Here is a 56104-nt window from a genome sequence, read left to right as displayed (position 1 = left end):
TCCTGACCGCCGGCCCGCCACGTCCGGCCCTCGGACACCGGCGCCCCGTCGATCCCGAGCGCCTTCGCCAGCCGCGCCACCTGCTCCCGGCCGACCTCCGCCCGCGGCTCGTACACCGGTGCGGAGCCGGGACCGTCGGGAAGCTCGCCCCGCGCGACGTACCGGGTGCCGTTCGGGTCCGGCTCGCCGGGCGCGATACCGCCGGTGCCGCTGCTCGTCCAGCCGTCCAGGGCGAGCGGCGGGGGAGTGCGGCCGTCCGAGCCGGGCGCGGCCGTGGTGCCGGTACGGCCGTCCGGGCCGCCGCTCGCGGCCAGGTAGGCGCCACCGCCGCCGGCCAGGAGGACGGCCGCGGTGGCGACGGTGACGATGACGGCGGTGGGGCGCCGGCCGCTCGTCCGCCCCGGGTTCGCCGTCGACTGCGGGTCCGCCCCTCCGGGGCGCTCAGGCCGCTCGGTGTCCACCGCATCGCTCCTCGCTGCTCGTGTCCCGCGTCCCCTGCGCGGGGGACGCCGATGGGACGCGGGAGGGGAGCGTACGGTTCCCGGGCGCGCGCTCCCGGTCAGTCGCCGTAGTCGGACATCGCGTCCAGCAGCCGGGCGGACCGCACGGGCACGCTCACCCCGTGGATGAGGGACGGCGGCACCGGCCGGGGCGCGGCGTGCTCCGGGACCGTCCAGTGCGGGGCCATCCGGGCGCAGTCCCCGCGCAGCGCGGCGAGATCGCCGTCGAGGTCGGCCGGGGCGTGGGAGGTGACCTTGAGGTTCGTCATGACCGCACCGTAGGCACGGTCCAGGGGGCGAAGAAAGAGCTACTATCGGGTAGTTTTGCCTGCTTCAGTGGCGGCGCCCGACCGGGTAGCGTGAACTGTCAATCCAGCCTCCCGCAGGAGAACCCCGTCGTGCGCATCGCAGTCACCGGCTCCATCGCCACCGACCACCTCATGACCTTCCCCGGCCGCTTCGCCGACCAGTTCGTCGCGGACCAGCTGCACACGGTTTCGCTCTCCTTCCTGGTCGACAACCTCGACGTGCGCCGCGGCGGCGTCGGAGCCAACATCGCCTTCGGCATGGGCCAGCTCGGCACCGCGCCGGTCCTGGTCGGTGCCGCCGGCTTCGACTTCGACGAGTACCGGGCCTGGCTCGACCGGCACGGCGTGGACACCGCCTCGGTCCGCATCTCCGAGACCCTGCACACCGCCCGTTTCGTGTGCACCACCGACTCCGACCACAACCAGATCGGCTCCTTCTACACGGGCGCGATGAGCGAGGCCCGGCTGATCGAGCTGAAGACCGTGGCGGACCGCGTGGGCGGCCTCGACCTCGTCCTCATCGGCGCCGACGACCCCGAGGCGATGCTCCGCCACACCGAGGAGTGCCGCTCCCGGAACATCCCGTTCGCCGCCGACTTCTCCCAGCAGATCGCCCGGATGGAGGGCGAGGAGATCCGGATACTGCTGGACGGCTCGACGTACCTGTTCTCCAACGAGTACGAGAAGGGGCTCATCGAGTCCAAGACCGGCTGGACCGACGCCGAGATCCTCTCCAAGGTCGGCCACCGGGTCACCACGCTCGGCTCGCGCGGCGTGCGCATCGAGCGGGCCGGCGAGGACCCGATCGAGGTCGGCTGCCCGGAGGAGGAGCGCAAGGCCGACCCCACGGGCGTCGGCGACGCCTTCCGCGCGGGCTTCCTGTCCGGGCTGGCCTGGGGTGTCTCCCTGGAGCGCGCCGCCCAGGTCGGGTGCATGCTCGCCACGCTGGTCATCGAGACGGTCGGCACGCAGGAGTACCAGCTGCGGCGCGGGCACTTCATGGAGCGGTTCGTGAAGGCGTACGGCGAGGACGCGGGCCGGGAGGTGCGGGCCCACCTGAACTGAGGCCCGCCCGGTTCTCAGGCCACCCTGCGCACCAGGTACGCCGTCCCCTTCTCCGCCGGCTCCTCTCCGACGTACTCCTGCCCCCGCATCTCGCACCACGCCGGGATGTCCAGCCGGGCCGCCTCGTCGTCGGAGAGGACCCGGACGGTCCCGCCCACCGGGACGTCCCCGAACACCTTCGCCAGCTCGATGACCGGGATCGGGCAGCGCTTGCCCAGGGAGTCGACGACCAGTTCCCGCGCCCGGACGGCCGTCGCCGGGGCCGGCGCCCCGAGCTTCTCCCGGACGCCCGCCACCGCCTCCGGCAGCGCCTGGAGGAACCGCTCCACGTCCGCCCCGGCCGTGCCGGGCGGCAGGGACACCCGCACGTTGCCCTCGCTGAGCACTCCCATGGCCTTCAGCACGTGGCTGGGCGTCAGCGTGCTGCTCGTGCAGGAGGACCCGGAGGAGACGGAGAAGCCGGCCCGGTCCAGCTCGTGCAGCAGGGCCTCGCCGTCGACGTAGAGGCAGGAGAAGGTGACGATCCCGGGCAGCCGGCGCTCGGCGTCGCCGACCACCTCCACGTCCGGCACCAGCTCCGGCACCCGCGCCCGGATCCGGGCCGTCAGCTCCCGCAGCCGTACCGCCTCCCGCGCCGCCTCGGCCCGCACCGCGCGCAGCGAGGCCACGGCCGCCACGATGGCCGGGAGGTTCTCGAACCCGGGCGCCCGGCCGGACTCCCGCTCGTCCACCGGCCCTTGGGCGGCGAACCGCACCCCCTTGCGGACGACGAGCAGCCCGACCCCCGACGGCCCGCCCCACTTGTGCGCGCTGGCCGCGAGCAGCGACCAGTCGCCCTCGACCGGCCCCCAGCCCAGCGACTGCGCCGCGTCCACCAGCAGCGGCACCCCGGCCGCCCGGCACACCTCGGCCACCTCGGCCACCGGCTGCACGGTCCCCACCTCGTGATTGGCCGACTGCAGGCACGCCAGGGCGGTGTCCGCCCGGAGCGCGGCCGCGTACCCCGCCGGGTCGACGGCTCCCGTCCGGCCGACGGCCACCCGGGTGACGTCCGCGCCCTCCGCCTCGCACACCTCCGCCGAATGGAGTACGCAGGAGTGTTCGACGGACGACACGATCAGGTGGCGTCCCACCCGCCGCCGCCCGGCCACCGCTCCCGCGATGCCGCTGTGCACGGCCCGGGTGCCGGACGACGTGAACACCACCTCGTCGGCCCGGCAGCCGACGGCCTCCGCGGCCGCCTCCCGCGAGGCGTCCAGCAGCATCCGCGCCTTGCGCCCCTCCCGGTGGAGCCGGGCGGGGTCGGCCCATCCGTCATCCAAAGAGGCCAACAGCGCCTGACGGGCGACGGGATGGAGAGGGACGGCTGAGGCAGCGTCGAAGTAGGCCATACGGCAACGCTAGACCGCCGGTCAGGCCAGTGCTCCAAAGGGGCGCGGGGCGGTGGCGCCAGCGGCTCCGCCGTGGGGTGCGACCAGCCACAACACCCCCGCAGCCGCCAATCAAGCGAACCACCCGAGCCAGTAGGCACCCCTCCCCGCGAACCCTCGGAGAGGGTGGGCTAGGGTTTGGTCCGCATAAACATCCAAACCCCTGCCCGACGCAGGGCGGCGACCGACCAGCGAGAAGGCCGCAGCCGACCGCGCGGGCGAGACTCTCGGGAAGGCGCTACGTGAGTCCCAACGGCTCCGACCGCTCGCCGCGGCGCCCGATGCGGCGGAAGCTGCTGCAGGCACTGACCGCGGGCCTGGTCCTGGCGACCGCAACCGGTTGCACATACAAGGACTTCCCCCGCCTTGGCATGCCCACCCCGACCACGGAAGAGGCTCCGCGGATCCTCTCCCTGTGGCAGGGCTCCTGGGCTGCCGCGCTCGCCGTCGGCGTGCTGGTGTGGGGCCTGATCCTGTGGAGTGCTTTCTTCCACCGGCGCAGCCGCACCAAGGTCGAGGTTCCTCCGCAGACCCGGTACAACATGCCGATCGAGGCCCTGTACACAGTGGTCCCGATCATCATCATCTCGGTGCTCTTCTACTTCACGGCCCGGGACGAGTCGAAGCTCCTGGACACCTCGAAGAAGCCCGACGTCACGGTCAACGTGGTCGGCTTCCAGTGGAGCTGGGGCTTCAACTACGTCGAGAACGTCCCCGGTTCCTCCGGCGACGCCAGGACCGACAAGAACCTGGACGCCATTCCGGACCAGCTGCGGAACCAGTTCCCGGCCCACGCCGGCGGTGTCTACGACGTCGGCACGCCCGGCACGCGGAACCCGCAGACGAACAACCCCGGCCCGACGCTCTGGCTGCCCAAGGGCAAGACGGTCCGTTTCGTCCTGACCTCGCGTGACGTCATCCACTCCTTCTGGGTGGTGCCGTTCCTGATGAAGCAGGACGTCATCCCCGGTCACACCAACGCCTTCCAGGTGACCCCCAACAAGGAGGGCACCTTCCTCGGCAAGTGCGCCGAGCTCTGCGGCGTCGACCACTCCCGGATGCTGTTCAACGTGAAGGTCGTCTCTCCGGAGCGCTACGCGCAGCACCTCAAGGAGCTCGCGAAGAAGGGGCAGACCGGTTACATTCCGGCCGGCATCGCGCAGACGAGCCACGAGAAGAACCAGAGGACGAACAACCTGTGAGCATCCTCAACGAACCCCAGGGTGCCGCGGCAGCTGAAGGCACATACGCTGACGAGCTGCCGGTCAGGCGCAAGCAGCCCGGCAATGTCGTGGTGAAGTGGCTGACGACCACCGACCACAAGACGATCGGCACGATGTATCTGGCGACGTCGTTCGCGTTCTTCCTGATCGGTGGCGTGATGGCGCTGCTGATGCGCGCCGAGCTGGCCCGGCCGGGCCTGCAGTTCATGTCGAACGAGCAGTTCAACCAGGCGTTCACGATGCACGGCACCGTGATGCTCCTGATGTTCGCGACCCCGCTGTTCGCCGGTTTCGCGAACTGGATCATGCCGCTGCAGATCGGTGCGCCCGATGTGGCGTTCCCGCGGCTGAACATGTTCGCCTACTGGCTGTACCTCTTCGGCTCGCTCATCGCGGTGGGCGGCTTCCTCACCCCGGAGGGTGCGGCCGACTTCGGCTGGTTCGCCTACTCCCCGCTGTCGGACGCGGTCCGCTCGCCGGGCATCGGCGCCGACATGTGGATCATGGGTCTGGCCTTCTCCGGCTTCGGCACCATCCTCGGCTCGGTCAACTTCATCACCACGATCATCTGCATGCGCGCCCCGGGCATGACGATGTTCCGCATGCCGATCTTCGTGTGGAACGTGCTGCTGACCGGTGTGTTGGTCCTGCTGGCCTTCCCGGTGCTGGCCGCCGCGCTGTTCGCCCTGGAGGCGGACCGCAAGTTCGGCGCCCACGTCTTCGACCCGGCCAACGGCGGCGCACTGCTGTGGCAACACCTCTTCTGGTTCTTCGGCCATCCAGAGGTGTACATCATCGCCCTGCCGTTCTTCGGCATCATCAGCGAAGTCATCCCGGTGTTCTCCCGTAAGCCGATGTTCGGCTACATGGGTCTGATCGCCGCGACCGTCGCGATCGCCGGTCTGTCCGTGACCGTGTGGGCCCACCACATGTACGTCACCGGCGGTGTGCTCCTGCCGTTCTTCTCCTTCATGACCTTCCTGATCGCGGTCCCGACCGGTGTGAAGTTCTTCAACTGGATCGGCACCATGTGGAAGGGCTCGCTGTCCTTCGAGACACCGATGCTCTGGGCGACCGGCTTCCTGATCACCTTCACGTTCGGTGGTCTGACCGGTGTCATCCTGGCCTCGCCGCCCATGGACTTCCACGTCTCCGACTCGTACTTCGTGGTGGCCCACTTCCACTACGTGGTCTTCGGTACGGTCGTCTTCGCGATGTTCTCCGGCTTCCACTTCTGGTGGCCGAAGTGGACCGGCAAGATGCTGGACGAGCGCCTCGGCAAGATCACCTTCTGGACGCTGTTCATCGGCTTCCACGGCACCTTCCTGGTCCAGCACTGGCTGGGCGCCGAGGGCATGCCGCGCCGGTACGCCGACTACCTGGCGGCCGACGGCTTCACCGCGCTGAACACGGTCTCGACCATCAGCTCCTTCCTGCTCGGCCTGTCGATCCTGCCGTTCCTCTACAACGTCTGGAAGACCGCCAAGTACGGCAAGAAGGTCGAGGTCGACGACCCGTGGGGTTACGGCCGCTCGCTGGAGTGGGCGACCTCCTGCCCGCCGCCGCGGCACAACTTCCTCACTCTGCCGCGGATCCGCAGTGAATCCCCGGCGTTCGACCTGCACCACCCTGAGATCGCCGCGCTCGAACAGCTCGAGCACGCCGGTCACGGCACCGCCGTCGCGGGCAGCAAGGAGGCCGGCAAGTGAAGATCCAGGGTCGGATGTTCATCTGGCTGAGCGTCTTCATCCTGATCATGGCCATCGTGTATGGCGTGTGGTCGAAGGAGCCGGCCGGAACCACCGCGCTCTTCCTGGCCTTCGGCCTGAGCGTCATGATCGGCTTCTACCTGGGCTTCACCGCCCGGCGGGTCGACGCGGGCGCCCAGGACGACAAGGAGGCCGACGTCGCGGACGACGCGGGCGAGCTGGGCTTCTTCAGCCCGCACAGCTGGCAGCCGCTCATGCTGGGCTTCGGCGGTGCGATCGCCTTCCTCAGCATCGCGGTCGGCTGGTGGCTGATCTACTTCGCCGCCCCGTTCATCGTGGTCGGCCTGTTCGGCTGGGTGTTCGAGTACTACCACGGTGAGAACCGCACCCAGTAGGACACGCGAACGCGCCGGGAGCCCGGACCTTCCCCTGGGGGAGGGTCCGGGCTCCCGGCTTTCGCGCCGCTTCCGGCGCGTCCTTCCTTTGCCGCAGTGTCGTTCGCTCGTACGAGTTACCTGCCGCGCCGGTACGGTCTCCAGCTCATAACGTGATCATATGAACCACATTCCGCGGACCCGCACCGTCGTCAGCTGCACGCTGCTGGTGACCGCCCTCGGCGCGGGCGTCACCGCTTGCGGTTCGGACGGCAACCCCCTGTCGGCCAGGCCGTACGACGCAGCGGGCCTGATCTCCTTCAACGGCCCCACCGAAGCGGGGAAGCGGGCCGACCCGGACAAGCCCCTGGAGGTCACCGCCAGCAGCGGTGAGGGCCGGATCACGGACGTCACCGCCCGGGACTCCACAGGGCGCTACGTGGCGGGCGAACTCGCCGCCGACGGCAGCCGGTGGCACAGCACCTCACCGCTGGCCGCCAACGCCCACTACACGGTCACGGTGAGCACCGAGGACGAGGACGGCGCACCCGGCCGCAAGGTCCTCACCTTCGACACCAGCAAGCCCACCAGCAAGAAGCGCCTGAACGTCACGTTCGGGCCGGAGAAGGGCACCTACGGCGTCGGACAGCCGATCACGGCCCAACTCGACCAGGAAATCAAGGACAAGGCGCAACGCGCCGTCGTGGAGCGCGCGCTGCGGGTGGACTCCACGCCGGCCGTGCCGGGCGCCTGGCACTGGGTGGACAACAAGGAACTGCACTACCGCCCCAAGGACTACTGGCCCGTCCACGCCACGATCCAGGTGCACAGCAACCTGGACGGCGTCAAGATCGGCGACCGGCTGTGGGGCGGCCCCTCCAAGCCCCTGACGATCACCACGGGCGACCGGATCGAGGCCGTCACCGACGCCGCCTCGCACCAGATGACCGTCTTCAAGAACGGCCAGGAGATCAACCAGATCCCCGTCACGACGGGCAAGCCCGGCTTCGAGACCCGCAACGGGGTCAAGGTGGTCCTGGCCAAGCAGTACTTCGTACGCATGCGCGGCACCACCGTCGGCATCGCCGAGGGCAGCGCCGACTCCTACGACCTGCCGGTCTACTACGCCACCCGGGTCACCTGGTCCGGCGAGTACGTCCACGCGGCGCCCTGGTCCGTGGGCTCACAGGGCTACGCCAACGTCAGCCACGGCTGCACCGGCATGAGCACCTCCAACGCCGAGTGGTTCTTCGACACGGTGCGCGAGGGGGACATCGTCAAGGTCGTCAACTCGAACGGCGACGACATGGAGCCCTTCGGCAACGGCTTCGGCGACTGGAACGTCGACTGGCAGAAGTGGCGCCAGGGCAGCGCCCTCTTCAACGGCAGGCCGGACGGTCCGGCCCCGTCGGACGCGCTGCGCATCCAGCCGGCAGCGGTGTGATGAAGGGGCGCGGGGGACCGCGCGGCGAGGGCCCTCCGGCCCGCACCCGCGCACGGACCCGGCGCCCCGCCCCGCTAGGCGCCCACCAGGCGCTTCCGCCGCAGCAGGGAGGCCAGCGCCGAGGCGAACTCCACCGGGTCCACCGGCAGGGTCACCGCCGCGTCCGCCCGGCTCCACGTGGCCAGCCAGGCGTCCTGGGGCCGCCCCATGAGCAGCAGCACCGGCGGACAGCCGAACACCTCGTCCTTGATCTGCCGGCACATCCCCATGCCGCCCATCGGCACGGCCTCGCCGTCGAGCACGCACGCGTCGATGCCGCCCCTGTCCAGCTCCCGCAGCACCGCGTCCGGCGTCGCGCACTCCACGAACTCCACCAGGGGGACGTCCGGGGCCGGCCGACGCCCGGCGGCGAGCCGGACTTGCTCGCGGGTGGTGGAGTCGTCGCTGTAGACCAGCACCGTGGCGGTCGGCTGCATTGTTCCTCCGAGACGTCAGCGTCGTACGGACAGGACGGGCAGGCCCGTTCCGGCGGATGTTACTCCCGTCGCCGGGCCCGTGAACACCATGCCGAACACCACGTCAACACCGGTGTGGCGGGTGGCAACACTCCGAACGGCACCCCCCGGAGTGAGCGCGAGATAAGCGACCGACATAATGTCGGTCGTGGCGACAGCAACGACAGTAGAAACCGGGCACGCGCACCCGTCGGTCAACCGGCCGAACCTCACCAGCGTCGGAACCATCATCTGGCTGAGTTCCGAGCTGATGTTCTTCGCGGCCCTCTTCGCGATGTACTTCACCCTCCGGTCGGTGACCGGACCGGTCCACTGGAAGGAACAGGCGGAGGCACTCAACGTGCCCTTCTCCGCCACGAACACCACGATCCTGGTGCTCTCCTCCCTCACCTGCCAGCTCGGCGTGTTCGCTGCCGAGCGCGGCGACGTGAAGAAGCTCCGTGGCTGGTTCATCCTCACCTTCATCATGGGTGCGATCTTCATCGGCGGTCAGATCTACGAGTACACGGAGCTGGTGAAGAAGGACGGCATCTCGCTGTCCTCCGACCCGTACGGCTCGGTGTTCTACCTGACCACCGGCTTCCACGGCCTGCACGTGACGGGCGGTCTCATCGCCTTCCTGCTGGTCCTCGGCCGCACCTACATGGCCAAGAGGTTCACTCACGAGCAGGCGACCGCCGCCATCGTCGTGTCCTACTACTGGCACTTCGTCGATGTCGTCTGGATCGGCCTCTTCGCCACGATCTACCTGATCAAGTAGCCGGGACCGCTCCCGCACATCCAGAAGCACCGACGCAGAAGATCCTGACACCGGGGTAATCCGTGAAAAAGCTCTCCGCACGACGACGCCATCCGCTGGCGGCGGTCGTCGTCCTACTCCTCGCGCTGGCGGCCACTGGGGGGCTGTACGCCGCGTTCGCGCCCGCGGGCAAGGCGCAGGCCGATGAATCCTCCCAGTCCCTGACCATCAAGGAGGGCAAGAAGCTCTACGAGGTCGGCTGCGCCAGCTGCCACGGCACCGGTGGCCAGGGCTCCTCCGACGGCCCGAGCCTGGTCGGCGTGGGTGCCGCCGCGGTCGACTTCCAGGTCGGCACCGGCCGTATGCCCGCCGCCACCTCGCAGGGCGCCCAGGTCCCGCGCAAGAAGCCTGTCTACACGCAGGCCCAGATCGACCAGCTCGCCGCGTACGTCGCCTCGCTGGGTGCCGGCCCGAGCGTGCCCACCGAGCAGCAGTACGGCCCCGGCGGGGCGGACATCGCCAAGGGTGGCGAACTGTTCCGCACCAACTGCGCGCAGTGCCACAACTTCACCGGCAAGGGCGGTGCCCTGACCAAGGGCAAGTACGCGCCCAGCCTGGAGGGTGTCGCTCCGAAGCACATCTACGAGGCCATGCAGACGGGCCCGCAGAACATGCCGTCCTTCCCCGACACCACGATGTCGGAGAAGAACAAGAAGGACATCATCGCGTACCTGAACGCGGTCAACGGCGATGAGACCGACAACCCCGGCGGTATGGAGCTGGGTGGCCTCGGGCCGGTCAGCGAGGGTCTGTTCGCCTGGATCTTCGGCCTCGGCGCGCTGATCGCGGTCGCCGTCTGGGTCGCCGCTCGGACCGCAAAGGCCAAGAAGTCATGAGTAGCCAAGACATTCCAGAAGAGAACCTGCCCGCTGAGCAGGACCACGCACACGGCGCGGTAGGGATCGCGGACGAGGAGAACCCGTTCGCCGACCCGGGGCTGCCCCCGCACGAGCACCGGATCCAGGACATCGACGAGCGGGCCGCCAGGCGGTCCGAGCGCATGGTCGCCCTGCTGTTCACGGTGTCGATGCTGGCCACCATCGGCTTCATCGTCGCGTACCTGGCCATCCCGAACGACAAGTCGATCTTCGTCTTCCCGATCGGGCACATCAGCGCGATGAACTTCGCGCTGGGCCTGACCCTGGGCGTGGCGCTGTTCTGCATCGGCGCGGGCGCGGTCCACTGGGCCCGCACCCTGATGTCCGACGTGGAGGTCGCCGACGACCGGCACCCCATCGAGGCTCCCGCCGAGGTCCGGGCGAAGGTCCACGCGGACTTCCGCCAGGGCGCCAAGGAGTCGGCGCTGGGCCGCCGCAAGCTGATCCGCAACACCATGTTCGGCGCGCTGGCCTTCGTGCCGCTGTCCGGCGTCATGCTGCTCGGCGGTCTCGGCCCGGCACCGGGGACCAAGCTCCGCCACACCATGTGGGCCAAGGGCAAGCGCCTGGTCAACATGAACACGAACCAGCCGCTGCGTCCCGAGGACGTCGCCGTGGGCTCGCTCACCTTCGCCAAGCCGGACGGCCTGGAGGAGCACGACGAGGACTTCCAGAACGAGATCGCCAAGGCGGCCCTGATGATCGTCCGGATCCAGCCGGGCAACATCAAGGACAAGCGCGAGCTGGCGTGGTCGCACGAGGGCATCGTCGCGTACTCGAAGATCTGCACCCACGTGGGCTGCCCGATCTCGCTGTACGAGCAGCAGACCCACCACGTGCTGTGCCCGTGCCACCAGTCCACCTTCGACCTCTCCGACGGTGCCCGAGTGATCTTCGGCCCCGCCGGCCACGCCCTGCCGCAGCTGCGCATCGGCGTGGACAGTGAGGGTTACCTCCAGGCGCTCGGCGACTTCGAGGAGCCCGTCGGTCCTGCATTCTGGGAGCGCGGATGAGCACTACACCGAACGAAACGCCTTCATCCGCCGCTGCCGCGGCGGGCCGCTCCCGCGGGAAGGCACCGGCCGGCGAGCGCATCGCCGACTGGGCCGACGGCCGGCTCGGGATCTACTCCCTCGCCAAGGCCAACATGCGCAAGATCTTCCCCGACCACTGGTCGTTCATGTTGGGCGAAGTGTGCATGTACAGCTTCATCATCATCATCCTGACGGGTGTCTATCTGACGCTGTTCTTCCACCCGTCGATGAACGAGGTGGAGTACCACGGCAGCTACGTCCCGCTCCAGGGACAGCTGATGTCCGAGGCGTTCAGCTCGACCCTGCACATCTCCTTCGACGTGCGCGGCGGTCTGCTCATCCGGCAGATCCACCACTGGGCCGCCCTGATCTTCCTCGCCGGCATGTTCGTGCACATGATGCGCGTGTTCTTCACTGGCGCGTTCCGCAAGCCGCGTGAGATCAACTGGCTGTTCGGCTTCCTGCTGTTCGTCCTCGGCATGTTCACCGGCTTCACCGGTTACTCGCTCCCCGACGACCTGCTCTCCGGCACCGGTGTCCGCTTCACCGAGGGCGCGATCCTGTCCATGCCGATCGTCGGCACGTACATCTCGATGTTCCTCTTCGGCGGCGAGTTCCCCGGCCACGACTTCGTCGCCCGGTTCTACTCGATCCACATCCTGCTGCTGCCGGGCATCATGCTCGGCCTGATGGTGGCGCACCTGATCCTGGTCTTCTACCACAAGCACACGCAGTTCGCGGGTCCCGGGAAGTCCGAGAAGAACGTCGTCGGCATGCCGCTGCTGCCGGTGTACATGGCCAAGGCCGGAGGCTTCTTCTTCCTGGTCTTCGGTGTCATCGCGGCCATCGCGGCGGTCGCGCAGATCAACCCGATCTGGGCCATGGGCCCCTACCGTCCGGACCAGGTGTCCACCGGCGCCCAGCCCGACTGGTACATGGGCTTCGCCGAGGGTCTGGTCCGCTACATGCCGGGCTGGGAGATCAACTTCTGGGGTCACACGCTCGTCCTGGGCGTGTTCATCCCGCTGGTGCTCTTCGGTCTCGTCCTGGCGGCGATCGCGGTCTACCCGTTCATCGAGTCCTGGGTCACCGGCGACAAGCGCGAGCACCACATCCTGGACCGCCCGCGCAACGCCCCGACCCGTACCGCGTTCGGTGTCGCCTGGGTGACGGTCTACATGGTGGGCCTGGTCGGCGGTGGCAACGACCTCTTCGCCACCCACTTCCACCTGTCGATCAACGCCGTCACCTGGTTCGTCCGGATCGCCTTCTTCGCCGGACCGGTCATCGCGTTCATCGTCACCAAGCGGATCTGCCTCGGCCTGCAGCGCCGCGACCGCGACAAGGTGCTGCACGGTCGCGAGACCGGCATCATCAAGCGGCTGCCGCACGGTGAGTTCATCGAGGTGCACGAGCCGCTCAGCCAGGAGCAGCTGCACACGCTCACCGCGCACGAGCAGTACCGGCCGGCCGAGATCGGTCCGACGGTCGACGAGAACGGTGTCGAGCGCAAGGTGGGTGCCTCGGAGAAGCTGCGCGTCAAGCTCTCCAACGCCTACTACGGCGAGGACAACCAGATCCCGAAGCCGACCGTCGAGGAGTACAAGGAGATCACGAGCGGCCACGGCCACCACTGATCCCCGCGTCGCCACGCCACGCCGAAGGGCCCCGTCCGTAACCCGGACGGGGCCCTTCCCCGTGCCCGGGGCTGGATAGGGTGGTCCACGACGGAGCAGGAATCTGTACGAGGAGCGGCTGATGAGCGCTGTGACCCCCGCTGGAGGCGACACCGCGGCGGGCCGCTCCTGGCCCGCCCTGCTGAACGGTCTGCTGGACGGCCGGGACCTGTCCGCCGACGACACGGCCTGGGCGATGGACGTGATCATGCGCGGGGAGGCGACCGACGCGCAGATCGCCGCGTTCATGGTGGCGCTGCGGGCCAAGGGCGAGACGGTCCAGGAGATCACCGGACTCGTGCGGACCATGTACGCGCACGCGAACGTCATCGAGGTGCCCGGGCCGGCCGTGGACATCGTCGGCACCGGCGGTGACGGCGCCAAGACGGTGAACATCTCCACCATGTCCTCGATCGTCGTCGCCGGCACGGGTACGAAGGTCGTCAAGCACGGCAACCGCGCCGCGTCCTCCGCCTCCGGCTCCTCCGACGTCCTGGAGAAGCTCGGGATCAACCTCAACCTGACTCCGCAGCGGGTCGCCGAGGTCGCCGAGGAAGCCGGCATCACCATCTGCTTCGCCGTCCGGTTCCACCCGTCGCTGCGCCATGTGGCCCCGGCCCGGGCCCAGTTGGGCATCCGGACCACCTTCAACGTGCTGGGCCCGCTCACCAACCCGGCCCAGGTGCGGGCGCAGGCCGTCGGGGTGGCCGACCCCCGGATGGCGCCGATCGTCGCCGGTGTCCTCGCCGAGCGGGGCAACTCCGCGCTGGTGTTCCGGGGCGACGACGGCCTGGACGAGCTGACCGTCACGGCCCCCTCCCGGGTCTGGGTGGTCCGGGACGGCAAGGTGACGGAGGAGACCTTCGACCCGCGGGACGTCGGCCTCGACCTCGTCCCGGTGGACGCCCTGCGCGGCGCCGACGCCTCCTACAACGCGGAGGTGGCCCGCCGGCTGCTGGACGGCGAGACGGGCGCCGTACGGGACGCCGTCCTGCTGAACTCGGCGGCGGCCCTGGTGGCCCTCCGGCCGACGGACGCGCCCCTCGCCGAGCAGCTGCGGGCCGGCATGGCGCAGGCCGCGGAGTCGATCGACTCGGGCGCCGCGAAGCGGACCCTGGACCGCTGGGTGGCCGTCAGCAACGCCTAGGCCCCGGGCGTCGTCCCGCGATCCGGACACGGGTTGCGGGACGACGATCACATCGCGTACGTTCCTGTACCAGGTCATGAGTGACAGTCATGAGGCCCCGGCCGACTGTCCGGCAACCCTCCGTCCGTGGCGGGGTGCCCCGGGTGAAGACCAGGTCGTGCACAGCAAGGTGCACGGCAAGCGCGGATCCCTCACGAACCCAGGGATCCTGGTCGTCGAGGAGTCTTCCGTGAGCAAGCGAATGCGTTAGGGCCGCAGAGCCCCGCCTCCGCACACCCTTTCTCTCTTCTTCGTCTTCCCCTCGTCTCACGGGAGTTCCGCCATGTCCGTCTCCAGCGCTGCCTCCGACCAGACCGTTTGCACCCCTCTGCCCGTTCTGGGGCGAGATGTCACCGTCCCGCTCGTCACCGGCGGCGAGGTCACCTACGCCGCCCTGGACTACGCGGCCAGCGCCCCCGCGCTCCAGCGCGTCTGGGACGACGTCGCCGCGTACGCCCCGTACTACGGCAGCGTCCACCGCGGCGCGGGCTACCTCTCCCAGCTCTCCACGGACCTGTTCGAGAACGCGCGGACCACGGTCGCCGACTTCCTCGGCTGCCGGCCCACCGACCAGGTCGTCTTCACCCGCTCCACGACGGACTCCCTCAACCTCCTCGCCCGGGCGGTCCCGGCCGACTGCGAGGTCTTCGTCTTCGAGACCGAGCACCACGCGTCCCTGCTGCCCTGGCGGGACGCGCGGGTGACCTGCCTCGACGCCCCGCGCACTCCGCGGCAGGCCGTTCAGACCCTGGAGCGGGCCCTCGCCGACCGCGACCCCCACGGCCCGGCCCTGGTCTGCGTCACCGGCGCCTCCAACGTCACCGGCGAGCTGTGGCCGGTGCGCGAACTGGCTGCCGCCGCGCACGCCCACGGCGCCCGCATCGTCCTGGACGCCGCGCAGCTCGCCCCGCACCACCCGGTCTCCGTCACCGACCTCGACGTCGACTGGATCGCCTTCTCCGGCCACAAGCTGTACGCCCCCTTCGGCTCCGGTGTCCTGGCCGGCCGCGCCGACTGGCTCCAGGCGGCCGAGCCGTACCTCGCGGGCGGCGGCGCCAGCCGCAAGGTCACCCGGCGCGAGGACGGGGGAGTGGCCGTCGAGTGGCACGACACCGCGGCCCGCCACGAGGCCGGCTCCCCGAACGTCATCGGCGCCTACGCCATCGCCTCGGCCTGCAAGGCCCTGACCGAGGCCGGCTGGGACACCCTGGTCGCCCGCGAGCAGCACCTCGTCCGCGTGGTCCGCGAGGGCCTCGCCGAGGTCCCCGGGGTGCGGATCCTCTCCCTCTTCGGCGACGACGCCCCGCGGGTCGGCGTCCTCTCCTTCGTCGTCGAGGGCTGGAACAGCTCCCACTTCGCCGCCGCCCTCTCCGCCGAGTACGGCATCGGCGTCCGTGACGGCCTCTTCTGCGCCCACCCCCTGGTCCGCACCCTCCTCGGCAGCGACCCCCAGAGCCAGGGCGAGTGCGGCGCCCCCGAGGCGGCCCCCGGCGAGAAGTCCCTCAACGCCATCCGGGTCAGCTTCGGCGCCGGCACCCCCGACGAACACGTCGAGCGCTTCGTCGACGCGGTGCGGGAACTGGTGCGGGACGGCGCCAAGTGGCGGTACCGCACGGAGGACGGCCGCTGCGTCCCGGCGGTCTGAGACCGGCGTGAGCGGCGGCGCCCCGCGGGGCGCCACCGGACGCGCGGGACACCACGCCGGCCCCGCCCGCGCGGTACCCGCGGACCCGGCGGACGGCCGGGCGGCGCCCCCCGGTCCGAGGGCGCCGCATACACTCCCCCTGGCAGCAGCTAGACCGGGGGGAGCACGGAGTGCACGCGCTGCGCGCAGCTGACCCGCGCCAGATCGGCCCGTACACCGTCACGCACCGGCTCGGCGCCGGCGGCATGGGCGAGGTCTACCTCGCCGAGTCACGCACGGGCCTCAGACTCGCGGTGAAGGTGGTGCGGGCCGAGCACGCCGAGGACCGCACCTTCCGCGCCCGGTTCCGCCACGAGGTCCGCGCCGCCCAGACCGTCGGCGGCGCGGGCACGTACACCGCACGGGTCGTGGACGCCGACACCGAGGCCGAACGCCCCTGGATGGCCACGGAGTTCGTGCCCGGCCCGAATCTGCGGGACGCGGTCCTGGACCACGGCGCGCTGCCCGGCCCCGCGGTCCGGATCCTCGCCGCCGCGCTCGGCGAGGCGCTGGCCGCCATCCACGCCAGGGGGCTGGTCCACCGGGACCTGAAACCGTCGAACATCCTGCTCGGCCCGGACGGCCCCCGGGTCATCGACTTCGGGATCGTACGGGCCCTGGAGGCCACCGCGCTGACCCGCACCGGCGCGGTCGTCGGCTCGGTCGGCTACGTCTCCCCGGAGCAGATCCGCAACGGGGGCCAGGTCGGCCCGCCGAGCGACGTCTTCTCCCTCGGCGCGGTCCTCGCCTACGCGGCGGGCGGCCGGGAGCCCTTCGGCGAGGGGCAGGACTCGGTGGTCCTGCTGCGCATCCTCACCCGTGACGTCGATCTCTCCCATGTCCCGGAGGACATCCGTCCGCTGGTGGCGGCCTGTCTGCGCGAGGACCCGCTGGAGCGCCCGGAGCCGGCCGAGGTGGTGGCGGGCGCCGGCTTCACCCCGCAGACGCTGCGCACGGCCGTCCGCCCCGACTGGTACGGCCCCGCCGCGCGGCCCCGCCCGGCCACCGACGACCGCCCCAGCGGAGTGGAGTACCTGGCCCCCGTCCCCGCCGACCCCACCAGCCCCGGCTCACCCGCCCCGGCCCCTGCCGTCGCCGCCGCCCCCGGGGACCCCGCACCGGCCCCCGCTCCCGCCGACGCCACCGCCCCCGACTCACCCGCCCCCTTCCCCCGTCCGGGCCCCGTCGCCCCCGGCCGCCGCCGGGTGCTGAGGGCCCTCGCCGGCGGGGCCGTCGTGGCCGGGGCGGGTGCCGGCGGCTGGCTGCTGCAGCGGGGCACCGGCACCGAGAGCCTGCACGCCAGCTACCGCTCGTCGCAGGCCTCGGTCCCCGCCGTGGCGGCGAGCGGGAGCGCCGACCGGCCCGCGGTGCTGCGCTGGACCTACGACCTCGGCGGCATCGGCGGCCTGGACGGAGCGTGCTGCGCGCTGTCCCCGGACGGCTCCGTCGTCTACGCCGGCACCTCCGGCGGCGTCCTGCACGCCGTCTCCCGGGACGGCTCCAAGCGCTGGAAGGTCCGGCTCGGCGACGACGTCTCCACCCCCGTGGCCACCCGGGACGCCGTGTACTGCGTGGTGGGGTTCGAGGCGGAGGACGAGCGCAGGCTGACCGCGGTCAGCCCGTCCGGCAGCCCGCTGTGGACCCGCACCCTGGGCGACCGGAGGTACGCCGTCCCGGTCCTGCTCGGCTCGGACGTGCTGGTCTCCGTCGGCGGCACGGACGCGGGCGGGCTGCGCCGCTACGCCTCCGACGGCAGCGAGAGGTGGACCGCCAGGACCCCGGCCGGCCCCACCGGCACGCCCCTCGTCGCGGGCGGGCTGATCTGCACCGGCAGCTACGGCGACGTCCTGCTGGCGCTGGACGCGCGGGACGGCTCCCGCACGTGGCAGGTGTCCGCGGGCACGGACGTCACGGCCGTCGCCGTCGCGGGCACCACCCTGTTCGCGGACACCGCCGCCGAGCGCCAGGGGTTCCGTGTCCCGGACGGCCGCCGGCTGTGGCGCAGGGAGACCGACACCGGGCCGCTCGGCGCGGGCGGCCGCGCACTGGCCGTCGGCACGGAACAGGGCGTCGTGTACGCCGTCCGGGCGGCGGACGGCTCGCGCGCCTGGACGTACGACCTGAAGGGGAGCGCGGCCCAGCCGCGGGCGGTCGTGGCCGGCGAGACCGTGTACGTCCGCGCCGGCGACCGGGTCCGGGCACTGGACCTGGGCGGGAAGCAGCGCTGGAGCGCGGCCCTCGGCCGTGACGCGGGCGACGACCAGCACACGCCGGTCGCCCACGCCGGCCGCCTCTACGTCCCCTCGGGCACGGGCATCGCCGCGGTGCAGCTCGGCGGCCAGGGGGCGGCCGGACGGACCCCCTAGTTGTCGAGCCCGATCGCGAAGGCGGCTTCCAGGTCGTGCTGGGAGTAGGTGCGGAAGGCGACGTGGGTGTCCGTGGCCTCCACGCCGGGGATCTTGCTGATCCGGCCCGGGATGACCTCGGCGAGGTCGTCGTGACGGCGGACCCGGACCATGGCGATCAGGTCGTAGGTGCCGGTGACCGAGAAGACCTCGCTGACGCTGTCGAGCGCGGCGATCCGCTCCGCGATCTCGGGGATCCGGTCCACGCTGGTCTTGATCAGGACGATCGCGGTGATCACGGCTGTTTCTCTCCCTCGGGGACCGGAGCTGGGGCGGCTTTCACTCTAGTCCCACGTCCGTAGCGCACCCACGCGTAGCCGAAGCCCAGCCCGAACCCCACCAGGTGCGCCAGGTAGGCCACCCCGGGGCCGTCCGAGGCCCGCCCCGCCGCGAGCCACTGGAGGGCCGCCCACAGCGGCAGCACCACCCACGCGGGGAAGCGCAGCGGCAGGAAGAACAGGAACGGGAGGAGACTGGTCACACGCGCGCGGGGGAACAGGTAGAGGAACGCCCCGAGGACCGCCGAGACCGCCCCGGAGGCGCCGACCAGCGACTGTCCGGACGTGGCGTTGGCCGCCGCGTACCCCAGCAGCGCGAGGTAGCCGCAGCCGACGTAGAAGAGGGTGAACTCCACCCGGCCCATCCGCTCCTCGGTCATCGCCCCGAAGACGAAGAGGAAGAGCATGTTGCCGAGCAGGTGCACCCAGCTGCCGTGCACGAAGAGCGCGGTGGCCGGGGTGAGCGCCGCCCGGGCGGGTTCCTCGAACAGCTCGGCCGGGACCACGCCCCAGTGCCGGAAGTACGCCCGCTGCGCGGCGAACAGCGCGTCCCCGGAGCCGTACCCGGGGACCAGCCCGGAGGCGGGGCCCAGCGCGAAGACCAGGGCGCACAGGGCGATGAGGCCGTACGTCATCGGGGCCGAGGTGCCCCGGACCGCTCCGAGTGTCCTGCCGGCCGCCCTGCTCCAGGTGCTGATCATGACTACAGAGCATGACGTAACGGGACGCAAGCTGACAGACCGCCTCGCCGCCGTGAACGGACGGGCGGCGAGTCCCCGGCAGGCCGTAGGGTTACGAGCCACACGCGTCGGGGGACGGCGCGGACCGACACGAGAAGGAAGAGAACAGTCACCATGACGGTTCCCCTGCCGACGGCCACGACACGATGGCGCTGCACCCTCTGCGGCAACCTCACCCGGTTCGACGTCACCCGCTCGTCGAAGGTCGTCGAGTACGTCCACCTCGACCTCGCCGGCGAGTCGACCGTGGAGGAGCGCGAGGTGGTCAGTGAGACCATCGAATCGGTGCGCTGCCGCTGGTGCAACGCGGTGGACCAGGTGGAACTCGTGGACAGGCCGGGCGCCGGCTCCTGAGCGGAGCGGGCCCCGGAGAGGCTTTTTTCCGGTATTGGGGTGTGACGGATGGTGGAGACCGCAGGCGGGGGGCCGGGCGACGGCACCGCTGAGGTGCTTGACCGTCCGCTGCCCGACGGTGTGCGCCGGCGTGTCGTGCAGATCGTCTCGGACGGCTTCGGCGGGCTGACCGTGGTGGAACTGCCCGCCCAGCTGAGACAGTACGCCCGGTTCGCCCCCAATCGCCGGGCCAAGTTCGCCGGGAACGCCATGGCGGCGGCGCTGGAGACCGATCCGTTGTTCCGGCAGCGGATCGGGGAGAAGTTCAGGGAGGCCCAGCCGGAACTGTCCGGCGCCCTCGACTCCGGTTCCCCGCCCCCGGCCGCGGACCCCCTCGACGTGGCGGCCGCCGCCTACGTGCTGCGCCCGGCGGGCTGGGTCAAGCTGGTCACCGCGGCCGGCGAGGAGGCCCAGCGCGCGGACGCCGAGCGCGCCGACGAGGAGAGCCGGGCCGAACTGGAGCGGCTGCGCACGGAGCTGGCGCAGGCCCGGGAGCACACCCGCGCCGAGACCGAACGGCTGCGCGCGGAGCTGGAGGCGGCCCGGAAGGAAGCGGAATCGCTTCACCGCAAGCTGCGCGCCGCGCTCAGCGACGTCAAGCGGGGCGAGGCCGCACTGCGCAAGGTGCAGGGCGAGATGGACGCCGTGCGCACCGAGGCGCAGACGCAGGTGTCGGCCGCGGAGAGCGAGACGCGCCGGCTCAAGGCCCGCCTGGGCGAGGCCGAGGCCGCGCTGGAGGCCACCCGCCGGGCCGCGCGCGAGGGCCGCAGCGTGGAGGACATGCGGGTGCGGCTGCTGCTCGACACCCTGCTGGACGCGACCCAGGGGCTCCGGCGCGAACTCGCCCTGCCCCCGGTGTCGGTGCGCCCCGCCGAGACGGTGGACGCGGTCGAACCGGGCCGGATGACCCCGAAGGACATCGCCGCCCGCGCGCTGTCCGAGAACGACCCGGCCATCCTCGACCAGCTGCTGGCGCTGCCGCAGGCGCACCTGGTCGTCGACGGCTACAACGTGACCAAGACCGGCTATCCGCAGATGCCGCTGGAGAAGCAGCGGTTGCGGCTGCTGGGCCAGTTGTCGGCACTCGCCGCGCAGACCGGGGCCGAGGTGACGTGCGTCTTCGACGGCGCCGAACTCGCCGCGCCGGTGCTGCTCGCGCCGCCGCGCGGGGTGCGGGTGCTGTTCTCCAAGCCCGGTGTCACGGCCGACGAGCTGATCCGCCAGCTGGTGCGCGCCGAGCCGCCGGGGCGTCCGGTCATCGTCGTCTCCACCGACCGGGAGGTCGCCGACGGGGTCGCGCGGGCGGGTGCCCGACCGGTGGCCTCTGCGGTACTTCTCAAGCGACTGTCCTGAAGGTCCAACGGACAGGGTCGATGCCCGAATTGGCCGTATCGTCACGCAACGTAGTGTCAAGCGGGTTTCACTGCACGTGAGTTACGTGCAAAGAATGCATTGCGTGACGAGATTTTTTGCTGTGGGATTTGAACTGATCACAACCGGGTCACTAGGGTCTGGCTTCGAACCTCCGAACGGGTGATCACTCACAAGAAGGAGTTCGTCCTCCGTGGCGTCCCACCGTCGACCCAAGCAGCCGAGCCGCACCCGTGTGACCGTGCTCACCACCGCTGCCGCAGCTGCCGTCGCGCTCAGCGCCAACGCCGCCAACGCCGCGCCGAGCGAGAAGCTCGGCAAGGACGAGGTCAAGGCGAAGGTCGACAAGCTCTACGAGCAGGCCGAGCAGGCGACCGAGAAGTACAACGGCGCCAAGGAGAAGCAGCAGAAGCTGCAGAAGGAAATCGCCACCATCCAGGACGACGTCGCCCGCGGCCAGGAGGAGCTCAACAAGCTGCGCGACGGCCTGGGTTCGCTGGCCACCGCCCAGTACCGCTCCGGCGGCATCGACGCCTCCGTCCAGCTCTTCCTCTCCTCCGACCCGGACGACTACCTCGACAAGGCGTCCACGCTCGACCAGTTGAGCAGCCAGCAGGTCGACGCGCTGAAGAAGATCCAGGACAAACAGCGCGAACTCGCCCAGGAGCGGGCCGAGGCCACCGAGAAGCTGAAGGACCTCGCCGCCACCCGCACCGAACTGGGCAACAAGAAGAAGGAAGTCCAGGGCAAGCTCGCCGAGGCGCAGAGGCTCCTGAACACCCTGACCGCCAAGGAGAAGGCGCAGCTCGCCGAGAAGGAGCAGCGCGCCAACCGCTCCTCCACCGAGCGCGTGGACCTCGGCGACGCCCCGCCCGCCTCCGGGCGCGCCCAGGCGGCCTTCGCCGCCGCCCAGACCCGGATCGGCTCGCCCTACGTCTACGGCGCCACCGGCCCGTCCTCCTTCGACTGCTCGGGCCTGACCTCCTGGGCCTACGCCCAGGCCGGCGTCTCCATCCCGCGCACCTCCGAGGCGCAGGCCCAGATCGGCACGAAGATCTACAACCAGAGCGACCTCAAGGTCGGCGACCTGGTCTTCTTCTTCAACGACATCCACCACGTCGGTCTCTACGCGGGCAACGGCCAGATCCTGCACGCCCCGCGCACCGGCACGGTCGTCCGCTACGAGTCGATGACGACCATCGGCGGCCCCTTCATGTTCGGCGTCCGGGTCTGACCCCCGGCACCCCGCGAACACGGCACACGGACCCGTCCACGGACCGACACACGGACACGGGGGCGCCCGAACGGGCGAATCCCCGAGACCGGAACTGACTCCACGCCCCGCCGGTGACCTGCGTCAGCGGCGGGGCGTCACCCTGTGTTGACTCCGAGGTCTTTGGTCCGGACCCCTGTGCACGGCTACTGTCTGCCGCGTTTCCCCGGCGCCGGGGCCTCCCCGTCCCCACGCGCCGGGGAAACGGTCTTACGTCCGCCAGCAGAAGGACTGCCGTGGGGTCCCATCGCCGCCTTGCACCGTCCGGATTCGACCGTGGCGCCCTCGCCCTGTGCGTGTTGTCGGCCGCGGCCGCGCTCGGCGCCGTACCGGCGCAGGCCGTGCCGGGCGCCGACACCCGGGCCGAGGTGGACCGCCTGTACGAGGAGGCCGAGAAGGCGACCCAGGCCTACGACGAGGCCGACGAGCGCGCCGGCCGGCTGCGCCGCGAGGTCCGGGACACCCAGGACCACATCGCCCGGCAGCAGCAGCGCGTCAACGAGCTGCGCGAGCAGCTCGGTTCCCTCGCGGGCGCCCAGTACCGCTCCGGCGGCATCGACCCGGCGGTCGCCCTGCTCTTCTCCGCGGACCCGGACGACTACCTGGAGAAGGCGTCCACGCTCGACCGCATCGGTGCCCGGCAGGCGGGCCGGCTCAGGGAGTTGCAGTCCGTGCTGCGCCAACTCGCCCAGGAGCGCGCGGAGGCGGCCGGGACCCTCGCCGAGCTGGAGCGCAGCCGCAAGGCCGTGGCCGCGCACAAGCGGACCGTGGAGCGCAAGCTCGCCCGGGCCCGGCAGCTGATCAACGCCCTGCCCTCCGGTGAACGCGCCGCCTACGACCGGGCCTCCCGCGGCAGCCGCGCGGAGCTGCCCGAGCCGACCGCCGCCGCCGGGGGCCGCGCCGCCGCCGCCCTGGCCGCCGCCCGCTCGGCCCTCGGCCGCCCCTACGTGTGGGGGGCCAACGGCCCCTCCGGCTTCGACTGTTCGGGCCTGATGCAGTGGGCGTACGCGCACGCCGGCGTCCATCTTCCGCGCACCTCGCAGGAGCAGCGGTTCGCCGGCCGGCAGGTCCCGCTCTCCCAGGCCCGCCCCGGCGACCTGGTCGTCTACCGCTCCGACGCCAGCCATGTGGCGATGTACGCGGGCAACGGCCAGGTCATCCACGCCCCCTACCCCGGCGCCCCGGTGCGCTACGACCCGGTCGGGATGATGCCGGTCTCCTCGGTCACCCGGCCCTGACCGCGCCCGGCGCCGTACGATCGGCGCGTGGCTGGTCGCAGACGGGCGTGGAGCATCGGAGCCGTGGGGCTGGGTCTGCTGCTGCCGCTGACCGGGTGCGAGCGGCCGGCCGGGACCGACTCCGCGCGCGCCGAGGTGCAGCAGGTCCTCGACCGGCGCGCGGCGGCCCTCCTCGGCCACGACGAGAGGGCGTACGGCACGACCGGCGCCCGCGCCGAGTACACCCGGCTGCGCGCGCTCCCGCTGGCCTCCTGGAGCTACCGGGTCGGCAGCCTGCGCCGCACCGCCTCCGGCGCCACCGCCGACGCCGAGCTGCGCTACCGGGTCGCCGGCTACGACCGGGCCCCCGTCGACACCCGCCGCGTCCTCACCCTGGGCCGCACCGCCGGCGGCCGCTGGTACGTCACCGCCGACAGGCCCGCCGAGAAGACCGGGCAGCAGCTGTGGGACCAGGGCACGGTGACCGCCGTCAAGGGCGCGCACAGCCTGGTCCTCGGCACCGGGGGCGCCGCCGCCGACCTGAGGACGTACGCCCGGCTGGCCGAGCGGGCCGTCCCGGCCGTCTCCGGGGCCTGGGGCACCGACTGGAGCCGCCGGGTCGTCGTGCTGGTCCCGCGGTCCCTGGCGGGCATGGCGTCCCTGCTGGGCTCGCCCGCCGCCGACTACCGGGGCATCGCCGCCGTCACCACGGGCGAGGCGGGAGGGACGGGCCGGACGCCGGCGGACCGGGTGGTGGTCAACCCGGAGGCGTACGCCCTGCTCGGCGACGCCGGCAAGCAGGTCGTCCTCACCCATGAGACGACCCATGTCGCCACCCGGGCACGCACCACCGCTGCCACCCCGCTGTGGCTCTCCGAGGGCTACGCCGACTGGATCGGCTACCTCGGCACCGGCCGCACCCCGGTCGAGACCGCCCCGGAACTCGCCCGTGCCGTCCGGGACGGCGAGGTGCCCCAGGCGCTCCCCGCCGACGGGGACTTCGGGTTCACCCGCGAGCCGGCGAAGCTGGCGCGGGCCTACGAGGGCGGCTGGCTGGCCTGCCGGATGATCGCCGACGGGTGGGGCGCCGGCCGGCTCGGCGCCTTCTACCGGTCCGTCGGCGCCCACCCGGGACGGGCGGGCGCGGTCGAGGAGGCCCTGAAGAAGGTGCTCGGGCTGACACCGCGCGAGTTCACCGCCCGCTGGCGCGCGTACGTCACGAACCAGCTCGGCTGAGGACCCCGACGGCCTCGCGGAGCCATGCCCGGCTCGGCCCGCCCCGGTGGCCCGGGCGAGCCGCAGCATGCCCCCGGGTCTTCGAAGGCGTCGGGGGAGCGCCCGCGCCGCCGCGGATCACCCCGCTTAACACCGCCGTCCGGCTGCCCTGCCCCACGCGCTGCCCGGCCCCGGCCTGCCCCGCGTCAGGAGGAGACGGGGGTCTCCTCCGCGCGGGCTGCCTGCGGTGGGAAGGGGGAGGGCGCGGCCGGCGGTACGGTCGCCCGCCACAGCCGGCGGGCCGCCGTGACCGTGGCCGCGACCAGCAGGCCGTCGCGCACCGCCAGCAGCGTCACGCCGTACCAGTCGCTCGTCACCACGTGCGAGAAGCCGAGCGGGAACTCCAGGACCGTCACGAACGACGCGAGGAGGACCAGCAGCGCGGGCGCCCCCATCCGGCCCGCCCGGTGCGTCAGGCACACGGCGGCCAGGCCGACCAGCCACACCAGGTACTGCGGGCTGATCACCCGGCTGGTCACCGTGAACAGCAGCACCGCCGTCAGGGCCGCGTCGGCGAGGGTGTGCGGCTCGAAGCGGGCCGCGCGCAGCCGCCACAGCAGCAGCCAGCCGAACGCGGCCCCGGTCAGCGCCAGCGCGGCCGTGCTGACCTGGTCCACGTGCGGGCCCAGGAACTCGATCGACCCGTAGTTCAGCAGCACCTCGCCCCGCCAGCCGTAGTGCCGGGCCACATGGAAGACCAGCGCGCCCAGCGACTCCACCTCGGTGCCCCGCTCCCGCTGGAAGGTCAGGAACGCGAACGCCCCCGGCATGGACACCGCGAACAGCAGCGCCAGGCCCGCCGCGGTCACCACCGCCGACGCCCAGGCCCGCCGGCGCACGGCACCGACCAGCAGCAGCGCCGGCCACACCTTCAGCAGCGCCCCCACCGCCGCCAGCGCGCCCATCACCCGTGGGCGCCGGGATCCGGCGAGCAGCGCCGCCACGGCCACCGCGGTCACCATCACGTCGTAGCGGGCGTACACCGTGGGCCCCAGCAGCGGCACGCCCGCCACCCACACCCAGGCCCCCCGCGGCGACCGCCCGGCCCGCCGGCCCGCGTGCACCAGCAGAGCGAGCACGCCGGCGTCGGCGAGGCAGGCCAGCACGAAGAAGGCGTGCGGGTAGGACAGGAAGGGCAGCACGGCGGGGGAGAGGACCGGCAGCGCCGCGGCCGGCGGGTACTGCCAGGTCACGTCGTCCAGCGGAAACGTTCCTTGCCGCAGGACCTCGTACCAGCCGCGGTAGATCACCGACACGTCCGAGGTGACGTCGGGGCCCGGGAAGGCGTACACCCGGAAGACGAAGAGCAGCAGCACCGCACGAGTGACGCCCCAGGTCCCGAGCAGCCGGGCCAGGGACCGCCCGGCACCCTTCGTCTCCACGTGTTCCCCTGCCGTCCGATTCCCGCGTCGGTCACCGTGCTGTCGATCGCCGTGCCGCCGATCGCCGTGCCGTTCGAATCCGCTTCGAGCGACCATGATGTCCTGCGCGGCTGTGCGCGGGCCACAGACTCGGCCGGGCCCGGCCGAGGACGGCCCATTCGGTAGGGTCGGCGGCGATGCACAAGACCCTGATCGTCACCAACGACTTCCCGCCCCGGCCGGGCGGCATCCAGGCCTTCCTGCACAACATGGCCCTCCGCCTGGACCCCGGCCGGCTGGTCGTCTACGCCTCCACCTGGAAGCGCGGCCGGGAGGGGGCCGAGGCCACCGCCGCCTTCGACGCCGAGCAGCCCTTCACGGTCGTACGGGACCGGACGACCATGCTGCTGCCCACCCCGGGGGCCACCCGGCGCGCGGCCGGACTGCTGCGCGAGCACGGGTGCACGTCCGTGTGGTTCGGCGCGGCGGCCCCGCTCGGCCTGATGGCACCCGCGCTGCGCAGGGCCGGCGCCGAGCGGCTGGTGGCCACCAGCCACGGCCACGAGGCCGGCTGGGCCCAGCTGCCCGCCGCCCGGCGGCTGCTGCGCCGCATCGGCGAGTCCACGGACACGATCACCTACCTCGGCGAGTACACCCGCTCCCGGATAGCGACCGCGCTCACCCCCCAGGCGGCCTCGCGGATGGTGCAGCTGCCGCCGGGGGTCGACGAGAAGACCTTCCACCCCGGTTCCGGCGGCGACGAGGTCCGCGCGCGGCTCGGCCTGACGGACCGCCCGGTGGTCGTGTGCGTCTCCCGGCTGGTGCCGCGCAAGGGCCAGGACACGCTGATCCGGGCCATGCCCCGCGTCCTCGCCGCCGAACCGGACACCGTCCTGCTGATCGTCGGCGGCGGCCCGTACGAGAAGGACCTGCGCCGGATGGCGGACGAGACCGGTGTCGCCGGCTCGGTCCGCTTCACCGGCGCCGTGCCCTGGTCCGAGCTGCCCGCCCACTACGGCGCCGGCGACGTCTTCGCCATGCCCTGCCGGACCCGCCGCGGCGGCCTGGACGTGGAGGGCCTCGGCATCGTCTACCTGGAGGCCTCCGCGACGGGCCTGCCGGTCGTCGCGGGCGACTCCGGCGGCGCCCCGGACGCGGTCCTGGAGGGCGAGACCGGCTGGGTGGTCCGGGGCGGCTCGGTCGAGCAGACGGCCGAGCGGGTCGTGGCCCTGCTCCAGGACCCCGGACTGCGCCGCAGGATGGGCGAGCGGGGCCGGCGGTGGGTCGAGGAGAAGTGGCGCTGGGACCTCCTGGCGGAGCGGCTCGAGGCGTTGCTCTGAACCGTGCCGGGACTCTAGGCGGAACCTGAAACTCCGCCCATGCTGCGCACATGACACCAAAACTGACGAGACGTCAGATCCTGGGCATGGCGGCGCTGCAGACCGCCGCCGCCCTCGGTTTCACCCGCATCGGTCTCCCGTCCGCCCGCGCGGCGGAACCCGCCCCCACGGACCGGGCCCCGGCGATCGTCGTCGGCTCCGGCTACGGCGGCGCGGTCGCCGCCCTCCGCCTCGGCCAGGCCGGCATCCGCACCCTCGTCCTGGAGATGGGCGGCCTGTGGAACACCGCCGGCGCCGACGGCAGGGTCTTCTGCTCCACCACCGCCCCCGACCAGCGCGCCATGTGGTTCCGCAGCCGTACCGAGGCCCCGCTCGCCACCTTCCTCTGGCTGGACGTGGTCAACCGGCCCATCACCCCCTATCCCGGCGTCCTGGACCGGGTGCACCACGACCACGTGTCCGTCTACGTCGGCCGCGGTGTCGGCGGCGGCTCCCTGGTCAACGGCGGCATGGCCGTCACCCCGCCGCGCTCCTACTTCACCGAGCAGTTCCCGGGCGTCGACGCCGACGACATGTACGGCACGTACTTCCCGCGCGCCCGCGCCATGCTCGGCGTCAACTCCGTCGACCCGGCCTGGTTCGAGTCCACCGACTGGTACCGGTTCACCCGGACCTCCCGGAAGGCCGCCGCCAACGCCGGCCTGCGCACCACCTTCGTGCCGAACGTCTACGACTTCGGCTACATGCAGCGCGAGGCCGCCGGCACCGCCACCAGGTCCGCGCTCGCCGGCGAGGTCATCTACGGCAACAACCACGGCAAGCGCAGCCTGGACAAGACCTACCTGGCCGCCGCCCTCGGCACCGGCAACGTCACCATCCACACCCTGGAGAAGGTCACCTCGGTCGGCCGGGCGGGCGACGGGTCGTACGTCCTGACCGCCGACCGGATCGACGGCACCGGCGCGGTCGTGGAGCGGAAGGAGTACGGCTGCACCCACCTGTTCCTGGCCGGCGGCAGCCTCGGCACCACCGAACTCCTCGTCCGCGCCCGGGACACCGGCACCCTGCCCGACCTCGCCCCGGCCGTCGGGGCGGGCTGGGGCACCAACGGCAACACCATGCTCGGCCGCGCCAACCACGTGTGGGACACCGTCGGCGCCGACCAGGCCACCATGCCCGTCATGGGCATCGACGACTGGGCCAACCCCGACAACCCGGTCTTCGCGGAGATCGCCCCGCTGCCCATGGGCTTCGAGCACTGGATCAGCCTGTACCTCGCGATCACCAAGAACCCCGAACGGGCGTCGTTCTCGTACGACGGCTCGTCCGGCGCGGTGCGCCTGGGCTGGACCGCCGACCAGAGCGCCGTGTCGGCCGCCATGGCCAAGAAGCTGTTCGACCGGCTGAACGCGGCCAACGCGACCATCTACCGGTACGACCTCTTCGGCTCGGCCGGCAAGGTCTTCGCCGACGACTTCACCTACCACCCGCTCGGCGGCTGCGTGCTGGGCCGGGCGACCGACGGCTACGGCCGGGTGAAGGGGTACGCGAGGCTCTACGTCACCGACGGCTCGCTCGTGCCCGGCTCGATCGGCGTGAACCCCTTCGTCACCATCACCGCGCTCGCCGAACGCACGATGGCGCGGGTCCTCGCCGAGGACACCGCGCCATGAGGCACCGCCCGGATCACTTGGCGTAGATCGCCTCGATCTCGTCCGCGTAGTCCTTCGCCACCACGTTCCGCTTCAGCTTCAGCGACGGGGTGAGGTGGCCCGACTCCTCCGTGAACTGGGAGGACAGAATGCGGAACTTCCGCACCGATTCCGCCTTCGACACCGCGGCGTTGCCGTCGTCCACGGCCGACTGGATCGCGGCGTTCAGATCCGGGTCGTCCTTCAGCGACGCCGCGGTGGAGCCCGCCGGCTTGCCGTGCTCGGCGGCCCAGCGGCCCAGGAACTCCTCGTCGACGGTGACCAGCGCGCCCACGAACGGCCGCCCGTCGCCCACCACCATGCACTCCGCGACCAGCGCGTGCGCCCGGATCCGGTCCTCGATCACGGCCGGGGCGACGTTCTTGCCGCCCGCCGTGACGATGATCTCCTTCTTCCGGCCGGTGATCCGCAGGTAACCGTCCTCGTCCAGGGTGCCGATGTCGCCGGTGTGGAACCAGCCGTCGGCCAGCGCCTCCGCGGTCGCGCCCGGATTGTTCCAGTACTCCTTGAACAGGTGCTCGCCGTGCAGCAGCACCTCGCCGTCGTCGGCGATGCGGACCACCGAGCCGGGCAGCGGCTGGCCGACCGTGCCGATCTTCTGCCGGTCCCAGGGGTTGAACGCGGTCGCCGCACAGGACTCGGTCAGGCCGTAGCCCTCCAGCACCGAGAAGCCGATGCCCCGGAAGAAGTGCCCGAGCCGCTCGCCCAGCGGGGCACCGCCGGAGATGGCGTACTCGCCCCGGCCGCCCAGCACCGCGCGCAGCTTGGAATAGACCAGCTTGTCGAACACCTTGTGCTTGAGCTTCAGACCGAAGGACGGGCCCGACGGGCTGTCCAGCGCCTTGCTGTAGGCGATCGCGGTGTCCGCCGCCTTGTCGAAGATCGCGCCCTTGCCGTCGGCCTGCGCCTTGGCCCGCGCCGAGTTGTAGACCTTCTCGAAGACCCGCGGCACACCGAGGATCAGCGTCGGCCGGAACGCGGCCAGTTCGTCGGTGAGGTTCTTGATGTCCGGGACGCAGCCCAGCTTGATCGGCGCCATCATCGGCGCCACCTGCACCAGCCGCCCGAAGACGTGCGCGAGCGGAAGGAAGAGCAGGACCGAGCACTCCCCGGTGCGGAACAGCGGACGCAGCCGCTCCACGACGTTCCCGCACTCGGCGAAGAAGCTGCGGTGGGTGAGCACGCAGCCCTTGGGACGCCCGGTGGTGCCGCTCGTGTAGACGATGGTCGCCGGGTCGTCGGCCCGGGCGAGCGAGCTGCGCTCCTCCACCGCCGCGTCGCTGATGTCCTGCCCGAGGCGCCCCAGCTCCTCCACGCCGCCGGCCTCGATCTGCCAGACGTGCTTGAGCGCGGGCAGCCGGTCGCGGACCGACTCGACGGCGGCCGTGTGGCCCGCCAGCTCGGTGACGCAGGCCGTCGCGCCCGAGTCGCCGAGGATCCACTGCACCTGCTCCGGCGAGCTGGTCTCGTACACCGGCACGGTGATCGCGCCCGCGCTCCAGATGGCGAAGTCGAGCAGCGTCCACTCGTACCGCGTGCGGGACATCAGGCCCACCCGGTCGCCCGGCTGCACGCCGGAGGCGATGAGGCCCTTGGCGGCGGCGTGCACCTCGGCCAGGAACTCCCGCGCCGACACGTCCTGCCAGGCACCGGCCACCTTGCGGGCGATGACGGCGACGTCGGGATGCTGCGCGGCGTTTCTGCGGACGATGTCGGTCAGATTGCCGTCCGCAGGGACCTCGTACAAAGCCGGAAGGCTGAACTCGCGCAAGACTGCTGCTCCTCTTAGGGCGCCGGCGCCACGACGTTGTGCGATGCGACGGTGCGGTCCAAGGCTCGGGCGAGTGCTCCGGATCAGCATGGCGATTCGGCTGAGAATTCACATGTTGAAAACCAGAGCACGCTGGACTGCCCGGACGTTACCCGCCGGTATGGCGTCTACGACAGGGGGTCCCGGCGAGATGTTCGCTGCGTCACACACGTGGGCGTTCCTTCGCGCACAGTAGTCCACGGCCGAACCGACCGGCGAGTAACCGCAGGTTGGACCGGCACTGTTCACAGGTGCGCCCCTCCGCCTACGCTTGATCGCCATGGCTTCCACACGCACCGGCGACCGACGGACCCGCGTCCACGTGGTCAGCGACGTGCACGGCAACGCCCGTGACCTGGCCCGGGCCGGCGACGGCGCGGACGCCCTGATCTGCCTCGGCGACCTCGTCCTCTTCCTCGACTACGCCGACCACTCGCGCGGCATCTTCCCGGACCTGTTCGGCACGGAGAACGCCGACCGCATCGTGGAACTGCGCACCGCCCGCCGCTTCGAGGAGGCCCGCGCGTTCGGCGCCCGGCTGTGGGCCGGCATCGGCGCCGACCGGGCCACCGCCATCGAGTCGGCCGTGCGCAAGCAGTATGCCGAGCTCTTCGCCGCGTTCCCCACGCCGACGTACGCCACCTACGGCAACGTCGACCTGCCGCGGTTGTGGCCCGAGTACGTCCGGCCCGGCACCACCGTCCTCGACGGCCAGCGGGTGGAGATCGGCGGCCGTGTCTTCGGCTTCGTCGGCGGCGGACTGCGCACCCCGATGCGCACGCCCTTCGAGATCGGCGACGAGGAGTACGCGGCGAAGATCGAGGCCGTCGGCGAGGTCGACGTGCTGTGCACCCACATCCCGCCGGAGGTGCCCGAGCTGGTCTACGACACCGTGGCCCGCCGCTTCGAGCGGGGCAGCCGGGCCCTGCTGGAGGCCATCCGCCGCACCCGACCGCGGTACGCGCTGTTCGGACACGTCCACCAGCCGCTGGCGCGCCGGATGCGGATCGGCGCCACCGAGTGCGTGAACGTGGGGCACTTCGCCGGGACCGGCACGCCCTGGGTGCTGGAGTGGTGAGGCCCGGCGGGCGCGGTGAAGGCGGCGGGCCGACGGCGCGGTAGCCTTCACGCTGCACACACGTGCGCAGACCGGCGCACGCGGATCTCTCCCACCGGCCCGCATCTGGAGGAGCCACGGCGATGGCGGAACACACCAGTTCGAGCATCACGATCGAGGCGGCTCCGGCCGACGTCATGGCGGTCATCGCCGACTTCGCCCGCTACCCGGACTGGACCGGAGAGGTGAAGGAGGCGGAGGTCCTCGCCACCGACGCGCAGGGCCGCGCCGAGCAGGTGCGCCTCGTCATGGACGCCGGTGCCATCAAGGACGACCAGACCCTCGCCTACACCTGGACCGGCGCGGACAAGGTCTCCTGGACCCTGGTGAAGTCCCAGATGCTCCGCTCCCTCGACGGCTCCTACGCGCTGAGGCCGGCGGGCGCGGGCGCGACCGAGGTCACCTACCAGCTCACCGTCGACGTCAAGATCCCCATGCTCGGCATGATCAAGCGCAAGGCGGAGAAGGTCATCATCGACCGGGCGCTGGCGGGCCTGAAGAAGCGGGTGGAGTCGGGACCGGAGCCGGAGCAGGAGCCGGCGAAGGAGTCGGGCCAGGAGCAGGTGACGGAGCCGGGCCAGGAGTAAGGGCTCCGACTGATTCCCGTGCTCGGCGGTAGCGTTCACCCTCATGCGCACCATCCTGATCACGGGCCCGGGCGGTAGCGGGCGTACGACCGTCGCCGCCGCCACCGCACTGCGCGCCGCGGCCGACGGCACCCGTACCCTCCTGCTCGGCGCCGACCGCACCGACACCCTCGGCGCGGCCCTGGGCACCGCGACAGGACCGGCCCCCACCGAGGTCACCGGGCACCTCACCGCCTGGCGGCCCGATGCCGCCGAACGCTTCCGGCAGGACCTCACCGCCTTCCAGAGCCGCGCCGCGAACGTCCTCGACCTGCTCGGTGCCGCCCGCCTGGACGCCGAGGAGGTCACCCCGCTGCCCGGCGCCGAGGAACTGTCCTTCCTGCGCGCCCTGCGGGACGCGGCCCTCTCCGAGCGCTACGACCTCCTCGTCGTCGACCTCCCGCCCCTGCCGCAGGCCCTCGCCCTGCTCGGCCTGCCCGAGGAACTGCGCCGCTACCTGCGCCGTCTGCTCCCGCCCGAGCGGCAGGCCGCCCGCGCCCTGCGCCCGGTCCTCGGCCGGCTGGCCGGCGTGCCCATGCCCGCCGACTGGCTGTACGAGACGGCGGCCCGCTGGGACGTCGAGCTGGCCGCCGTCGACGCCGTCCTCACCGCCCCGGACACCGCCGTGCGCCTGGTCGCCGAACCCGGCCCGGCCGGCGCCGCCGCCGTCCGCGCCGCCACCCTGGGCCTGGCCCTGCGCGGCCTGCCCACCGAGGCCCTGATCGCCAACCGCACCCTGCCCGAGACCGCCCCGGACGCCTGGCTCCCCGGCCCGTCGTCCGACGGCCACCCCTCACCGGGCCTCGCCCCCCTCCTGTCGCTCCTCGCCCAGCAGCGCAAGACACTCGCCGACTGGCAGGAGCCGTACGACGTCCACCCCGTCCCGCACCTCGGCCGCGACCCGCACGGCCCCGACGACCTCACCGCCCTCGCCGTACCCGCCGTCAACCCGGCGACGACCCCGGTCGAGTGGCCCGTCACCGACCGGATCACCGAGGACGGCGTGCTCGTCTGGCACCTCCCGCTGCCCGGCGCGATACGGGACGAGCTCGACCTCGTCCGGCGCGGCGACGAACTCCTCGTCACCGCGGGCCCCTTCCGCCGGATCGTTCCGCTGCCCTCCGCCCTGCGCCGCTGCACCGTCGCCGGAGCCGGACTCCAGGACGGCGAGCTGCGCATCCGCTTCGCCCCGGACCCCGAGCTGTGGCCCGCCCGGGGACGGTGAAGGGGACACGCCGTTCGGGTAACGTCGTAAGGGCGAACCGTAGTCAGGAGCCGCCATGAGCGAAGAGCGCCCCGCACCCGATCCCCGCGAGGAGGAGCCGGCCAGGGCGACCGACGCCGACGCCTGGTCCACGGCCTGCGCCGAGGACCTCGACGCTGAGCGGACCCGTCGCCGCACCGAGCACGGCCCGCCCCCCGGCTCCGCGGCCGAGGAACTGAGGAAACTCGTGGACGCGGTGGCCGACAGGCTGTCCGGCCTCCCGTCACCGCTCCTCGGCGGCCTCGCCGGGCCCGCCGCCCAGCAGATGGTGCGGCAGGTCGTCCAGCAGGCGAAGGCGGCCGTCGAGCCCGTCATAGACCGCAACCCGGACGTCTTCGACCACCTGGCCGCGGCCGGCGGCGAGCTGCTCGCCGCCTACCGCTCCGCCGTCCAGGCCCAGGAGCACCGCTGGACCTCCCGGACCGCCGACCCGGCGGCCGGCCCCGCGGACGACCGGCCGGACCGGCGCGACGGAGGCGAGGGCACCGGCCCGGGGGAACGCATCGACCTGGACTGAAGCCCTCGCACGGCAGGGCCTCGGGTACGGTTGGCCGTAGCGGGGCTCGACCGAAACTGAGGGATTCATGGGACTCACCATCGGCGTCGACATCGGCGGCACGAAGATCGCGGCCGGCGTGGTCGACGAGGAAGGCAACATCCTCTCGACCTTCAAGGTGCCGACCCCCACCACGCCCGAGGCCATCGTGGACGCCATCGCCTCGGCGGTGGAGGGTGCGCGTGCCGGGCACGAGATCGTCGGCGTGGGCATCGGCGCGGCCGGTTACGTCAACCGGCAGCGGTCCACGGTGTACTTCGCGCCGAACATCGACTGGCGCAACGAGCCGCTCAAGGAGAAGGTCGAGGCCCGCACGGGCCTCCCGGTCGTGGTCGAGAACGACGCCAACGCCGCCGCCTGGGGCGAGTACAGGTTCGGCGCGGGCAAGGGCCACCGCAACGTCATCTGCATCACGCTCGGCACCGGCCTCGGCGGCGGCATCATCATCGGCAACAAGCTGCGCCGCGGCCACTTCGGCGTGGCCGCCGAGTTCGGCCACATCCGGATGGTCCCGGACGGCCTGCTCTGCGGCTGCGGCTCGCAGGGCTGCTGGGAGCAGTACGCCTCCGGCCGCGCCCTGGTCCGGTACGCCAAGCAGCGCGCCAACGCCACCCCCGAGCGGGCCGAGGTCCTGCTGGCACTCGGTGACGGCAGCCCCGACGGCATCGAGGGCAAGCACATCTCCATGGCCGCCCGCCAGGGCGACCCGGTCGCCGTGGACTCCTACCGCGAGCTGGCCCGCTGGGCCGGCGCCGGCCTCGCCGACCTCGCCTCCCTCTTCGACCCGTCCGCGTTCATCGTCGGCGGCGGCCTCTCCGACGAAGGCGACCTGGTCCTCGACCCGATCCGCAAGTCCTACAAGCGCTGGCTGGTCGGCGGCAACTGGCGCCCGGTGGCCGACGTGATCGCGGCGCAGCTGGGCAACAAGGCCGGACTCGTCGGCGCGGCCGACCTGGCCCGGGAGCCCGACCCCGTCATGTGACGGCGACTGTCCCTCCCAGGGGCGCGGGGCCGCACCACGCCTCGCGCCCCGCTCCATCGGGCGTACATTGATCCACATGGAGCTGCTCCCCAACTCCCGCACGGAACCCGACGGTTCCGCCGTCATCCGCGTCCTGAGCTACAACATCCGCTCGATGCGCGACGACACCGCCGCCCTGGCCAGAGTGATCACCGCCTGCGCCCCGGACCTGGTCCTCCTCCAGGAGGCCCCCCGCTTCTTCCGCTGGCGCAAGAAGCTCGCCCGGCTCGCGGCGGCCTCCGGACAGGTCGTCCTCACCGGGGGCGCCACGGCCGCGGGCCCGGCGATCCTGTGCGGTCTGCGCGCCACCGTCGAGCGCACCGAGGACGTCCTCCTGCCCCTCACGCCGGGCCTCCACCGGCGCGGCTTCGCCACCGCGGTGGTCCGCTTCGGCGGCGCCCGCCTCGGCGTGCTCAGCTGCCACCTCTCCCTCCAGCGGGACGAGCGCCACGACCAGGGCGGGATGCTCCTCGACCGGCTCGCCGGACTCGGCGTGGAGCACGCCGTCGCGGGCGGCGACCTCAACGAACGCCCCGACGGCCGCACCTTCCGCCGGCTCGCCGAGACCCTGCAGGACTGCCGTGCCACCGCACCCTGGGGCGGCGAGTTCACCTCCACCCCCGCCGACCCCCACCAGCGCATCGACGCGATCTTCGCCACCCGGGGCATCGAGGTGCTGGGCTGCGGCGTGCCGGTGGGGCAGCCGGGGGTGCGCCCGGCAGACCTGAGGGCGGCCACGGACCACCTCCCGGTCCTCGCCGCCCTCAGAATCCCGGCCTGAGCCGACCGCGCCGGCCGGTCAGACCACCGCTCCGCGTCCGGGGTCGTCGTCGTCCTCGTCGTCCGTCCGCATCCGCGCCACCAGCGTCACGAAGCCGCCGAGGAAGCCGCCGATGCCCAGGGTCGCCAGCCACCAGGTCATGTCCCAGCCGAGCAGCACCGCCAGCAGGAGCAGGACGGGACCGCCGACCACGCCGAGCCAGGCGAACCTGGCGGTCGTGTCGGCGGTGGGCAGCGGCGGCGGCTCCGGCGGGACGAAGTGGCCCTCGTCGTCCTCGTCGAAGTCGTCGTCGGACGGCTCGGCCACGCGGTAGTCGCGGGGGCCGACCCCGGGCGCGAAGGACACCGAGCCGCCCAGCGGCCGGGCGGCGGAGTTCCCCGCGTCGCCCCCGGGTTCGCTCCCCGCGTCCTTCGCCGTGTCCCTCACCGGGTCCTTCGCCGTGTCCCTCACCGGGTCCTCGGCCGGACGGGCCGCCTGGTCGACCGCGGGATTCGACGCCGGGTTCACCGCCGGGTTCACCACGGGGTTCTTCGCCGTGTTCTTCTCCAGCAGGGCGAGGTCCTCCACCGGCTTGAACGGCCGGGCTCCCGGAGGATCCGGCGGCTCCTCGCCGTACCCGGCGACGATGGCCCGCCAGGCGGCGTCCTCGTCGAACGGCACCTCCTGCCCGCCCGGCTCGCGGGCCTCGTGGCCGCCCTGGTCCTCGTGGCCGCCCTGGTTCTCGCGGTCCTCGCGGTCCTCACGGTCGGAGTCGTGCTCAGCCAACTGCGGCCGTCCCTTCCTTGCCGACGACGGGTGCGAGCCGGCCGATGAAGGCGAGGCTCTCCTCGAAGACCCGGTCCGCATCCTTGTCCAACGTCGCCACGTGGTAGCTGTGTTCCAGCACGATCTCCGTGACGTCCGTCGACGACACCCGGCTCAGCACCCGCGCCGAGTCGGCCGCCGGCACGACATGGTCCCGGGCGCTGCGCAGCAGCAGCAACGGCTGCGTGACCTGGGGAAGCTCGCCGTCCAGCCGGCGCAGGAACCTCCGCAGCGAGTGCGCCGCGTGCAGCGGCACCCGGTCGTACCCGAGCTCCGCCACGCCCGGCTCGGCGATGTCGCTGGCGATGCCCTTCGTCGTCCGCACGAGGTGCCGGGCCACCGGAAGGGCGTACGCCGACAGGCCGTGCAGCCGGTTCGCCGGGTTGACGACCACCGCGCCCGCGATCCGCTCGCCGTGCCGGGCGGCGAGCCGGAGCGCCAGCGCCCCGCCCATCGACAGGCCCGCGACGAAGACCCGGGAACAGCGCTCGCGGAGGAGGCGCAGCTCGCGGTCCACCTCCGCGTACCAGTCCTGCCAGGTGGTGAGCTGCATGTCCTCCCAGCGGGTGCCGTGGCCGGGCAGCAGCGGCAGGGACACGGTCAGGCCGCGGGCCGCGTGGTGCTCCGCCCAGGGGCGCAGCGACTGGGGCGAGCCGGTGAAGCCGTGGCAGAGGAGAACCCCCACCTCCCCGCCCTCGTGGCGGTACGGCTCGGCTCCGGGGAGAACTGGCATGTGCTTCACCGTACGCGACCGCACGGACACCGACCAGGGTCGTCGGGCCCATTGTCGGCGCTCCGGGTTAAGGTCTCTCCGACGGAACCAGGAGGCACACGGGTGTTGTACGGCACGATGAAGGTCGCCATCGGAGGGCCGCTGAAGGTCGCCTTCAGGCCTTGGGTGGAGGGCCTGGAGAACATCCCGGCCACGGGCCCGGCCATCCTGGCCAGCAATCACCTGTCCTTCTCGGACTCGTTCTTCCTGCCGGCCGTGCTGGACCGCAAGGTCACCTTCATCGCCAAGGCCGAGTACTTCACCACCCCGGGCGTGAAGGGCCGCCTCACCGCGGCCTTCTTCAAGGGCGTCGGCCAGCTGCCGGTGGACCGCTCCGGGGCGCGCGGCGCCGGTGAGGCGGCGATCCGGAGCGGCATCGAGGTGCTGGAGCGCGGCGAGTTGTTCGGCATCTACCCGGAGGGCACCCGCTCGCCGGACGGACGGCTCTACCGGGGCAAGCCCGGCGGCCTCGCGCGCGTGGCGCTCGCCACCGGCGCGCCGGTCATCCCGGTCGCCATGATCGACACGGAGAAGATCCAGCCGCCCGGCAAGGTCGTGCCGAAGCTGATGCGGCCCGGCATCCGCATCGGCAAGCCCATGGACTTCAGCCGCTACCAGGGCATGGAGCACGACCGGTTCGTGCTGCGCGCCCTGACCGACGAGGTCATGTACGAGATCATGAAGCTCTCCGGCCAGGAGTACGTCGACATGTACGCCACCGCAGCCAAGCGCCGGATAGCGGAGGCGGCGAAGGCGGCCAAGGAAGCCGAGAGGGCCGAGAAGGCCGAGAAGAACGGGAAGGCCGAGAAGGCCGGGAAGCAGCAGGACGAGTCGTAGACCGGGGGACACGGGGAAACCGGGGGGACCGGGGGAGATGCCCGAGCGCGAGCGCGGACGAACCGAAGAACGCGGCGTCATGAGAATGTCGGTCGAGCTGCCGCTGTGGCGCGCGCTCGCCGGATACCGCGTCCTGACCATGCTGTACGCGATCGGCCTGTGCGCCACCGCGTACGACCACTTCGTGCGGCCCTGGGTCGCCGTCGCCTACTACGCCGTCCTGGCCGTGTGGACCCTCGCGACCCTGCCCAAGGTGGCGAGCGCGGCCGCCTGCACCCGGCGCTTCCTGGCCGCCGACCTGACCGTCGCCCTCGTCGGCATCCTGCTCACCCCCGTCGCCGACAGCCACGAGCGGATCGCGGGCGGCGGCCCCACGCTGCCGTCGATATGGACCGCCGGCGCGGTGCTGGCCTTCGCCATCAAGGGCGGCTGGCGCTGGGCGGCCGTCGCCTCCACGGCCGTCGCCGCCGTCAACCTGGTCGAGCGCGGCCATCCCGCCCGGGACACCGTGCACAACGTCATCCTCGTCTGGGTGGCCTCCATCGCCATCGGCTACGTCGTGGAGGTGGCCCGCGCCTCCGAGCGCACCCTCGCCCGCGCGCTGGAGATCGAGGCCGCGACCCGGGAGCGGGAGCGGCTGGCCCGGGACATCCACGACAGCGTGCTGCAGGTGCTGGCGATGGTGAAGCGCCGGGGCGCGGCCCTCGGCGGGGAGGCGGCCGAGCTGGGCCGGCTGGCCGGGGAGCAGGAGGTGGCCCTGCGCACGCTGGTGTCGGGCGGCCTGGTCCCGGTGTCCCGGGCCGCGGAGGACGCGCCCGCCGGAGCCGTCGTACGCGCCGTCGGGCGGCCGGACGAGGACGCACCGGCCGGCCCGGTCGACCTGCGCTCCCTGCTGGCCGGCTACGCCCGCGCCCGGGTCAGCCTCGCCGAGCCCGGCGCCCCGGTGCTGCTGCCGCCGGCCGCGGCCCGCGAGGTGGCCGCCGCGGTCGGCGCCGCCCTGGACAACGTGCGCCGGCACGTCGGGGAGGACGCGCGCGCCTGGATCCTGGTCGAGGACGAACCGGACGAGATCGTCGTCACCGTCCGGGACGACGGCCCCGGCATCCCCGAGGGCCGGCTCGCGCAGGCCGAGGGGGAGGGCCGGCTCGGAGTGGCCCTGTCGATCCGGGGCCGGCTGCGCGACCTCGGCGGCAGCGCCGAGATCGTCTCCGTCCCCGGACAGGGCACGGAAGTGGAACTGAAGGTACCGAAGGGCGCCGTGCGGGCGCGGGGGAAGAAGGCGGAACAGCGATGACGCAGCAGCAGGACCCGATCAAGGTCATGGTGGTGGACGACCACCCCATGTGGCGGGACGCGGTCGCCCGCGACCTGGCCGAGTCCGGCTTCGCGGTGGTCGCCACCGCCGGCGACGGCGAGCAGGCGGTCCGCCGCGCCAGGGCCGCCGCCCCCGACGTCCTCGTGCTGGACCTCAACCTGCCCGCCAAGCCCGGCGTCCAGGTGTGCAAGGAACTCGTCGGCCACAACCCGGCGTTGCGGGTCCTCGTCCTGTCGGCGAGCGGCGAGCACGCGGACGTGCTGGAGGCCGTGAAGTCCGGCGCGACCGGCTATCTGCTGAAGTCGGCCTCCACCGAGGAACTGCTGGACGCGGTGCGCCGTACCGCCGTCGGCGACCCGGTGTTCACACCGGGCCTCGCCGGCCTGGTCCTCGGCGAGTACCGCCGGCTGGCCGCCGAGCCCGTGCCCGCCCCGGACGCCGAGGAGCCCGGCGCGCCCCGGCTGACGGACCGGGAGACGGAGGTGCTGCGGCTGGTGGCGAAGGGCCTGAGCTACAAGCAGATCGCCGAACGCCTCGTCATCTCCCACCGCACGGTGCAGAACCACGTCCAGAACACCCTCGGCAAGCTCCAGCTGCACAACAGGGTGGAGCTGGTCCGGTACGCGATAGAACGCGGACTCGACGACGAGTAGGCCGGTTTCCGACGCCACGCACCGGAATCACCCTTCCGCCCTATCCCGATGTGACCTGAATCACCATTAGCGTGACCGGTCGTCAGGCAAGCGCGGTGAAGGGACATTTCCATGCGGGTCGGAGTACTGACCGGAGGCGGCGACTGCCCCGGGCTCAACGCCGTCATCCGGGGCATCGTCCGCAAGGGCGTGCAGGAGTACGGCTATGACTTCGTCGGCTTCAAGGACGGCTGGCGCGGTCCCCTCGAAGGAGACGCCATCCGCCTCGACATCCCCGCGGTGCGCGGCATCCTGCCCCGCGGCGGCACCATCCTCGGCTCCTCGCGCACCAACCCCCTGAAGGTGCAGGACGGCATCCGCCGCATCAAGGACAACCTGGCCAAGCAGGAGATCCAGGCCCTGATCGCGATCGGCGGCGAGGACACCCTCGGCGTCGCGGCCCGCCTGTCCGGCGAATACGGCGTGCCCTGCGTGGGCGTACCGAAGACCATCGACAACGACCTGTCCGCCACCGACTACACCTTCGGCTTCGACACCGCCGTCAACATCGCCACCGAGGCCATCGACCGGCTGCACACCACCGCCGAGTCCCACATGCGGGTCCTGGTGGTCGAGGTGATGGGCCGGCACGCCGGCTGGATCGCCCTGCACTCGGGCCTGGCCGGCGGCGCCAACGTCATCCTCATCCCCGAGCAGCGCTTCGACGTCGACCAGGTCTGCGACTGGGTGACCTCCCGCTTCCGGGCGTCGTACGCCCCGATCGTGGTCGTCGCCGAGGGCGCCATGCCCAAGGACGGCGACATGGTGCTCAAGGACCAGTCGCTGGACTCCTTCGGGCACGTCCGGCTCTCCGGGGTCGGCGAGTGGCTCGCCAAGGAGGTCGAGAAGCGCACCGGCAAGGAGGCCCGCACCACGGTCCTCGGACACGTCCAGCGCGGTGGCACGCCCAGCGCCTTCGACCGCTGGCTCGCCACCCGCTTCGGCCTCCACGCCATCGACTGCGTCCGCGAGGGCGACTTCGGGAAGATGGTCGCCCTGCGCGGCACCGACGTCGTCCGCGTCCCCCTCGGGGAGGCCACCGCCAAGCTGAAGACGGTCGACCCGAAGCTCTACGAGGAGGTGGGGGTGTTCTTCGGCTGACGGCGGCCCCGCGGGGCTACACGGTCGTGCGGCGCACCTGGGCGACCAGGTCCCGCACGACCGCCGCCCCGTTCAGGGTGAGGACCGACTCCGGATGGAACTGCACCCCCGCGAACCCCGGACCCCGCAGGGCGTGCACCTCGCCGTTCTCCGCCCGGCTCACCTCCACCCCGTGCGCCGCCAGCCCACGGGCCGCCTCGTCGTCGCAGCGCGCGGCGAAGCTGTTGTAGAAGCCGACCGTCTCCGGCCGCCCGAACAGGTCGATCTCCGTCTGCGCCCCCTGGTACGGCACCTGCTTGCGTACGATCTCCAGCCCCAGCTCCGCCGCGATCAGTTCGTGCCCGAGGCAGACGCCGAGCACCCCGTGCCGGTGCCTGCCGATCACCTCGGCGGCCAGCCCCCGCAGAAACGCCATCTTGGGATCGCCCAGGTCACAGGGGTCGCCGGGACCGGGTCCGAGCACCACCGTCCCCTCGTGCGCGAGCACGGCCTCCCGCAGCCCCGGCTCGTCGTACCGGCGGACGGTCACCTCCAGCCCGCAGGACCGCAGCACGTGCGCCAGCATCGCGGTGAAGGTGTCCTCGCCGTCCACGATCAGCGCGTGCCCGGTCAGCTCCCTCGACCGCTCCTGCATCCGCAGCCAGAACGGCGCCAGCGACGAGCGGCGCCCGTCCAGCGCCGCCCGCACCCGGGGATCGTCGGCCAGCCGCGGCCGCACCGACTCCCCGGCCGGCCGGCCCGGACGCACCCCGAGAGCCGCCAGGACCCCCGCCGCCTTGGCGTGCGTCTCCGCGACCTCGCCCGCCGGGTCCGAGCCGCGCACCAGCGTCGCCCCGACGGGCACGCGCAGCCGCCCGTCGGCGGAGATGTCGGCGGTGCGGATCAGGATGGGGGAGTCGAGGGTCTGCGCACCCCCGGAGTCCCGCCCCAGCAGCGCGAGCGCACCGGCGTAGTACCCGCGCCCCACGCCGTCCCGCCCCAGCGGCTCGTACCGCTCGATCACCCGGCACGCGTTCTGCACCGGCGACCCGGTCACCGTCGCCGCGAACATCGTCTCCCGCAGCACCTCCCGCACGTCCAGGGAGGACCTCCCGCGCAGCTCGTACTCGGTGTGCGCGAGGTGCGCCATCTCCTTCAGCCGCGGCCCGACGACGACCCCGCCCATGTCGCCGACGGTGCACATCATCTTCAGCTCCTCGTCCACGACCATCGACAGCTCCTCGATCTCCTTGCCGTCGGCGAGGAAGCCGAGCAGGTGCTCGGGGGTCGGCCCCCCGGCGGGATAGCGGTACGTCCCGCTGATCGGGTTCATGACGACCGTGCCGCCGGACATCCGGACGTGCACCTCCGGACTCGCCCCCACCAGCGTCCGGTCGCCGGTGTGCACCACGAACGTCCAGTACGCGCCCCGCTCGCCCGCCAGCAGCCGCCGGAACAGCGCCAGCGCGTCCGCGCGGCCGAAGCCGGGGATCGCGCCCTCGTACGTCCTCCGGATCACGAAGTTCGCGCCCTCGCCCCGGCCGATCTCCTCGCGCAGTACCCGCCCGACGATCTCGCCGTACTCCTCGTCGCCGACGTCGAAGCCCCCGCCCTCCACCCGCACCTCGTGCGCGGGGAGCTGCGCCAGCGCCTCGTCGAGCGGGATCTCGTAGGACTCCTGCGGGGTCAGCACGAGCAGCGGGGTGCCGTCGTCGCGGACGTCGAAGCCGCGTTCGCGGATCTGCCGGAACGGGACGAGCGCGAGTCCCTCGTCGGGCAGGTCGGCGAGCCGCTCCCGGCTGGTCACCGGGCCGATCAGCACCTCCACCAGGTCCTCGTCGCGGCCGGGGGCGCGACGGCGCAGCAGGGCGAAGGGGCGGGGGTCGTGCAGCAGCCGGGCCAGATCCATGGTTCCTCTTCCGTCGATGGGGTCGACCGATGTGGTCGACAAGCGGTGAGGAACGACCCCGGACACACCGAAGGCCGCCCCTCGGGCGGCCTTCGCGAAGTCTGTCGTATGCGCGATCAGCGGGCCGCCGGAGAAGCGGTCCACCACCAGTTCTGGATCGACTGCGCGAACATGCCGGGAACCCTACCGCACCCGCCGGACCGTCCGCGAGGTGATCGCGCCGTCTCATTCTTCGAGCCGGAGGAAAGGTCCCCGGACGCGACCCCGTAATGTTTACGAGGTGACCGTGAACGCTAAGACCAGCCCGAGTGCTGGCAACACCTGGCGAGACCTGCCCGCGGCGCAGCAGCCCGAGTACCCCGACCCCGAGGCTCTGCGCGCAGTGATCGCGGACCTCGAGTCGTATCCGCCGCTCGTCTTCGCGGGCGAGTGCGACCAGCTGCGCGCCCGGATGGCGGCCGTCGCCAAGGGAGAGGCGTTCCTCCTCCAGGGCGGCGACTGCGCGGAGGCCTTCGACGCGGTGTCCGCCGACCACATCCGCAACAAGCTCAAGACGCTGCTCCAGATGGGCGCCGTCCTGACCTACGCGGCCTCCGTGCCCGTGGTGAAGGTCGGCCGGATCGCGGGCCAGTACTCCAAGCCCCGCTCCAAGCCGACCGAGACCCGCGACGGCGTGACGCTCCCGGTGTACCGGGGCGACTCCGTCAACGGCTTCGACTTCACCGAGGCCAGCCGCATCCCGGACCCCGAGCGGCTCAAGCGCATGTACCACGCCTCGGCGTCCACGCTGAACCTGGTGCGCGCCTTCACCACCGGCGGGTACGCCGACCTGCGCCAGGTGCACGCCTGGAACCAGGATTTCGTGCGCACCTCGCCGTCGGGCCAGCGCTACGAGCAGCTCGCGCGGGAGATCGACAACGCGCTGAACTTCATGCGGGCCTGCGGCACCGACCCGGAGGAGTTCAAGACCGTCGAGTTCTTCTCCTCGCACGAGGCGCTGCTGCTGGACTACGAGTCCGCCCTGACCCGGGTCGACTCGCGCACCGGCAGGCTGTACGACGTCTCCGCGCACATGGTGTGGATCGGCGAGCGCACCCGGCAGATGGACGGTGCGCACATCGAGTTCGCCTCGCGGATCCGCAACCCGATCGGCATCAAGCTCGGCCCGACCACGACGGCCGAGGAGGCGCTGCGCTACATCGACCGCCTCGACCCCGAGCGGGAGCCGGGCCGGCTGACCTTCATCGTCCGCATGGGCGCCGGGAAGATCCGCGACAAGCTGCCCGAGCTGGTGGAGAAGGTCACGGCGTCCGGTGCCACGGTGGCCTGGGTGACCGACCCGATGCACGGCAACACCTTCGAGGCGGCCTCCGGCCACAAGACGCGCCGCTTCGACGACGTCCTCGACGAGGTCAAGGGCTTCTTCGAGGTACACAAGGCGCTCGGCACCCACCCGGGCGGCATCCACGTGGAGCTGACCGGCGACGACGTCACCGAGTGCGTGGGCGGCGGCGACGAGATCTTCGTCGACGACCTGCACCAGCGCTACGAGACCGCCTGCGACCCCCGACTGAACCGCAGCCAGTCGCTGGACCTGGCGTTCCTGGTCGCCGAGATGTACCGCGACCAGTAGTCGTCCCGCGGTTGGGGCGCGGATCACATCCGATCCGCGCCCCTCTGCTCTTTTGCGGGCTCCACCCCGGCAGGTAAGGTTAGGTTTGCCTCACCGATCACGGGGATGGCAGAGAGACAGCGATCCCGTCGGGAGGTGTACCGCGTGTACGTCTGCAGCTGCTTCGGCATCACCGAGGCACAGGTCAAGCAGCACGCGGAGAACGGCGCCTGCACCCCCCGCCAGATAGCCTCCGCCAGCAAGGCGGGTACGGACTGCGGGTCGTGCGTGCGCCGGATCCAGGCCCTCCTGGGCCGTGGCGCCTGTCCGCGCCGTGAGCTGGCCGACCAGGGCCGGCCCGTCCTCACCGGGCTGGACGAGGCCGCCTAGCTCTCCGGCTGCTCGATCAGCTGGGCGATGTACAGCGCCTCCCCGAGCTTGTCCACCAGCTCCAGCTGGGTGTCCAGGTAGTCGATGTGGTGCTCCTCGTCGGCGAGGATGTCCTCGAAGATGTTCGCGGACGTGATGTCGCCCTTCTCCCGCATCACCTTGATGCCCCGTTTGAGCCGGTCGATCGCCTCCACCTCGATCTGCCGGTCCGCCTCGAACATCTCCCGGACGGTCTGCCCCACGCGGACGTGGAACAGCCGCTGGTAGTTGGGCAGCCCCTCCAGGAACAGGATCCGGTCGGTCAGCACCTCGGCGTGCTTCATCTCGTCGAACGACTCGTGCCGCGTGTACTTCGCCAGCTTCGTCCAGCCGAAGTTCTCCTGCATCTTCGCGTGCAGGAAGTACTGGTTGATCGCGGTCAGCTCGCCGGTGAGCTGCTCGTTGAGGAACTCGATGACCTCGGGATCGCCCTGCATCGCAGCGGCTCCTTCCACACGGGGGGACGGGGGAGGTGTGCGCCGCATGATTGCACCGGAGGGGAAGATCGTCCAGTAAGTGGGCACTTAGTAGGTACGCACTGATTGGCAGTGATTGTCCGGTTCGGGGGTGGGTGGTCAAGGGCACTGCCCGAGGTCTGTCAGGATGGATACATGGGTCATCCGGTGGAGCGAGCGTCTGGGGCGGCGGCAGGATCCGAGCTTCCACCGGGGCAGCGGCTCCAGCGGGGCTGGCCGGTCACGCACTACGGGCCGGTCCCGAAGTTCCGGCCCGAGCGCTGGGAGTTCCGGGTCTTCGGCGCCACCGCCGACGGTGACAAGCGCACCTGGAACCACGAGGAGTTCACGGCCCTGCCGTACACCACGGTGGTGGCCGATCTGCACTGCGTGACGAAGTTCAGCATGACCGGCGCGGAGTGGGGCGGCGTCCCGGCCCGCGCGATCCTGGACCTGGCCCCGCCGGCCCCGGACGTCACCCATGTGATGGTCTGGGCGGAGTACGGCTTCAGCTCCAACCTGCGCCTCGCGGACTTCGCCTCCGACCGTACGATCTTCGCCACCCACAAGGACGGCGAGCTGCTCACCGCCGAGCACGGCTTTCCGGTCCGCCTGATCGTGCCCCACCTGTACGCCTGGAAGGGCCCGAAGTGGGTCCGGGGCGTGGAGTACATGACCGCCGACCGCCGCGGCTTCTGGGAGGAGCGCGGCTACCACAACATCGGCGACCCCTGGAAGGAACAGCGCTACTCCTACCAGGAGCAGCCCGGGGACGGCCCCGAGCTGTGACCCCCGGTCCGGTCAGTGGTGGTACCGGTGCACCACCGCATGTCCCCTGCCCCGGCCGATCATCCACTTGTTGACCGGTGTGGTCACCGCGAAGGCGATCACCAGCGAGACCGCGAGCGAGACCCAGAAGAGCGCGTCGCCCAGCATGGCGTCCCGGGCGGACGGCCAGACCAGGATCACCCCGTTGTCGATCAGCTCCATCACGGCGATGGACAGGGTGTCCGCGGCCAGCGCCACCCGGAAGGCCGCACGGAAGCCGACGCCGGCCCGCAGGATGCCGCGCAGGGTGAGCGAGTAGCCGAAGAAGAAGGCCAGCAGGATCGCGAGCAGGGTGGTCGGCAGGTTGCCCCAGCCCAGTGCCGTGCCGACGACCATGCCGAGCACCTCGCCGATCGCGCAGCCGGTGAGGCAGTGCAGGGTGGCCTGCATGGCCATGGGCCAGCCGGCGGCCGGCGCGGGGTGCCGCCCGTGCGCGTGCCGCTCCTCGTGGTGTCCGTGCTCGTGCCCGTGCTCGTGGCCTTCGGGCCGGCGGTGCTGGTGGCCGGTGTGCGCGGAGTGGTCCATGGTTTCCCCCATGCCGAGTGACGGTTCCTGCGACTCGTAGGAACCGTATACCCCCCTGGGGTATTCCTCAACGGGTCAGGAATCCCGCAGTTTCTTCAGCCGCTCCACGTCGGCCGCGTGCCCCTCCTTGCCGCCGGGCGTCTCGATGACCAGCGGTACGCCCTCGGTCGCGGGGTGGGTCATCAGCGCCCGGAACGGGTCCTCGCCGATGTGGCCGGCGCCGATGTTCTCGTGCCGGTCCTTGTGCGCGCCCACCACGTCCTTGGAGTCGTTGGCGTGGATCAGCTTCAGCCGTCCCTCGCCGACGGTCTCCACCAGCAGGTCCAGCGTCCGGTGCATCCCGCCCGGCCCGGTCAGGTCGTGCCCGGCGGCGAAGATGTGGCAGGTGTCCAGGCAGACGCCCAGCCTGGGATGGGCGTCGAGCGCCTCGAAGTACGGCCCGAAGTCCCAGGTCCGCGAGCACAGCGAGGCGCCCTGCCCGGCGGTGGACTCCAGCAGCAGGAAGGGGTCGTCGTCGTGGGTCAGCTCGTCCAGCAGCGGCAGCAGGTACGCGCGGACCTGCTTGAGCGCCACCTCCCGCGCCCGCCCGCCGGTCGCGCTCCCGGTGTGCACCACCACACCCAGCGCGCCGATCTCCCGTCCGCGGCGCAGCGAGTGCCGCAGCGACTCCACCGACCGCTCCACGGTCGCCTCGGTGTGCGAGCCGAAGTTGATCAGGTACGGCGCGTGGACGTACGCCGGGACCGACTCCTCGGCGCAGGCCTGGCGGAACGCCTCGTCCTGCCGCGGGTTCCCGGCCGGCGTGGCCCAGCCGCGCGGGTTGGCGACGAAGACCTGTACCGCCTCCGCCTTCAGATCACGGGCGTACGACAACCCGACGGAGTGCAGGCCGCCGGCCACGGGCACATGGCCGCCGACGGGGTTGCGGGGGACCGGCCGGGCGGGGGACGACTGAACGGAACTCACCCGTTCAGGGTGTCATGTCCGCCCCCGGGCCCGGGCCGCGGTCACCGGTGAGACCGGTCACCGGATGGTGATCGTGATCGTCGACCCCTTGGGCGCCCGGTCGCCGCCCTCGACCGACTGCTTCTTCACGGTGTCGCCGAACAGCCCGAGCAGCCCCCGGTCCTCGTCCACCTCGAAGCCGGCGCCCTCCAGCGCCTTGTGGGCATCGTCCACGCTGTCGCCGACCACGTCCGGGACCTCGATCATCTCCGGGCCCTTGGACAGGGTCAGGGTCACCGTGTCGCCCTCGGCGGCCCGGCCTCCCTCGCCCGGGCTCTGCGCGGCGACCTCGCCCGCGTCGTACTCGGAGTTGATCCGCTTGGCGGCGACCTTCACCTTCAGCCCGGCGTCCGTCAGCTCCTGCCTGGCGCTGTCCAGGTCGTCGCCGGTGACGTCCGGCACGTCGACCGGGCGGCCCTTGCTGACGACCAGCGCGATCGCCGAGCCGGCGTGCCGCTTGGTGCCCGCCTCCGGGGTCGTACCGATCACCGAGCCCCTCGGCACGTCCTCGCTGAGCTCGCGGGTCACCATGCCCGGCTCCAGGCCGTCCGCCTTCAGCCGCGCCCGCGCCTTCGCCAGCGGCTGCCCCGCCACGTTCGGCACGTTCACCGTCTCCGCACCCAGCGACACGGTCAGCGTCACCGAGTCGTGGTCCCGGATCCGGGCGCCGGGCGCCGGGTCGGAGCCGATCACCGTGCCGCGCTCGACGGTGTCGCTGTACGCGCGCTTGACCTGGCCGACCTCCAGCCCGGCCGCCTCCAGCCGCTCCTTCGCCCGCGCCTCCGTCTGCGCCAGCAGCGGGGGCACCTTGGTGAACTGGCCCGAGTTGATGTACCAGACCCCGGCGCCCACGCCGAACACCAGCAGGACGGCCGCGATCACCAGCAGCACCGTGCGCGGGGGACGCGCCGGGCGCCGGCGGGGCGGCACGGGCGGGCTCTGGAAGCGGGCGGTCCGGTCGATGCCGTCACCGGCGGCCTCCGCCGGGGCGTCCTCGTCGACGGGCAGCGGGCGGGGGAGGGTGAGCGAGCGCGGGATCACGCTCGTGCGGTCCTCGGCGTTGTCGTGCTCCGCGGTCAGCGCCCGCGGGGGCAGCGTGTCCAGCTGCTCGTCGGTCAGCGCCAGACGGGTCTCGCGCACCTGGGCGAGCAGCGCCACGGCGTCGTACGGCCGGATGTCGGGGGTGCGGGCGGTGGCCGACGCGACCAGCTCGTCCAGCTCGTACGGCAGCCCGGGCACCAGCGCCGAGGGCGGCGGCACGTCGTCGTGGAGGTGCTTGTAGAGCACCTGGGCCGGGGTGTCCCCGGAGTGCGGCTTGCCGCCGGTCAGCATCTCGTACAGCACCACACCGCACGCGTACACGTCGACGCGGGGGTCGGCGGTGCCCTGCTCGATCTGCTCGGGGGCGAGGTAGGAGACGGTCCCGAGCACGGCGCCCGTCGTGCTGGTCACCGTGTCCACGGAGCGCACCAGCCCGAAGTCGGCGACCTTGACCCGGCCGTCGTCTCCTATCAGCACGTTCTCCGGCTTCATGTCCCGGTGCACGAACCCGGCCCGGTGGGCGGCGCCCAGCGCGGCGAGCACCGGCTCCATGATGTCCAGCGCGGCCCGCGGCTGCACCGCGCCCCGCTCGCGCAGCACGTCCCGGAGGGTGCAGCCGGCTATGTACTCCATGGCCAGGTAGACGTACGACCCGTCGGTCCCCTGGTCGAAGACCTGCACCACGTTCGGGTGGTCCAGCCGGGCGACGGACTTCGCCTCCCGGATGAACCGTTCGACGAACGTCCCGTCGACCGCGAGCGTCGGGTGCATCACCTTCAGCGCGAGAACGCGGTCCAGCCGGGTGTCCAGGGCCCGGTAGACCGTGGCCATCCCGCCGGCCGCGATCCGCGCGTCCACGCGGTACCGGCCGTCGAGCACCTGCCCGACGAGGGGGTCCTGAAGGGTCGTATCCACGAGAGGGGAGTCTACGAGGACCGACGGACACCCCCGCCCGTTCGTCCCTGACAGCACCACGACTGAAGCCGACCTGTGACGCGACACACGCAAGCCACCCCGCCGCCGCGGGCCCGGCCGAGGGCGCCGCGGCACGCCTGCGACGACACCACGGGCCGCCGCCGGCGCCGCACGCGTGCCGTCGGGTCTCTGTGGGGCGGTGGTGGCGCTGGCCCGACCGTGTGGCCGCAGCATGTCCACTGCGGCGCCTCACCCGTGCCGTCGGGCCCGTTTTGTGACGGTGGTGTCGCAGGCCTGACCGTGGTGCCGCGGTCCGGTCGTGGTGTCACGGGTCGGCGCGGGCGGCCGCACGCGGGACGTCGGGCCCCTGCGGGGCCGGTTGTGCCGCTGGCCCGACCGTGTGGCCGCAGCATGTCCCACCGGGGTGCCGTGGCCCGGCCGTGGTGCCGCACGCGTGCCGTCGGGGTCCGTTCGTGGCGGTGGCGCCGTAGGCCCTGCCCGTGGTGCCGTGGCCCGGCCGTGGGCCGCACGCGTGCCGTCGGGTCCGTTTTGTGACGGTGGTGTCGCAGGCCTGACCGTGGTGCCGCGGTCCGGTCGTGGTGTCACGGGTCGGCGCGGGCGGCCGCACGCGCGATGCCGGGTCCTTTCGCGGTGGTGGTGCCGCAGGCCCGACCGTGGTGTCACGACCGGCGACGGCGCCGCAGGCGCGACCGCTGGTCCCTGCGCGGCGGGGCGTGCCGCGGCCCGGCCGCGCTGCCGTACGTGCGACGGCCGGTGCCGACGCGACGACTCTGCCGCAGGCCGCCCGCCGCAGGCCCGGCCGCGCGCGACCGTGGCGGCCACGCGACGGCGGTGAGGTGCCCGGCCGTGGTGCCGTACCCGGCCCCCACCCCGCCACGACCCGCGGCCGCCGGCGGCGAGGACGCCCCACGGGAAGGGCCACCCCCCCAGCGGGCGGTGCGCGGGTAGGAGGCGGAGGACGGCCCGGCCGCGGTGCCGGTTCAGAACGCGGGGCGCTCCGGATCCAGCACGGCCAAGCCCTCCGCGGGAGACGACGCCTCGGCGAGGTACCGCCTGGGGATCCGCCCCGCCGTACGAGCCAGCCGGCCCCCCTCCACGGCGAGCCGCATCGCGGAAGCCATCCGCTCGGGTTCCTGCGCCCGCGTCACCGCGGAGGCGAGCATCACCCCCGCACACCCCAGCTCCATCGCCAGCGCGACGTCGGAGGCCGTACCGGCCCCCGCGTCGAGGATGACCGGCACCCGCGCGTGCTCCACGATCAGCTGGAAGTTGTGGGGGTTGCGAATGCCCAGCCCGGACCCGATCGGCGACCCGAGCGGCATGACGGCGGCACACCCGACGTCCTCCAGCTTCCGCGCGAGCACCGGGTCGTCGTTGGTGTACGGCAGCACCGTGAACCCGTCGTCGACCAGCGTCTCCGCCGCCTCCAGCAACTCCACCGGATCCGGCAGCAGCGTCCGCTCGTCGGCGATGACCTCCAGTTTCACCAGGTCCGTACCCAGCGCCTCCCGGGCCAGCCGGGCGGTCAGCACGGCCTCGCCGGCGGTGAAGCAGCCGGCCGTGTTCGGCAGCACCCGGATGCCGAGCTTCTCCAGCACCGACAGCACGGAACCGTGCACGGAGGGGTCCACCCGGCGCATCGCGACCGTGGTCAGTTCCGTGCCGGAGGCGATCAGCGCCCGCTCCAGCACCTCAAGGCTCGGCGCCCCGCCCGTACCCATGATCAGCCGGGAGGAGAGGGCCAGGTCACCGAGGACCAGGGAATCGTCGGCCATGGCTCAGCCTCCCTGTACGGCGGTGAGGACCTCGACCCGGTCGCCGTCGGCGAGGGCGGTCGCCGCCCACTCCGCGCGCGGGACGACGGTCTCGTTGACGGCGGCCGCCACCCCGCGCGGGGCCGCGGTGAGGGTGTGGACGAGGGCGTCGAGGGCGGTGCCCGCGGGGATCTCCCGGCGCTCGCCGTTGACGGAAATCACGACCGGGCTGCTCATGCGGGCTGCTCCAGCTTCTCCCCGAGCGCGGCGCCGAAACGCCGCGGTGTGAACGGGCGGGCTTCCTCGGGCAGTTCGCCGGTGGCCAGGGTGTGCGCCAGCACGTCCCCGGTGACCGGGGTGAGCAACACTCCGTTGCGGTGGTGCCCGGTGGCCAGCAGCAGCCCGGCCAGCCCGGACGGGCCGAGCAGCGGCGCGTTGTCGGGGGAGCAGGGGCGCAGCCCGGCCCGGGTCTCGGTGAGCGGCAGCTCGGTGATGCCGGGCACCAGCTCATGGGCGTCGCGCAGCAGCTCGTACACGCCCCCGGCGGTGACCGTCGTGTCCCAGCCCAGCTCCTCGCTGGTGGCGCCGACGACCAGTTCGCCGTTCTCCCGGGGCACCAGGTACACATGGCTGCCGCGCACCACCGCCCGCACGGTCCGGCTCAGGAACGGCGCGTACCGGGGCGGTACGGACAGCCGCAGCACCTGCCCCTTGACCGGCCGTACCGGAGGCAGCAGTTCGCCGGGCACGCCCGCGAGCCGTCCGCTCAGGCTGCCGGCCGCGAGCACGACCTGGCCGGCGCGCAGCGCGGTGCCGTCCGCGGTGGTGACCCCGGCGGCCCGGTCGCCCGTCACGTCCAGCCGCTCCGCCCAGGCGCGGTGGAACACCACCCCGGACCGCTCGCACGCGGCCACCAGGGCCGCCGCGAGCCGGCGCGGGTCGATCTGGTGGTCGCCGTCGACCCGCAGCCCGCCGCGCACCCCCGGCGCCAGCATCGGCTCCAGGCGCCGGCACTCCCGCCCGGACAGCCACTCCGAGGCGAGCCCCGAGCGCTGCTGGAGCGCGTGCAGTTCCCGCAGGTGGGCCCGGTCGTCGGCGTCCAGCGCGACGGCGAGGGTGCCGCAGCGGCGGTAACCGAGGCCGTGGCCGGTCAGCTCGGTCAGCTCGGCCGCGAAGTCGGGGTAGCGGCGGGCCGATTCCAGGTTGAGGGCGAGCAGGGTCTCCTCGCCGTAGTGCAGTTCGGTGACCGCGGCCAGCATCCCGGCCGCGACCTGCGCGGCCCCGCCGCCGGGCTCGGGGTCCACCACGGCCGTGGCGAGCCCGCGCTGCGCGGCGCGCCAGGCCGTGACCAGGCCGATGACTCCGCCCCCGATGACGAGGACGTCGGACGTACGTGACGACATGGGCGTCCAGCCCCTCCCTTCGCCGGCATGACCCGGATCAGGTTCGTACGGTCGGAGGCCGCCAGCCTCCCTCTCAGCCCGGTGCGTCCGGGCTCCCGCGAGTGCTTGTACGGTGGCCACCCTAGCCCGCCGACCTTCGCACTCGTAAGGGAGCCCCGCTTCATGGCCCGCTCGCTGGACGGACTCATCCTCGCCCCCGTGGCGGACCAGGCCCCAGGTCAGGTGGGCACCCGGACCCGGTTCACGTACCACGAGCGGGACGGCCGGATCTGGGCCGAGTACGCGGGCGGCGACGTCGTCCGCGGCCACCTGGTGGGCACCCGCGAGGGCGACCGGCTGGACTTCCGGTACGTGCAGCTCAAGACCGACGGAACGACCGCCTCCGGGCACTGCGCGTCCACGGTCGTGGAGCTGCCGGACGGCCGGGTGCGGCTGGAGGAGACCTGGGAGTGGGAGTCGGGGCCGGGCTCCGGCACGAGCGTTGTGGAACAGGTCACCGAGCACGCCCGGTGACTGACGGATCATCAATTGTCTATGGTGGCCGGGTGAGCGAGCAGACAGCGGAAAAGGGCACGTCACCGGTGCGGCGCGCGGTGATCGTGGGCGCGGGCATGGCCGGGGTGCAGACCGCGGTCGCCCTGCGCGAGCAGGGTTTCCGGGGCGGGGTGACCGTCATCGGCGCCGAACCGCACCAGCCGTACGACCGGCCGCCGCTGTCGAAGGCGGTCCTGCTCGGCAAGGCCGAGGACTCGGCCTTCGAGGTGGACTTCGAGTCCCTCGGCGTGGAGCTGCGACTGGGCTGCGAGGTGCGCGGGGTGCGCCCCGCCGACCACGAGCTGGACACCGACACGGGCCCCGTGCCCTACGACGTCCTGGTCCTGGCCACCGGCGCGGAACCGGTGCGGCTGCCCGGCACCGAGGGCGTGCCCGGGGTGCATCTGCTGCGCACCCTGGACGACGCCGAGCGGCTGCGGCCGGTGCTCGCCCGGCAGCACGACATCGTGGTGGTGGGCGCCGGCTGGATCGGCGCCGAGTTCGCCACCGCCGCCCGTGAGGCGGGCTGCGCGGTGACCGTCGTGGAGGCCGCCGAGCATCCGCTCGCCGGCGCCCTGCCCGCCGAGGTCGCCGCGCCCATGGCCGCGTGGTACGCCGACGCGGGCGCGGAGCTGCGCACCCACGCGCGCGTGGAGCGCGTCGAGCCCGGCGCGGTCGTGCTCGCCGACGGCACCCGGCTGCCCGCGGGCGCCGTCGTCGTCGGCATCGGCGCCCGCCCCGCCACCGCCTGGCTGGCCGGCTCGGGCATCGAGCTCGGCGCGCACGGCGAGGTCCGCACCGACGACCACCTGCGCACCTCCGTGCCGGACGTGTACGCCGTCGGCGACTGCGCCTCCTTCCCCTCGGCCCGCTACGGCGAGCGGCTGCTCGTCCACCACTGGGACAACGCCCTGCAGGGCCCGCGCACGGTCGCCGCGAACATCCTCGGCGAGACCCCGGCGGCGTACGATCCGGTGCCGTACTTCTGGTCCGAGCAGTTCGGCCGGTTCGTGCAGTACGCCGGCCACCACGCCGCGGCCGACCGCCTGGTCTGGCGCGGCGATCCGGCGGGCCCCTCCTGGTCGGTGTGCTGGCTGCGCGAGAACCGCCTGGTGGCCCTCCTGGCGGTGGGCCGCCCCCGCGACCTGGCCCAGGGCCGCCGCCTGATCGAGGCGGGCCGGACGATGGATCCGGAGTCCCTGGCGGACCCGGGCCGCCCCCTGAAGAACGCCACGGCGGACGAGCGCACCCTCCCACCTGGACCTGCCTGACTTCCGACTGTCGGTGGGGGATGGCAGGCTTGTGTCCGTGACCGAGATTGACGCAAAGATTGATGCTCTCGTCCCCGCCTGGCTCACCCTCCCCGACATCGCCGAACAGCTCGGCGTCGAGGTGACGCGCGTCCGGCAGCTGGTCAAGGAGGGCCAGCTGATCGCCGTACGCCGTGGTGAGAACAAGGCACTGCACGTCCCCGCCGCCTTCATCGACGGGGACAAGGTCGTCAAGGGTCTGGCCGGGACCCTGACGCTCCTGCGGGACGACGGCTTCACGGTCGAAGAGATGATCGAGTGGCTCTTCACCCCCGACCCGACCCTGCCCGGCACCCCCGCGCAGGCCCTGAGCGAGAATCGCGGCACGGAGGTGAAGCGCCGCGCCCAGGCGCTCGCCGTCTGAGCCGACTTTGCCGCGGACGGTGGGGGGGGGGGGGGGGGGGGCCCACCCCCCCCCCCCCCCCAAACAAAACAGACACACACAGAAGGGAGCAGAACAGCCGACCCCACCACCCACGCATCCCGCAGGAGCCGACC

Annotated in this window: 54 protein-coding genes and 2 riboswitches (1 of these 56 cut by a window edge); of the genes, 35 read left to right on the top strand and 19 right to left on the bottom strand. The window is 72.4% G+C overall.

Annotation, left to right across the window (positions count from 1 at the left end; genetic code table 11):
* Together ACZ4VF_RS09830 and ACZ4VF_RS09825 are read right to left on the bottom strand one after the other, a co-directional pair.
* A protein-coding gene (locus ACZ4VF_RS09830; RefSeq protein ID WP_467924489.1) for a hypothetical protein crosses the window boundary here: on the bottom strand, positions 1-461 show its 5' end (the start). It extends 1096 nt beyond the left edge of the window; 461 of the gene's 1557 nt are visible here — the first part of the coding sequence; the start codon lies at positions 459-461; its stop codon lies off the left edge, out of view.
* 98 nt (positions 462-559) lie between these two features.
* Positions 560-769: a hypothetical protein gene (locus ACZ4VF_RS09825; RefSeq protein WP_467924487.1), complete on the bottom strand. Its 210-nt coding sequence runs from the start codon at positions 767-769 to the stop codon at positions 560-562.
* Positions 770-898: 129 nt separating this feature from the next.
* Here ACZ4VF_RS09825 and ACZ4VF_RS09820 point away from each other — a divergent pair, with 129 nt between their 5' ends.
* Positions 899-1873, top strand: coding sequence for a carbohydrate kinase family protein (locus ACZ4VF_RS09820; RefSeq protein WP_467924485.1), 975 nt, complete (start codon positions 899-901; stop codon positions 1871-1873).
* A 14-nt stretch (positions 1874-1887) separates the two neighbouring features.
* Here the strand turns inward: ACZ4VF_RS09820 and ACZ4VF_RS09815 are convergent, their stop codons facing one another.
* Positions 1888-3264 (bottom strand): aminotransferase class V-fold PLP-dependent enzyme, encoded by a 1377-nt coding sequence (locus ACZ4VF_RS09815; protein WP_467924483.1) that lies wholly within the window; start codon positions 3262-3264, stop codon positions 1888-1890.
* Positions 3265-3545: 281 nt separating this feature from the next.
* Between ACZ4VF_RS09815 and ctaC the strand changes: the two genes are divergently transcribed.
* The 4 genes from ctaC (at position 3546) to ACZ4VF_RS09795 (ending at position 8053) form a co-directional block, all read left to right on the top strand.
* The gene (ctaC, locus tag ACZ4VF_RS09810) at positions 3546-4505 is read left to right on the top strand and encodes an aa3-type cytochrome oxidase subunit II (RefSeq protein ID WP_467924481.1); all 960 of its coding nucleotides are present in this window, start codon (positions 3546-3548) and stop codon (positions 4503-4505) included.
* Positions 4502-6235 carry an aa3-type cytochrome oxidase subunit I gene (gene ctaD, locus ACZ4VF_RS09805; protein ID WP_467924478.1) on the top strand — a complete coding sequence of 578 codons (1734 nt, stop codon included), beginning with the start codon at positions 4502-4504 and terminating at the stop codon, positions 6233-6235. The genes ctaC and ctaD overlap by 4 nt, the downstream gene beginning before the upstream one ends.
* Entirely contained in the window at positions 6232-6630 is a 399-nt protein-coding gene (locus ACZ4VF_RS09800) for a cytochrome c oxidase subunit 4 (protein ID WP_189307738.1), read from the top strand. The genes ctaD and ACZ4VF_RS09800 overlap by 4 nt, the downstream gene beginning before the upstream one ends.
* Positions 6631-6790: 160 nt before the next feature.
* Positions 6791-8053: a L,D-transpeptidase gene (locus tag ACZ4VF_RS09795; RefSeq protein WP_467924472.1), complete on the top strand. Its 1263-nt coding sequence runs from the start codon at positions 6791-6793 to the stop codon at positions 8051-8053.
* A 74-nt stretch (positions 8054-8127) separates the two neighbouring features.
* Here ACZ4VF_RS09795 and ACZ4VF_RS09790 read toward each other — a convergent pair whose 3' ends face one another.
* Positions 8128-8529 (bottom strand): response regulator, encoded by a 402-nt coding sequence (locus ACZ4VF_RS09790; protein WP_467924470.1) that lies wholly within the window; start codon positions 8527-8529, stop codon positions 8128-8130.
* 178 nt (positions 8530-8707) lie between these two features.
* Between ACZ4VF_RS09790 and ctaE the strand changes: the two genes are divergently transcribed.
* The 7 genes from ctaE (at position 8708) to ACZ4VF_RS09755 (ending at position 18191) form a co-directional block, all read left to right on the top strand.
* Complete coding sequence (gene ctaE / locus ACZ4VF_RS09785; RefSeq protein ID WP_030348419.1) at positions 8708-9328, top strand: aa3-type cytochrome oxidase subunit III; 621 nt, start codon at positions 8708-8710, stop codon at positions 9326-9328.
* A gap of 62 nt (positions 9329-9390) precedes the next feature.
* Positions 9391-10203, top strand: coding sequence for a cytochrome bc1 complex diheme cytochrome c subunit (gene qcrC / locus ACZ4VF_RS09780; protein WP_467924468.1), 813 nt, complete (start codon positions 9391-9393; stop codon positions 10201-10203).
* The gene (gene qcrA / locus ACZ4VF_RS09775) at positions 10200-11258 is read left to right on the top strand and encodes a cytochrome bc1 complex Rieske iron-sulfur subunit (protein WP_467924466.1); all 1059 of its coding nucleotides are present in this window, start codon (positions 10200-10202) and stop codon (positions 11256-11258) included. Before qcrC ends, qcrA begins: the two co-directional genes overlap by 4 nt.
* Complete coding sequence (gene qcrB, locus ACZ4VF_RS09770; protein ID WP_467924464.1) at positions 11255-12916, top strand: cytochrome bc1 complex cytochrome b subunit; 1662 nt, start codon at positions 11255-11257, stop codon at positions 12914-12916. The genes qcrA and qcrB overlap by 4 nt, the downstream gene beginning before the upstream one ends.
* A 121-nt stretch (positions 12917-13037) precedes the next feature.
* Positions 13038-14102: an anthranilate phosphoribosyltransferase gene (trpD, locus tag ACZ4VF_RS09765; RefSeq protein ID WP_467924462.1), complete on the top strand. Its 1065-nt coding sequence runs from the start codon at positions 13038-13040 to the stop codon at positions 14100-14102.
* A 72-nt stretch (positions 14103-14174) separates the two neighbouring features.
* Positions 14175-14291, top strand: a riboswitch (SAM riboswitch).
* 133 nt (positions 14292-14424) lie between these two features.
* Complete coding sequence (locus ACZ4VF_RS09760) at positions 14425-15786, top strand: aminotransferase class V-fold PLP-dependent enzyme (protein ID WP_467924460.1); 1362 nt, start codon at positions 14425-14427, stop codon at positions 15784-15786.
* A gap of 170 nt (positions 15787-15956) precedes the next feature.
* A complete protein-coding gene (locus ACZ4VF_RS09755) occupies positions 15957-18191 on the top strand; it encodes a protein kinase domain-containing protein (RefSeq protein WP_467924458.1) in 2235 nt (744 codons plus the stop codon).
* Here ACZ4VF_RS09755 and ACZ4VF_RS09750 read toward each other — a convergent pair.
* Together ACZ4VF_RS09750 and ACZ4VF_RS09745 are read right to left on the bottom strand one after the other, a co-directional pair.
* On the bottom strand, positions 18188-18469 hold the full coding sequence (locus ACZ4VF_RS09750; RefSeq protein WP_189307756.1) for an Lrp/AsnC family transcriptional regulator: 282 nt from the start codon (positions 18467-18469) through the stop codon (positions 18188-18190). The two genes, ACZ4VF_RS09755 and ACZ4VF_RS09750, sit on opposite strands and share 4 nt — an antisense overlap.
* Positions 18466-19209: a rhomboid family intramembrane serine protease gene (locus ACZ4VF_RS09745; RefSeq protein ID WP_467924455.1), complete on the bottom strand. Its 744-nt coding sequence runs from the start codon at positions 19207-19209 to the stop codon at positions 18466-18468. The genes ACZ4VF_RS09750 and ACZ4VF_RS09745 overlap by 4 nt, the downstream gene beginning before the upstream one ends.
* Positions 19210-19362: 153 nt before the next feature.
* On the opposite strand from ACZ4VF_RS09745, the gene ACZ4VF_RS09740 reads away from it, so the two are divergent.
* The 5 genes from ACZ4VF_RS09740 (at position 19363) to ACZ4VF_RS09720 (ending at position 24738) form a co-directional block, all read left to right on the top strand.
* Entirely contained in the window at positions 19363-19602 is a 240-nt protein-coding gene (locus ACZ4VF_RS09740) for a hypothetical protein (RefSeq protein WP_404069448.1), read from the top strand.
* A 48-nt stretch (positions 19603-19650) separates the two neighbouring features.
* Positions 19651-20994 carry an NYN domain-containing protein gene (locus ACZ4VF_RS09735; RefSeq protein ID WP_467924452.1) on the top strand — a complete coding sequence of 448 codons (1344 nt, stop codon included), beginning with the start codon at positions 19651-19653 and terminating at the stop codon, positions 20992-20994.
* A 211-nt stretch (positions 20995-21205) separates the two neighbouring features.
* Complete coding sequence (locus tag ACZ4VF_RS09730) at positions 21206-22246, top strand: C40 family peptidase (RefSeq protein WP_467924449.1); 1041 nt, start codon at positions 21206-21208, stop codon at positions 22244-22246.
* A 275-nt stretch (positions 22247-22521) separates the two neighbouring features.
* Positions 22522-23523: a C40 family peptidase gene (locus ACZ4VF_RS09725; RefSeq protein ID WP_467924447.1), complete on the top strand. Its 1002-nt coding sequence runs from the start codon at positions 22522-22524 to the stop codon at positions 23521-23523.
* A gap of 27 nt (positions 23524-23550) precedes the next feature.
* Positions 23551-24738 carry a hypothetical protein gene (locus tag ACZ4VF_RS09720; RefSeq protein ID WP_467924445.1) on the top strand — a complete coding sequence of 396 codons (1188 nt, stop codon included), beginning with the start codon at positions 23551-23553 and terminating at the stop codon, positions 24736-24738.
* Between the two features lie 185 nt (positions 24739-24923).
* Here the strand turns inward: ACZ4VF_RS09720 and ACZ4VF_RS09715 are convergent, their stop codons facing one another.
* Positions 24924-26159 (bottom strand): glycosyltransferase 87 family protein, encoded by a 1236-nt coding sequence (locus tag ACZ4VF_RS09715; RefSeq protein ID WP_467924443.1) that lies wholly within the window; start codon positions 26157-26159, stop codon positions 24924-24926.
* Between the two features lie 176 nt (positions 26160-26335).
* Between ACZ4VF_RS09715 and ACZ4VF_RS09710 the strand changes: the two genes are divergently transcribed.
* A complete protein-coding gene (locus ACZ4VF_RS09710) occupies positions 26336-27478 on the top strand; it encodes a glycosyltransferase family 4 protein (RefSeq protein ID WP_467924441.1) in 1143 nt (380 codons plus the stop codon).
* Between the two features lie 50 nt (positions 27479-27528).
* A complete protein-coding gene (locus ACZ4VF_RS09705) occupies positions 27529-29151 on the top strand; it encodes a GMC oxidoreductase (RefSeq protein ID WP_467924439.1) in 1623 nt (540 codons plus the stop codon).
* A gap of 13 nt (positions 29152-29164) precedes the next feature.
* Here the strand turns inward: ACZ4VF_RS09705 and ACZ4VF_RS09700 are convergent, their stop codons facing one another.
* The gene (locus tag ACZ4VF_RS09700; RefSeq protein WP_467924437.1) at positions 29165-30961 is read right to left on the bottom strand and encodes an AMP-dependent synthetase/ligase; all 1797 of its coding nucleotides are present in this window, start codon (positions 30959-30961) and stop codon (positions 29165-29167) included.
* Positions 30962-31280: 319 nt separating this feature from the next.
* On the opposite strand from ACZ4VF_RS09700, the gene ACZ4VF_RS09695 reads away from it, so the two are divergent.
* The 6 genes from ACZ4VF_RS09695 (at position 31281) to ACZ4VF_RS09670 (ending at position 36365) form a co-directional block, all read left to right on the top strand.
* Positions 31281-32078 (top strand): metallophosphoesterase family protein, encoded by a 798-nt coding sequence (locus tag ACZ4VF_RS09695; protein WP_467924435.1) that lies wholly within the window; start codon positions 31281-31283, stop codon positions 32076-32078.
* A 122-nt stretch (positions 32079-32200) separates the two neighbouring features.
* A complete protein-coding gene (locus ACZ4VF_RS09690; RefSeq protein ID WP_467924433.1) occupies positions 32201-32704 on the top strand; it encodes an SRPBCC family protein in 504 nt (167 codons plus the stop codon).
* A gap of 43 nt (positions 32705-32747) precedes the next feature.
* Positions 32748-33968, top strand: a complete 1221-nt coding sequence (locus ACZ4VF_RS09685) for an ArsA family ATPase (RefSeq protein WP_467924430.1) — start codon at positions 32748-32750, stop codon at positions 33966-33968.
* Between the two features lie 55 nt (positions 33969-34023).
* Entirely contained in the window at positions 34024-34524 is a 501-nt protein-coding gene (locus tag ACZ4VF_RS09680; RefSeq protein ID WP_467924428.1) for a DUF5304 domain-containing protein, read from the top strand.
* A gap of 67 nt (positions 34525-34591) precedes the next feature.
* Positions 34592-35545 carry an ROK family glucokinase gene (locus ACZ4VF_RS09675; protein ID WP_467924426.1) on the top strand — a complete coding sequence of 318 codons (954 nt, stop codon included), beginning with the start codon at positions 34592-34594 and terminating at the stop codon, positions 35543-35545.
* A 76-nt stretch (positions 35546-35621) separates the two neighbouring features.
* On the top strand, positions 35622-36365 hold the full coding sequence (locus ACZ4VF_RS09670) for an endonuclease/exonuclease/phosphatase family protein (RefSeq protein ID WP_467924424.1): 744 nt from the start codon (positions 35622-35624) through the stop codon (positions 36363-36365).
* 18 nt (positions 36366-36383) lie between these two features.
* Here ACZ4VF_RS09670 and ACZ4VF_RS09665 read toward each other — a convergent pair whose 3' ends face one another.
* Entirely contained in the window at positions 36384-37130 is a 747-nt protein-coding gene (locus tag ACZ4VF_RS09665) for a hypothetical protein (protein ID WP_467924422.1), read from the bottom strand.
* Positions 37123-37902, bottom strand: a complete 780-nt coding sequence (locus ACZ4VF_RS09660) for an alpha/beta hydrolase (protein WP_467924420.1) — start codon at positions 37900-37902, stop codon at positions 37123-37125. Before ACZ4VF_RS09660 ends, ACZ4VF_RS09665 begins: the two co-directional genes overlap by 8 nt.
* A gap of 105 nt (positions 37903-38007) precedes the next feature.
* Here ACZ4VF_RS09660 and ACZ4VF_RS09655 point away from each other — a divergent pair, with 105 nt between their 5' ends.
* The 4 genes from ACZ4VF_RS09655 (at position 38008) to ACZ4VF_RS09640 (ending at position 41886) form a co-directional block, all read left to right on the top strand.
* Positions 38008-38778 carry a lysophospholipid acyltransferase family protein gene (locus tag ACZ4VF_RS09655; RefSeq protein WP_467925589.1) on the top strand — a complete coding sequence of 257 codons (771 nt, stop codon included), beginning with the start codon at positions 38008-38010 and terminating at the stop codon, positions 38776-38778.
* Between the two features lie 37 nt (positions 38779-38815).
* On the top strand, positions 38816-40072 hold the full coding sequence (gene macS / locus ACZ4VF_RS09650; RefSeq protein WP_467924418.1) for a MacS family sensor histidine kinase: 1257 nt from the start codon (positions 38816-38818) through the stop codon (positions 40070-40072).
* Entirely contained in the window at positions 40069-40746 is a 678-nt protein-coding gene (locus tag ACZ4VF_RS09645) for a response regulator (RefSeq protein ID WP_467924416.1), read from the top strand. Before macS ends, ACZ4VF_RS09645 begins: the two co-directional genes overlap by 4 nt.
* A gap of 111 nt (positions 40747-40857) precedes the next feature.
* The gene (locus tag ACZ4VF_RS09640) at positions 40858-41886 is read left to right on the top strand and encodes a 6-phosphofructokinase (protein WP_467924414.1); all 1029 of its coding nucleotides are present in this window, start codon (positions 40858-40860) and stop codon (positions 41884-41886) included.
* A 16-nt stretch (positions 41887-41902) separates the two neighbouring features.
* Here ACZ4VF_RS09640 and ACZ4VF_RS09635 read toward each other — a convergent pair whose 3' ends face one another.
* Together ACZ4VF_RS09635 and ACZ4VF_RS09630 are read right to left on the bottom strand one after the other, a co-directional pair.
* Positions 41903-43774, bottom strand: a complete 1872-nt coding sequence (locus ACZ4VF_RS09635) for an anthranilate synthase family protein (protein WP_467925587.1) — start codon at positions 43772-43774, stop codon at positions 41903-41905.
* Between the two features lie 116 nt (positions 43775-43890).
* Positions 43891-43947, bottom strand: coding sequence for a trp operon leader peptide (locus ACZ4VF_RS09630; RefSeq protein WP_392074761.1), 57 nt, complete (start codon positions 43945-43947; stop codon positions 43891-43893).
* 107 nt (positions 43948-44054) lie between these two features.
* On the opposite strand from ACZ4VF_RS09630, the gene ACZ4VF_RS09625 reads away from it, so the two are divergent.
* Positions 44055-45407: a class II 3-deoxy-7-phosphoheptulonate synthase gene (locus ACZ4VF_RS09625; RefSeq protein WP_467924412.1), complete on the top strand. Its 1353-nt coding sequence runs from the start codon at positions 44055-44057 to the stop codon at positions 45405-45407.
* A gap of 144 nt (positions 45408-45551) precedes the next feature.
* On the top strand, positions 45552-45776 hold the full coding sequence (locus ACZ4VF_RS09620; protein ID WP_467924410.1) for a (2Fe-2S)-binding protein: 225 nt from the start codon (positions 45552-45554) through the stop codon (positions 45774-45776).
* Here the strand turns inward: ACZ4VF_RS09620 and bfr are convergent.
* Positions 45773-46252 carry a bacterioferritin gene (bfr, locus tag ACZ4VF_RS09615; RefSeq protein ID WP_467924408.1) on the bottom strand — a complete coding sequence of 160 codons (480 nt, stop codon included), beginning with the start codon at positions 46250-46252 and terminating at the stop codon, positions 45773-45775. The two genes, ACZ4VF_RS09620 and bfr, sit on opposite strands and share 4 nt — an antisense overlap.
* Positions 46253-46426: 174 nt before the next feature.
* On the opposite strand from bfr, the gene ACZ4VF_RS09610 reads away from it, so the two are divergent.
* Positions 46427-47059, top strand: a complete 633-nt coding sequence (locus ACZ4VF_RS09610) for a sulfite oxidase-like oxidoreductase (protein ID WP_467924406.1) — start codon at positions 46427-46429, stop codon at positions 47057-47059.
* 12 nt (positions 47060-47071) lie between these two features.
* Here ACZ4VF_RS09610 and ACZ4VF_RS09605 read toward each other — a convergent pair whose 3' ends face one another.
* From ACZ4VF_RS09605 to thiO, 6 genes are all read right to left on the bottom strand, one after another.
* A complete protein-coding gene (locus ACZ4VF_RS09605) occupies positions 47072-47635 on the bottom strand; it encodes a DUF4396 domain-containing protein (protein ID WP_467924404.1) in 564 nt (187 codons plus the stop codon).
* Between the two features lie 63 nt (positions 47636-47698).
* Positions 47699-48589, bottom strand: a complete 891-nt coding sequence (locus ACZ4VF_RS09600) for a deoxyribonuclease IV (RefSeq protein ID WP_467924402.1) — start codon at positions 48587-48589, stop codon at positions 47699-47701.
* A gap of 57 nt (positions 48590-48646) precedes the next feature.
* A complete protein-coding gene (gene pknB / locus ACZ4VF_RS09595) occupies positions 48647-50584 on the bottom strand; it encodes a Stk1 family PASTA domain-containing Ser/Thr kinase (protein WP_467924400.1) in 1938 nt (645 codons plus the stop codon).
* A 1001-nt stretch (positions 50585-51585) separates the two neighbouring features.
* Positions 51586-52380, bottom strand: a complete 795-nt coding sequence (locus ACZ4VF_RS09590; protein WP_467924398.1) for a thiazole synthase — start codon at positions 52378-52380, stop codon at positions 51586-51588.
* A 3-nt stretch (positions 52381-52383) separates the two neighbouring features.
* On the bottom strand, positions 52384-52596 hold the full coding sequence (gene thiS / locus ACZ4VF_RS09585) for a sulfur carrier protein ThiS (RefSeq protein WP_467924396.1): 213 nt from the start codon (positions 52594-52596) through the stop codon (positions 52384-52386).
* Positions 52593-53762 (bottom strand): glycine oxidase ThiO, encoded by a 1170-nt coding sequence (gene thiO, locus ACZ4VF_RS09580; RefSeq protein WP_467924394.1) that lies wholly within the window; start codon positions 53760-53762, stop codon positions 52593-52595. The genes thiS and thiO overlap by 4 nt, the downstream gene beginning before the upstream one ends.
* A riboswitch (TPP riboswitch) is annotated at positions 53760-53871 on the bottom strand. Its footprint overlaps the gene before it by 3 nt.
* Positions 53872-53924: 53 nt before the next feature.
* Here thiO and ACZ4VF_RS09575 point away from each other — a divergent pair.
* From ACZ4VF_RS09575 to ACZ4VF_RS09565, 3 genes are read left to right on the top strand one after another with little or no spacing between them, the layout of a single operon-like run.
* Positions 53925-54275, top strand: a complete 351-nt coding sequence (locus tag ACZ4VF_RS09575; RefSeq protein ID WP_467924392.1) for an avidin-fold protein — start codon at positions 53925-53927, stop codon at positions 54273-54275.
* 32 nt (positions 54276-54307) lie between these two features.
* Positions 54308-55567, top strand: a complete 1260-nt coding sequence (locus ACZ4VF_RS09570; RefSeq protein WP_467924390.1) for an NAD(P)/FAD-dependent oxidoreductase — start codon at positions 54308-54310, stop codon at positions 55565-55567.
* A gap of 37 nt (positions 55568-55604) precedes the next feature.
* Entirely contained in the window at positions 55605-55970 is a 366-nt protein-coding gene (locus tag ACZ4VF_RS09565; protein ID WP_388313386.1) for an Rv2175c family DNA-binding protein, read from the top strand.
* Positions 55971-56104 lie beyond the last annotated feature (134 nt).

Source organism: Streptomyces sp. NPDC029151 (assembly GCF_055564315.1).
Note: the sequence above shows the minus strand (reverse complement) of the source record. Positions and strands in the feature narration are given on the sequence as shown.

What these genes read in the sequence shown, in the direction of transcription:
- ACZ4VF_RS09825 (WP_467924487.1), bottom strand. Translation starts at nt 769, where the DNA reads ATGACGAACCTCAAGGTCACCTCCCACGCCCCGGCCGACCTCGACGGC.
- ACZ4VF_RS09815 (WP_467924483.1), bottom strand. Translation starts at nt 3,264, where the DNA reads ATGGCCTACTTCGACGCTGCCTCAGCCGTCCCTCTCCATCCCGTCGCC.
- ACZ4VF_RS09795 (WP_467924472.1), top strand. Translation starts at nt 6,791, where the DNA reads ATGAACCACATTCCGCGGACCCGCACCGTCGTCAGCTGCACGCTGCTG.
- ACZ4VF_RS09790 (WP_467924470.1), bottom strand. Translation starts at nt 8,529, where the DNA reads ATGCAGCCGACCGCCACGGTGCTGGTCTACAGCGACGACTCCACCACC.
- ctaE (WP_030348419.1), top strand. Translation starts at nt 8,708, where the DNA reads ATGTCGGTCGTGGCGACAGCAACGACAGTAGAAACCGGGCACGCGCAC.
- qcrA (WP_467924466.1), top strand. Translation starts at nt 10,200, where the DNA reads ATGAGTAGCCAAGACATTCCAGAAGAGAACCTGCCCGCTGAGCAGGAC.
- qcrB (WP_467924464.1), top strand. Translation starts at nt 11,255, where the DNA reads ATGAGCACTACACCGAACGAAACGCCTTCATCCGCCGCTGCCGCGGCG.
- trpD (WP_467924462.1), top strand. Translation starts at nt 13,038, where the DNA reads ATGAGCGCTGTGACCCCCGCTGGAGGCGACACCGCGGCGGGCCGCTCC.
- ACZ4VF_RS09760 (WP_467924460.1), top strand. Translation starts at nt 14,425, where the DNA reads ATGTCCGTCTCCAGCGCTGCCTCCGACCAGACCGTTTGCACCCCTCTG.
- ACZ4VF_RS09745 (WP_467924455.1), bottom strand. Translation starts at nt 19,209, where the DNA reads ATGATCAGCACCTGGAGCAGGGCGGCCGGCAGGACACTCGGAGCGGTC.
- ACZ4VF_RS09740 (WP_404069448.1), top strand. Translation starts at nt 19,363, where the DNA reads ATGACGGTTCCCCTGCCGACGGCCACGACACGATGGCGCTGCACCCTC.
- ACZ4VF_RS09735 (WP_467924452.1), top strand. Translation starts at nt 19,651, where the DNA reads ATGGTGGAGACCGCAGGCGGGGGGCCGGGCGACGGCACCGCTGAGGTG.
- ACZ4VF_RS09710 (WP_467924441.1), top strand. Translation starts at nt 26,336, where the DNA reads ATGCACAAGACCCTGATCGTCACCAACGACTTCCCGCCCCGGCCGGGC.
- ACZ4VF_RS09705 (WP_467924439.1), top strand. Translation starts at nt 27,529, where the DNA reads ATGACACCAAAACTGACGAGACGTCAGATCCTGGGCATGGCGGCGCTG.
- ACZ4VF_RS09695 (WP_467924435.1), top strand. Translation starts at nt 31,281, where the DNA reads ATGGCTTCCACACGCACCGGCGACCGACGGACCCGCGTCCACGTGGTC.
- ACZ4VF_RS09690 (WP_467924433.1), top strand. Translation starts at nt 32,201, where the DNA reads ATGGCGGAACACACCAGTTCGAGCATCACGATCGAGGCGGCTCCGGCC.
- ACZ4VF_RS09685 (WP_467924430.1), top strand. Translation starts at nt 32,748, where the DNA reads ATGCGCACCATCCTGATCACGGGCCCGGGCGGTAGCGGGCGTACGACC.
- ACZ4VF_RS09680 (WP_467924428.1), top strand. Translation starts at nt 34,024, where the DNA reads ATGAGCGAAGAGCGCCCCGCACCCGATCCCCGCGAGGAGGAGCCGGCC.
- ACZ4VF_RS09675 (WP_467924426.1), top strand. Translation starts at nt 34,592, where the DNA reads ATGGGACTCACCATCGGCGTCGACATCGGCGGCACGAAGATCGCGGCC.
- ACZ4VF_RS09670 (WP_467924424.1), top strand. Translation starts at nt 35,622, where the DNA reads ATGGAGCTGCTCCCCAACTCCCGCACGGAACCCGACGGTTCCGCCGTC.
- ACZ4VF_RS09660 (WP_467924420.1), bottom strand. Translation starts at nt 37,902, where the DNA reads ATGCCAGTTCTCCCCGGAGCCGAGCCGTACCGCCACGAGGGCGGGGAG.
- macS (WP_467924418.1), top strand. Translation starts at nt 38,816, where the DNA reads ATGCCCGAGCGCGAGCGCGGACGAACCGAAGAACGCGGCGTCATGAGA.
- ACZ4VF_RS09645 (WP_467924416.1), top strand. Translation starts at nt 40,069, where the DNA reads ATGACGCAGCAGCAGGACCCGATCAAGGTCATGGTGGTGGACGACCAC.
- ACZ4VF_RS09640 (WP_467924414.1), top strand. Translation starts at nt 40,858, where the DNA reads ATGCGGGTCGGAGTACTGACCGGAGGCGGCGACTGCCCCGGGCTCAAC.
- ACZ4VF_RS09635 (WP_467925587.1), bottom strand. Translation starts at nt 43,774, where the DNA reads ATGGATCTGGCCCGGCTGCTGCACGACCCCCGCCCCTTCGCCCTGCTG.
- bfr (WP_467924408.1), bottom strand. Translation starts at nt 46,252, where the DNA reads ATGCAGGGCGATCCCGAGGTCATCGAGTTCCTCAACGAGCAGCTCACC.
- ACZ4VF_RS09610 (WP_467924406.1), top strand. Translation starts at nt 46,427, where the DNA reads ATGGGTCATCCGGTGGAGCGAGCGTCTGGGGCGGCGGCAGGATCCGAG.
- ACZ4VF_RS09605 (WP_467924404.1), bottom strand. Translation starts at nt 47,635, where the DNA reads ATGGGGGAAACCATGGACCACTCCGCGCACACCGGCCACCAGCACCGC.
- ACZ4VF_RS09590 (WP_467924398.1), bottom strand. Translation starts at nt 52,380, where the DNA reads ATGGCCGACGATTCCCTGGTCCTCGGTGACCTGGCCCTCTCCTCCCGG.
- thiS (WP_467924396.1), bottom strand. Translation starts at nt 52,596, where the DNA reads ATGAGCAGCCCGGTCGTGATTTCCGTCAACGGCGAGCGCCGGGAGATC.
- thiO (WP_467924394.1), bottom strand. Translation starts at nt 53,762, where the DNA reads ATGTCGTCACGTACGTCCGACGTCCTCGTCATCGGGGGCGGAGTCATC.
- ACZ4VF_RS09575 (WP_467924392.1), top strand. Translation starts at nt 53,925, where the DNA reads ATGGCCCGCTCGCTGGACGGACTCATCCTCGCCCCCGTGGCGGACCAG.